We start from the raw sequence: 51,347 nt of genomic DNA, 5'->3' as shown, positions 1-51,347 counted from the left end.
GCCCACAGACTCTTCCGGCGTTGGCACCGCAGGCGGTGCCATCTGGATGATATGCGTGAGTGAATCGCTATGTTGCTGATAATACTGTTCCAGGTGATTGACCGCATCGCGAGTCCGGGTGATGTCATAACCCGAAGCGTTCATGTTGACCACGAAGCCAGCGGGTGCCACACCAATCAGCACGAGCATAATCAGGCCAATGCCCTTCTGACCATCGTTAGCGCCGTGGGAGTAGCTCACGCCAATCGCCGAAACGATCAAGGCAATACGCGTCCAGAACGGTGGCTTCTTCTTGCCATCGATCTTTTCACGGTCAGCGGGCGTCATGTGGATGCGCGAACGTTTAGGGGTTCCGCTCCAGTAACGACGCAGGATGAAAATCAGCGAGCCCGCAATCACCAGGCCGACAATCGGCGACAGGATCAGTGACAGGAAGATATTAATGACTTTCGGCAGGTTGAGGGCATCAACCACCGAGGTGCCGGTCATCAGCGCATTGGTGAGACCAATACCGATAATGGCGCCAATCAGGGTGTGAGAACTGGACGCAGGCAAACCCAGATACCAGGTACCTAAGTTCCAGATAATCGCCGCCAGCAGCATGGAGAACACCATGGCCAGGCCGTGCGCGGAACCCACATTCAGCAGTAAATCAGTTGGCAGCATATGCACGATGGCATAAGCCACGCTCAAGCCGCCCAGCAAAACGCCTAAGAAGTTGAAAACACCCGCCATCACAACCGCCAATTGCGCCCGCATCGCGCGGGTATAGATGACGGTAGCGACTGCGTTAGCAGTGTCGTGGAAACCGTTGATTGCCTCATAGAACAATACGAACAGCAGAGCGATAACCAAAAACAGGCCGGTACTGAGGTCAAGACCAGCGAACAGATGTAGCATAAACGTTACGCCATTTTTTGGAGGACATGAACGCGGCGCATTATCGGCGACAACCCGCATGATGTGAAAGGAAAATATAGTCCTTTTTTGTCTTAAAATTGCCACAAACCCCATCAGACAAGGTAAAAAGACTGAAAAATAAGCGAGTTACAATATGACACATTTACGGCATTTTTTTGACGCTGGCGCGAAATGCCGCAGATCTCTACAATCACCGCCTTTCAATTATGTGGATTAAGCACTGTGGACAAGTTTGACGTTATCGTAATAGGTGCAGGCGCTGCCGGCATGTTCTGTGCGGCGCAGGCAGGGCAGTTGGGTCGTCGTGTGCTGTTGCTGGATAACGGCAAAAAGGCGGGACGTAAAATTCTGATGTCCGGTGGTGGCCGCTGTAACTTCACCAATATGTACACCGAACCGGCCGCCTATCTCTCGCACAACCCACATTTCAGTAAGTCGGCATTGGCGCGTTACACCCAGTGGGACTTCATCGATCTGGTGAATCGCCACAAGATTGCGTATCACGAGAAAACCCTCGGCCAGTTGTTCTGCGATGATTCGGCGCAGCAGATCGTGGATTTGCTGCTAAAAGAGTGCGAAGACGGGCAGGTGACGTTGCGCTTGCGCAGTGAAGTGCTGAGCGTGACGCGCGATGAAAACGGCTACAGGCTGCAACTGAATGGCTCCGAGGTGCAGGCTGAGAAATTGGTGATCGCCAGCGGTGGCTTATCGATGCCGGGTCTGGGCGCGACACCATTCGGGTACAAAGTGGCCGAGCAGTTTGGTTTGAAAGTGTTCCCGACGCGCGCAGCCCTGGTGCCGTTTACGCTGCATAAGCCACTGCTTGAGCAGCTGCATACCTTATCGGGTGTGTCATTGCCCACCACCATCACCGCGCAGGATGGCACGCTGTTTAAAGAAGCGATGCTGTTTACCCATCGCGGTTTGTCGGGTCCGGCGGTATTGCAAATCTCCAGCTACTGGCAGCCGGGTGAGTTTGTCACCATTAACCTGTCGCCGGAAACCTCGCTGGAAGAATTCATCAACGTGCAGCGCGAGGCGCATCCGAATCTCAGCCTGAAAAACAGCCTGGCGAAAATCCTGCCGAAGCGTCTGGTGGAAGTGTTGCAGGAGCTGAAGCAGATCCCGGATGTGACGCTGAAGCAGCTCAACAGCAAGCAGCAGGCCGAGTTGGTCGTCACGTTGCATCAGTGGCGCGTGCAGCCGAATGGCACCGAAGGTTATCGCACTGCCGAAGTGACGATGGGCGGCGTCGATACCACGCAACTCTCCTCCAAAACCATGGAAGCGCGCGATGTGCCCGGTTTGTACTTTATTGGTGAAGTGGTGGATGTCACCGGCTGGCTCGGCGGATACAACTTCCAGTGGGCGTGGAGTTCAGCCTGGGCGTGTGCGCAGGCGCTGTGAGTTATCACGTCGCCATCAAAGGCGACGCCAGTGTACGAGGTTCAGCTTTATGCTGAGGTTGCAGCGCTAATGCCTGGCTCTGCGTAACGGCGTCACTGCAGGTGTCAGGTTTTTCGGCTGGTCGTGCAGCAATACTTGCCCCAGCAGGCTATCGCTGTTGACCACGCCATACTTCAGATGCGTTGCGATATATTTGCGGTCAAAGCTGGTGAGCTTATACACCGGTGGCAACACCTCCGGTAAAGCGTCCACCATCAGCATGCGGCTCAGCTTCACCGGACGCCAGCCGCTCAGCGTTTGATACAATAACGCACCGGCTTCCGCTTTGCGTAAGTAGAAGTTGTAGTGATTCTCTTCCCGCAGCGCCTGCTGCTGAGCGATATACACCACCAGATAATCCGGCGTCTTGATGCCCTGCAGAATCGTGTCGTAGTTCGGTAGCGCCAATAATTGCTGGAAGAAGGCTTCAGAGCCTAACTCCACAATCGGACGGAAGCAGTGCAGCCAGCGGCCGATAAAGGCATTGTTTTTCGGCGCGGCGAGAAACCAGGATTCCATAACCGGATAAGCGCGATCGCGGGTGGATTCCTCGCGGTAAAAAGCCACCAGGTCATAACGCTCATCCGCATTCACCGCTAACAGCTCATCGAGGCTGCGATTGAGGATAATGGTGGCATCCATCCAGATTCCGCCATAACGATGCAGCAGCTCCAGGCGAATCACATCGCTTTTGTGCGAAGCCCGCATCCCCGCGTGGACAAACTTCAGGTCTGGTAAATAGTCATGCAGATTGAGATTGTTGATTACCGTCAACGCATAGCCAGGGTTTTCACGGGCAATCTTATCGACAAAAATCTGGACTTCAGCCGGGAGCTTTTCACTTTCCCAGTACATCCAAACCTGACGCGGAATGGGCGCAGGCGGATTAGCACGACCCTGCAGGTTAATATCCTGTTCGGCTGCGGCGTGATAGGCGGGAAGGCGTTTGCGTGTGGTCAGCTTTTTTTCCGCCAGCAACGCCAGCGAAATCAAATGCATTTTAAGTTTATGGTTGGACATGATCATTCCTGTAACCCTGTCGGCCGCTATCCCAGCTTCTGCCGCTTTAGGGCGAAAAACTGGCCCTGTGACAGCGGGCACGATGAAGCGCAATGGCGCGAAAAGTGGCTCAAAATTAACAAACAGCGCCGAACTGCTCAATAAATAAACTCTGAAAACGTTACTTTAAGAGAATACGCAGGCGGCGTTCACTTGCCGTACCGTTGCCGTGGGTGTTTAAGGGCTGTTAACCGATGAATCTGTTAAGATCGCCGCGTTTTTTCAAACAGGCCTATGATTCCATGTTCAAACTTAAATTCCTTCTGCCCGTGCTTATCGTCATCAGCGCGGCTGTCTGGTGGCTGATGCCGCACTATAGCGATGAAGACAAAGGCTATTACATCGCCATGTTCTGCACCTTGACCCATGATGGGCGCGACAACTCACCCCAGGCGATGCAACAGATTATTGAAGGCAGCAACTCGGACTATGCGCTGCAGAAAATTCATTTCCAGTCAGGTCTGGCAGAACATCTGCAAAGCGTGTGGCAGGATTTGTCAGCAGAGCAGCAACAGCAGGCGCGGCAGGAGAGTCTGTCCTGCCGCAAGGTGATGTCTGAAAAGTTATTACCGGGTAAAGCAGTGCAGTGATTAATGCACGGGCAGCGCTAATACCGCGTCGGTGGTTTTGATCTCGGCAAACACATCAGCAACGCCTGTCAATGCGCTCTGCTGCAGCACCTTGTGATCGACTACCTTGTTATCCCAGGTCGCCAGATCGCGCGTGGCGGTGGCATCTTCCGGGATAATGACCGAGTAGCCAAGCGGTACGGCATCACGTGCGGTGGACGACACGCACATATGGGTCATTAGACCGGTGACAATTAACTGCTTGATGCCCAGACTGTCGAGTTGTTGTTTCAAATCGGTTCCCACGAAAGAACTCGGTGTGGCTTTGGTAATGACACGATCATTTTTGCCCGGCTGCAAATCCTTGTGGAATTCAGCGAAGCGGCTGCCTTTGGCGAACAGCGGGCCATCTGCCGCGCCTTCATGGCGGACGAAGAACACCGGCATGCCATGCTTGTGTGCAAATTCAACCAGGCGCTTGCTGTTTTGCAGTGCTTTCATACCGTCTGGAATGGGCATTTTGCCGCCAGCGAAGTATTCGTTCTGAATATCAATCACGATGACCGCGGTTTGATTGGCCGTCAGCTGGGTGGTGGCTGTGGCACCGCTCATGGTACGAATGGTCGGTGCATTTTCAGCTTTGTGTTCTTCGGCAATAGCGCTGCCTGAAATTGCCATCGCTAATGCTAAGGTGCCTGAAGCAAAAAGGTTTTTCATCACTAATCATCTCTTTGATTGGGAAGTCAGGGTGACTTCCGATGCACAGCAGTATGGCGATTGTGCCGAAAGTGAAGGAGTACTGCGCATGACAAATAACGTTCACTTTGCGCCAAAAATGGCGCACCTGGATGCGCCCATTAAGGTCGGTATTGTGGTGTTTGACGACATCATCCCGTTTCATCTTTCCGTTCCCTGTGCGGTGTTTGAGAAGGCGGAACGCGAAGATGGCCGAGCTTGCTACCAATTAATGATCTGTGCCACCCACGCCGGTCCGCTTCGCACCAACAGCGGTTTTTCGATTGTCGCGGAGCATGAACTGGCTATGCTGGCCGAAGCGGATATGGTGGTGGTGCCCAGCTGGAGCGATCCTGCCGTTGCGCCACCGCCCGCTTTGTTGCAGGCGTTACAGCAGGCTGCCCAGCGTGGGGCTCAGATTGTTGGCTTGTGTCTTGGCGCCTTTGTGCTCGGAGCCGCTGGCTTGCTGCATCAGCAGCGCGCCACGACACACTGGCGTTGGATGAGTGATTTTGAACGGCTTTACCCCGATGTGACGATTGACCGTGACGTGTTGTATATCGACGAAGGGCAGATTGTGACCTCGGCGGGCACTGCAGCGAGTATCGATTGCTGCCTGCATCTGGTGCGTGAACAGTGTGGAGTGGATGTGGCCAACAGTGTGGCGCGCATGCTGGTGGTACCGCCGCATCGGCAGGGCGGCCAGGCACAATATATTAAGCAGCCGGTCTATCACTCGGCGGGCAACGATCGATTTATGTCGGCGCTCAGTTGGGCCACCGAAAATTTGCAGCAGGCCCTCACGCTGGATCAGTTGGCGGAGAGAGCGTTGATGAGTCGTCGCAGTTTTACGCGCCGTTTTAACCAAACCACCGGCAGCTGTTTCAGTGATTGGTTAGTGAATCAGCGCCTGGCATTGGCGCAGCGATTTTTGGAAAAAACCGACCAGCCGATTGAGCTGATCGCAGAAAAAGCCGGATTCTCTTCGCCATTAATGTTAAGGCGACATTTTAAAAAGAATTTGAATACGTCTCCGTTACAATACCGGAAAACATTTCGTGGTCGGGTGTGAATTAATGGTTTGTAAATCAACCTATTGATAAGAATGCATTGAAAATAGGGCGAATGAAATTATTCCCGGGTCATTTTGACAGGCTATCTGATGAGAAGAATATTTCAGTGTGGCCAATGAGGGCTATTCTTAACAACGGATGGCGAACCATCCGTTGTTATGCAAATCCTGCAAAGAAAAATAGTTACGCGAATTATTAACGCATCACACAATCAATACGTGAGGGAAATTGACCTGAGCGCAGCGCTGGCGTTCTCACTTCTTTCATTTTCTCACTGCTGTTAAATCCATGCTTACGGCAAATCACGCATGGATCAGTGCTCTCTTTCAATTGCTGCTCGGCTTCGCTCCCCAGCTGACGCTTACGGCAGTAGAGTGGGGTGCAACCCATCACTTGCTTAAAGGAGCGAGTGAACGATTGCTGGCTTTCAAAATGGTATTTTACGGCCAGACTGATGATCGGTGCGTTGCTGTACTTCAGCTCGCTGACACAGCATGCCAGTTTCTTTTTACGGATATACCGTGCCAGCGTTTCATTATGATAGCGGGCAAATAATTTCTGCAAATACCATTTAGAATAACCCGATTTCACGGCGATATCATCAATGCTTAAGCGCTGATCCAGATTGTCCATAATCCATTTGGTCACCGAATCAATAACCCCTTCGTTGTATTTTTGCGGCATCTTTTTGATCCTCCATTAACTGGACACAGTGTAAAATAATTAATCTTTCCATTCATCCGATTAACGTAAAGTTTTATAAGGAATTGGCTGTTTTATTATTTGTCATCAAGGCTGGTCTTGCTTTTAGTGAAATTAAGGCCGCTTTTGTTGAATCGATGTTGAATATTTAGCGTAATCACGCCTGTTATTTTTAACTCAAATTTTCCATCACTTTGCCGAGCTTAACAGTATGAGAAAACGTGGCGCTGGCACACCTCATCAATACGCACTGGCGATTAACGTGCCAGACTGATGGTTTTTTCATAGCTCAGGAGCAGTGCGCATGGCTTTTCGTTTCCCGCTAAAACAGTCACTTGCCGTGATTTTGACGGCGATGGCAGCGCTACCCACCCCCTCCGCGTTAGCGGCCAATGTGTATGGCGAGCAGTTGGAAGGTTTTCAGTATCCCTACCCACTTGAACACTTTAATTTCTCCTCACAGCAGCAACCGCTGAGCATGGGGTACATGGATGTCAAACCCGCGCAGCAGGCTAATGGTCAAACGGTGGTATTACTGCATGGTAAGAATTTTTGTGGTGCAACCTGGGAAGACACCATCAAAGCGCTTAGCCAGCAGGGATATCGGGTGATTGCGCCGGACCAGATTGGCTTTTGCAGCTCGACGAAACCCGCCAATTACCAATACAGCTTCCAGCAACTGGCGCTGAATACCCATCAACTGTTAGCGCATCTTGGCGTTGCTAAGGCGGTGATTATCGGGCATTCAACCGGTGGCATGCTGGCGACGCGCTATGCGCTGATGTATCCACAGCAGACACAGAAGCTGGTGCTGGTGAACCCGATAGGCCTGGAGGATTGGAAAGCCAAAGGCGCACCGTGGCGCTCGGTGGATCAGTGGTATCAGCGCGAACTGAAGCTCAGTGCGGCGGGCATTAAAAAGTATGAGCAGACGACTTACTACAGCGGTCAGTGGAAGCCGGAGTACGACAAGTGGGTGGATATGCTGGCAGGTCTCAACAGCGGGCCAGGCCACAAGAAGGTGGCGTGGAACTCTGCGCTCATTTACGACATGATTTTCACCCAGCCGGTCTATTACGAATTCAAAGACCTGAAAGTGCCGACAACGCTGATGATCGGAACCGCCGATACCACCGCGATTGGTAGCGATATTGCTCCCGCTGCGGTCAAAGCGCAGTTAGGTCATTACAATGTGTTGGGCAAACAGGTGACAAAGATGATTCCGGAGGCACATTTAATTGAGTTCCCAGGTATGGGACATGCGCCGCAGATGGAAGAGCCGCAGAAGTTTAATCAGACGCTGATTAGCGATCTGGCGCGTCCACTGTAAGATGCGGTGGCAAATGGGCGTGCTTATGCACGCCCTGGCATTACTGTGCCTGCTTTTTTTTTGCCGTTTTTGGCTTCGTACATACGCGCATCGCTGCCTTCCAGCAGCTGTTCCAGCGACAGCGGATGGTCGGGATCAAACTCCACAATGCCTGATGAGAAGTGCAGTGCGTAGCGGCGGTCGAGATCCTGAGTTTGCTTTTGCAGGAAACGATCAAAGCGCGCCAAAACGCCCTCGGCATCGGCCTGTTGTAAGCCGTTAAACAGCACCACAAACTCATCACCGCCCAGGCGGGCAAAGATATCAGCGTGGCGGAAACTCACTTTCATCGCATCCGCAAAATCCATCAATGCACGATCCCCCTCGCGGTGGCCGAGCGTATCATTGATAGCTTTAAAACGGTCGAGGTCGAGGAAGGTCAGACTGGCCGGGAGTTGCCTGACTTCGCACTCATTCAGCGCGAGCTGTCCCAGCGTCATAAATCCGCGACGGTTGGTGATTTGCGTCAGTTCATCCGAGGTCGCTGTCTGGAACGCCACCAACTCTGCTTCGGCCATCGCGGCCAAATCGCGCAGCGTATTCATGTCATCCGCATTAAATTCGCGCGCATGGTGGTCGACGATACAGAGCGTGCCCACTTTGGCACCCGCTGGCGTACGCAGCGGACAACCCGCGTAAAAGCGCACGGGATTCTCTGAGGTTTTCACTAACGGATTATCGTGGAAACGCTCATCTTCAAGGGCGTTTTCGACCACCATCACATCGTCTTGCAGGACCGCGTGGCCACAGAACGACGTATTACGGGGTGCGGTCGCCGCGCTTTGGCCAGCGATAGATTTGAACCACTGGTGGTCCTCCTCCAGCAGGCTAACCAGCGCAACCGGCACGCCGAACAAACGACGAGCAAGGCGGGTTAAACGATCAAAACGCTCTTCTGCAGGCGTGTGCAGAATGTTGAGCGCACGTAACTGGGCCAGACGACGTGACTCGTCCGCAGGCAGTGCAGGTGCTTTCATCGCGTTACTCTTTCTTTTAAATTATTCGGGTACAACTTCACTGGTGTTTTGCTGCCATAACGGCATAAAGCGCTTAGCAACGGTTGCGATATCCATTGCTAAGCGTAACGATTATCAGAGCACTTTTTGCTCGGCAAGATCAAGGGCAAAATAGCTGAAAATCAGGTCAGCACCGGCACGTTTAATCGCACCAAGGCTTTCCAAAACCACATTACGTTCATCGATGGCACCCGCCTGCGCGGCGAATTTGATCATCGCGTATTCACCACTCACCTGGTACGCAGCCAAGGGCAGAGTAGTGCGTTCGCGGATATCACGCAGAATATCGAGGTAAGCACCCGCCGGTTTTACCATCAGTGAATCGGCCCCTTCGGCTTCATCAATCAGGGACTCGCGAATCGCTTCACGGCGGTTCATCGGATTCATCTGATAAGTTTTACGATCGCCTTTTAATGCCGTTCCTGCTGCTTCCCGGAACGGACCGTAGAATGAAGAGGCGAACTTGGTGGAGTAAGACATGATGGCCGTATCGGTGAAGCCTGCGGCATCCAGTGCCTGACGAATGGCTTTCACCTGGCCATCCATTGCCGCTGAAGGGGCGATAAAATCCGCACCGGCTTGCGCGGCGACCACGGCTTGTTTGCCGAGGTTAATTAATGTCTGGTCGTTATCCACGCCGTGATCGCACAGCACGCCACAGTGGCCGTGGCTGGTGTATTCACAGAAGCAGGTATCGGACATCACGATCATTTCTGGCACGGTGTCTTTGCAGATACGCGACATACGCGCCACCAGGCCATTCTCATTCCATGCATCGCTGCCGGTTGCATCCGTGTGATGCGAGATACCGAAGGTCATCACAGAGCGAATACCGGCTTTGGCGATACGCTCAATCTCATAGGCGAGACGTTTCTCAGGAATACGCATCACACCCGGCATGGCGTTAATCGGCACGTAATCGTCCACGCCTTCTTCAACGAAGATTGGCAGGGCCAGATCGCTCAGACGAAGGTGGGATTCCTGGAACATTTCACGCATTGATGCGCTTTTGCGCAGTCTTCTTGGACGTTGGAGAAGATTGAATTCAGACATGTTCGTACAACTTTTGCTGGTGAAAAAAGTGACAACAGTTTACCCCTTTTCGCCAGCGGGGATGAAGGATTGTGTGCGGAAACGAAAACTCCCGCCGGGCGGCGGGAGTGGGGAAGATTACTCGTTGATGTCCGGGTGCTGCTGCACCAGGTTTTTACGTTTCGCCTCGAGCTTAGCGATCTCTTCATCAATATCTTCGATTTTCTGCTCAATGTTGTCGTGATGCTCCTGCAGGATTTCACGCGCTTCTTCAATATCCGACGCCGCCGGTGTGGCACCGCGCAGCGGCTTGTTGGCGGTCTCTTTCATATAGATACCCGTGATCAAACCAATCACCGCGACCACCATCAGATAATAAGCCGGCATATACAGATTGTTGGTTGTTTCAACCAACCACGCGGCGAAGGTCGGGGTTAAACCGGCAATCAGTACCGAGATATTGAAGGCACTGGCCAGCGCACTGTAACGAATGTGCGTTGGGAACATCGCCGGCAGCGACGAAGCCATCACGCCGGTAAAGGCGTTAAGGATCACCGCCAGCAGCAGCAGACCCGCAAAAATCAGCCCCAGCACGCCGCTGTTAATCAACATAAAGGCCGGAATCGAGAAGGCGAACAGCGCGATACTGCCGATGATGATAAACGGGCGACGGCCAAAGCGGTCACTCAGCATGCCCATCACCGGCTGCACAAACAGCATACCCATCATGATGGCGATAATGATCAGCACGCCGTGATCTTCCGAGTAGTGCAGGTTATGCGACAGGTAGCTCGGCATGTAGGTCAGCAACATGTAGTAGGTCACGTTGGTGGCAATCACCAGACCGATACAGGCCAGCAGACTTTTCCAGTGCTTGGTGGCGATCTCTTTGAAGGATACTTTCGGGCCGTCACGCAGACCTTCACGATCGCCTTGTTCCAGCTTATCAACGTGCTGCTGGAACGCCGGTGTCTCTTCCAGTGCGTGACGCAGATACAGACCGATGATCCCTAACGGTAGCGCGAGGAAGAACGGCAGACGCCAGCCCCACTCAAGGAATTTCGCTTCACCGATGACGGTGGAAATCAGCACCACGACGCCCGCACCCAGCACGAAGCCGGCTATGGAGCCGAAGTCGAGCCAGCTGCCCATAAAGCCACGCTTACGGTCCGGCGAATATTCTGCGACAAAGATCGAGGCACCGGTATATTCACCGCCCACTGAGAAGCCCTGCGCCATTTTCGCCAGCAGCAGCAGAATCGGTGCCCAGATGCCGATGGTGGCATAAGAGGGGATCAGGCCGATACAGAAGGTACTGATCGACATGATGACAATGGTAATAGAGAGGATTTTCTGACGACCGTATTTGTCGCCGAGCATACCGAAGAATAGTCCACCCAGTGGGCGAATCAGGAAGGGAACAGAGAAGGTACCCAGTGCAGCAATCATCTGCACGCTTGGCGATGCATCCGGGAAGAACACCTTACCCAGCGCATACGCCACAAAGCCATAAACACCGAAATCAAACCACTCCATCGCGTTGCCCAGAGACGCAGCGGTAATGGCTTTACGTAAACGGGCGTCATCGATAATCGTGACGTCATCCAGTCCGATAGGTTTTACACGCTTCCTACGTAGTTTCATGATGTAACCCTGTATTGGAATTCGAAAATTCCTCAACGCTGCAGACTACATTTTGTGGCCAGTCCACGGCGTTGAGAAGATTTAAGCATAGCCGTGAAAGAGGACTTTATCCGGCGTAGCAACGGTAATAATTAGGGGCGAAATGATTACGTCCCGCGACAGAGTATACCGATTTTGTGTGATATTTGTCATGTTTCAGCCAGCAACTGGCTATTTTTTGGCTAAAACTCTGGCGGAATGATGGGGAAAACGCAGCTTATAAAATCCTGGTTATCGTGCGTCAGGCCGCGTAATGCGTGCGTTTCAGCCAGGAATGCATCAAAAGGGTGGCAAAGGGTGTCATTTATTTTTTTTCTGAAAAAACGCGGAGAAAATTTTGATGATTATCAGCGATATCAACTGCGCACTGCTAATTGATTAATCCATTGTTCTAACAAGTGGCGGCTTGATTGCTATACCTGATTGTTGCGCAAATAAATAAGAAATTCTTATCATTAAGCGAAGCGGTAAGCTTTGCTTGCCAGCCTGTCATCATTCGGTAATACTCTGCCGCCTGGCTCAGGTGGAGTGTTCATGTCGAGAAAAAACGCCCGATTGTTTGAGAATCCCTGGCTGTCGCAAATTGACAGTGTAGAAAGGAATCTTATCAATTATGCGCCTGATGCACGGCGAACGTTCACCGATCCTGTGGCACCGATTGGTTGGATCGACTGCGGTGAACGTGCCGATGCCCAATTGGCATTACTGGCCCAACAACCTGATGAACTGCTGAAACGCCTGAAAACCTGGCGGCAGGCGGGATTGCTCACCAGCCAGGCGGCCGAGAGTTTGCGGCAGCTGCAACGCCTGACGCAAACCAGTATCGCGCGTAATCAACCCATTACCCAGCTTGATGAGTATCAGCAGTTGGTGGGACAGCTGACGCCGACCTTAGAACGTATTAACCAGCGCCTGAATGGCCAGCGCCCGCCAGTCACGCTGGCGGATGACACACTGGAAGTGGCGCTGCGTATCGCCGAAAAACGCCGTCGCTCAGAGTAGCGATCGCAGTGGTGCGCCGCTTATCCATCCCTGAATATCTTCCACTGCCTGCGTGAAGTAGGTGCGGTAATTGCTGTCGGCGACATAGCCAAGGTGAGGCGTGGCCAGCACATTGGGCAGATGGCGCAACGGGTGGTCAGCAGATAGCGGTTCCTGTTCGAACACATCGATTCCGGCCCCAGCCAATTGACCGGATTGCAGCGCGGCAATCATCGCTTGCTGGTCGACAAGTGCGGCGCGTGAGGTGTTGATTAACAGCGCGCCTGGCTTCATCTGCGCCAGTGCAGCGTGGTCAATCACGTGGCGCGAGCGCTCGCTGAGCACCAGGTGCACCGAGACAAAATCGCTCTTTTGCATCAAGGCGTGCAGCGAAGGCATCCGTTCTGCGCCACATTCGGTCGCGCGTGAGTCGGTGAGATTTTGACTCCATGCGCAAACGCGCATCCCAAAGGCCTGCGCCACTTTGGCCATCTCGCCACCGATTTTACCCAGCCCCACTAAGCCCAACGTTTTGCCCTGCAAACCGAGCCCCAGTGTTTGCTGCCACGGCCCGTTATTGCGCATTGCCTGATTTTCTAACCTGATGTGGCGTGCCAGCCCAATCAGCAAACCCCAGGTGAGCTCCATCGGTGCAGCGCTGCTGCTGGCGGTGCCGCACACGGCGATATAGCGCTCGGCACAGGCGTGCAGATCAATCGAGGCATTACGCATGCCGGAGGTGACCACCAGTTTCAGGTTAGGCAAGCGACCAATCAGTTCAGCCGTGAGCGGTGTGCGCTCGCGCATAACAACGAGGATATCGGCGTGTTCGATATGGCGCACCCGCTCATCTTCATTGTCAAAATGCCGGGTCAGTGCGGTGGTGTGTACGGTTGGTTGCAGCGATGCCCAATCGGCCAGCGACAGGGCAACGTTTTGGTAATCATCAAGAATGACGCAATTCAGGCTCATGGGATTCCTCAACGAGAAGTGGCTGACGCCCTTGCTCATTGAGCCAGGCGCGAAGCCGGTCATTATCCATCGGACGGGCATAATAGTAGCCCTGAATGTAGACAACGCCACGTTGCTTCAGGTAGTCGAACTGCAACGAGGTCTCCACACCTTCACCGAGCACATCCAGCTTGAGTTTGTGGCACAGATTTATGATGGCATCCAGCACCGGCGTTTCTACCTCCAGACCTTCAATGGCGTTAATAAAGCCGCGATCGATTTTCAGGTAATCCAGCGGGAAGGTCAGCAGATAAGAGAGTGAGCAGTGGCCGGTACCAAAGTCATCAATCGCCACTTTCATGCCGTGTGACTGCAGGTAGCGGAGTTTACGCGCCACCAGTTCGCCGTCATCAATCAGGCTGCGCTCAGTGAGCTCCAGCGTCACCACCATCTGCTTGTCTTTAATGCGGCGGGCAAAGCGCTGAATGTCCTGCACGAAATCGGCATGTTGCAAGTGTTCTGCTGCCACGTTCAGGCCAATATGGAAACCGGGCTCAACCTGCCAGCCCTGAATATCTTCCGCCATCAGATCCAGCAAATGCTGGGTCAGCTGCACAATGATCCCTTCAGATTCGGCGTGGCTGATAAAGATATCCGGACGGATCATCTCACCATTCGGCAATTGCCAGCGCAACAGGGCTTCCGCGCCTTTGCAGCGCTCGATTTCCGTGCTGTAAACCGGCTGGTAATGGACCGAGAATTGACGGCTACGCATCGCGCGGCGGATTTCATCGGCCCACGAAATGCGGCGGCGCAGCCAGTTGGCGGTCAATACCATCAGCAGGATAGAAAAAATCGCCGCCATCGGCAGGAAGATAAACAGCGCCTGACGCCAGGCTTTCAGCAACTCGGAGGCAGGCACGGTGACATTCACGCTAATGGGGTAGCGGCTGGATTCGGCCTGATAAGGCTCACTTTTCAGATACAGTTCGGGTTCGATACCGGCCGGGCCGCTGGTAATGGGTGCACCGCCGCTAAAGCGCATGCTCATCTGATAGCCACGCGACTCGCCAATCGCGTGCATGAAGTCCATCAGATACTGACCATCAATTACCGCCCAAAAGCCGGTGCTATCAGGCAGTTGACGCACAAACACCACGGCGGGCCGATTGGGCACGCCGTAAGTGCCACGAATGGAGAGGCTCCACCAGGCTTTACCCGTGATCGGCGGTGGTTGCATCATCATCTGGGTCAGGGTGCCATTGGCTAAACCAAAGGCAGAAGAGCAACTGATATTCTCGCCACTTAGCAGACCGACGGAACGGAAATAGGCGTTGAGGGTGCCAGCGCGCTGCAGTTGATCCTCGATCTTCGCACAAGGCTGATAATGGTACTGACGCAGCTGGGTGATCATATCCCAGGCGTTATCACTCATTTTTTCGGCTTGAGTGAGTAAGGAGTTAGCGGTGGAGATCTGCTGCTGGCTCACCGTGTGCCGCGCTTCAATGGCCGTACAAAGGATGCCCAGTACCAGTGGTAATAACCCGGCACAGACAATTAACAGCCAGCCAAAATCGCGATTTTTTCTTTGCGGTGGCACCTGACTTTCCTCGGTCATTTTAAGCAGCAGATGAGGGTTAAGCTGCAGCGTCAGCAGCATAACACTTCCAGGGGCCGTGCATATTAGCGATTTGATTTTGCTCTGGGCTGACTCAGGTCAAATATCGGCGTCGCTTTGCGTTAATTGACAATGTTTTGCCGTTATTGGCATTTCCCAGCGGGAAAAGCGCTGTGCCACGATGATGGGAAAGCATATTGACCTGAAATGCGGGTTAAAAAGGGTAACTGCTGTTCGGAGAGGGCTGTTGCCCAGCGGATGTGTCGCGTGGGGGGATTAGCCGGTGCGCACGCGGGCGCACCTTCGCCATAAAGGGAGTCGGTATCGTTTTAACGTGGACGCGATCCCGGTCGGCCGTTGCCTAACATAATCGCCAGTCGGCTGCCACCCGGCGTGGTCTCCATCAATATCTTAGTGACGCTGGTCAGTGGTACTGACAGCAGCATGCCCACCGGCCCCAACAGCCAGCCCCAGAATATCAGCGACAGAAACACCACCAGCGTCGAGAGCCCCAATCCGCGCCCCATCAGCTTTGGCTCCAGCATATTGCCAAACACCATATGAATCGCACTGAACAGCGCGACCACGAACAGCGCATCGTAGACGCCATTTAACACCAGAGCCTGAATAAACGGCGGGATGCCGGCGATGATGGGGCCGATATTGGGCACGAAGTTGAGGATAAACGCCACCACGCCCCAGAACAGCGCGAATTTCACGCCGATCAATTCCAGCACCAGCCATACCGCGAGCCCGGTGATGACGCTAACCAGGGTTTTGAGCGCCAGATAGTGGGTCACGCCTTTGAATGCGCGGTGTAACCCCGCAATGCGGATTTGCGGATTGGTCATCGCGTTGCGCATTTTGTAGGGCAGATGGCGCACTTCGAGCAGCATAAACACCACGGTGAGGATCAGCAGCAGCACGTTGGTCATGGCACCGGAAAACTGTTTCAGCAGCGTGGTGGCCATATCCATCATCACATTCGGGTCGAGCCGAGCGGCTAAGGCTTCCGTGGAGACATTGATATGAAAGCGAGCGGCAAAGTGCTGCACCACGCCGAGTTTTTGTTCCAGCATGCTACGGATTTGCGGATAGGTGTCGCTGAAGTCACTGGCCGAACTGGCCATCACGCCAACCAACAACAGGATGACGATAAATATCACGCTGATCACCGCAGTGATGGCCAGACCACGTGGCACGCCTCGACGCATCAGCAGGGTGACCAGTGGATTCAGCACAATCGCCAGAAAGCTGGCGAGCAGGAAGGGCACCAGAATTTCTGACGCAGCACGGATGCCCGCCAGAATAATCACCAGCATCGCCATTTTGACCAGCATGTTCTGGCCAATTTTTTCCTGGGGCAGGTTGTTCATTTACTCTCCTGAGTCATCAATGGCTCAGGAGAGTGTAGTTGAATGAAAGTAAGTGATTGTTTATTTAGGAATAAGCGAAACGTCAGTGTGTTATTTCCCCTGACGTTGCATTAGCGCTGTGGCGCCCAGCATCAGGGTGAGGCTGGCAAGCAGTGTCACGGTGGCCATCGCCATCCCTTGACCCACGGAACCTTGCTCGAACTGACGCCAGATAAAAATCGCCACGGTTTGCGTCCCGGCGGGTGCCAGCAGCAGCGAGGTCACCAGTTCGCGCGATGCCACGGCAAACACCATCATCATCGCGGCCAGCAGACTCGGTGCGACCAGCGGCAGGACGATCAGGCGCAGCGCCTGTAAGCGTGACGCGCCGTGCACGCGCGCCGCCGGTTCCAGCGTGGGGGCCAGTTGGCGCAGCGCACTGCTGACATAGCGTACCGGCCAAGGCAGCAGCAGGCAGCTGTAGGAAAGCAGCAGAATAAACATTGTGTTGTAAGGGGAAACCGGCCAGAAGCCGCGGTTCCACAGCAGAATCAAGCCGACGCCGACCACCACGCCGGGCATGGCAGCAGGCAGCAGCGCCAGGCCATCCATCATCGCCAGCAGGCGCGTTTTTCCTTCTGACACGCGCCAGGCAATCAGGAAACCGAGCAGCCCAGTAAGCAGTGCTGCGCCCAGCGCCAGCCCAATGCTGGTGGAGAAGGCCGATAACGCATCCCCTTGCTGACTAAATAGCGCGCCGAAGTGGCGCAGCGTCAGGTTATCCAGATGCAGGCCGCCGGAAAGGGTATTCAGTAATCCACTCAGCGTCATTGCGCCCAGCGGCAGTACCACGGCGAGTAAAACGGTGAGGATAAACGGCAGCAACATCAGCGGCAGCCAGCGCCCGCCTTCGGCAAGCTCCTGCACCACCGGTTTGCCGTTAACGGCCGTGACATCGCTGCTGCCGGTCAGTTTACGTTGCAGGAACCAGGCGGTGAGCGCCACCAGGCTCAGCATTAACGAGAGGGATGCCGCGCCCGGTAAATCGATTGGCCAGTCCGCCAGTTTGGTTTCGATACCGACCGTCATCAACGTCAGATGCGCCTGAGTGCCGAGCGCCGCAGGCACGCCGTACTCTTCAATCGCCAGCGTGAATGCCAGCAGCACGCCACCGGCTAACGCTGGCAGCGTCAGCGGCAATGTGATCTGGGCAAAAGCTCGCCAGGCTGATGCGCCGTGCACGCGAGCCACCCAGGCGAGGCGTTGACCGCTCGCCATCAGCGAACGCGACACCGCAAAATAGACCACCGGGAAGATATTCAGCGTCATCACCAGCGTCATACCGGTACTGCTGAACAGCAGGCTATCGAGGTTGATGCCGATGAGTTGCTCAAAATAGCCGTTGCGTTGCAGCGCCAGCGTCCAAGACAGCGCCACGATATAGGGCGGCGTGAGGAAGGGGATCAGGAATAACAGATCCCACATTGCCGCACCCGGCAGGCGGAAGAGGCCGCGCAGCGCGCCGAGCGGTAAGCCCAGCAGCAAACTGCACAGCGCCACGCCGCCGCCGATTTTCAGCGTGCCCAGCCACATCGGAACCAGCTGGGGATCTTCAAACAGCGCCGGTAACGCGCTGAACGCCCCACTCCAGTTCCCCTCGCCAAGCTGTGGAAACAGTGCCTGTAGCACGATAAACAGCAGCGGCAGTGCCACCAGCAGCGCCAGCGCCAGTAGAATCAATCCATTCAGGGCACGCGACATCATTTACTGCCCGAACAGGGCGCCAAAGCGCTTCAGCACCGCCGAGCGCTCGCTGCTGCCATCGCTATTGGCGGGCAGCAATTTGATCTCGGTGAACAGCGGACGCTGCGCTTTGATATCGGTACGTGCAGGCATCAACCAGGCCTTCGCGACCTGCTCCTGGCCTTCATCCGACAGCACATAATCGACGAACTTCTTCGCATCATCGGCATGTTGGCTGCTTTTCAGAATCATCATCGGACGCGGTGCCACCACGGTGCCATTTTCGGGGAAGATCACTTTGACGCTTTCACCCTGCGCAATGTTGTTATAGGTGACGTAATCCACTGCACCAAACACCGCCGCTTTCGCACCCTGCAATACTGGCGTCACCGCCTGGGCATTCGGGCCGCTCATCACCATGCCGTTGGCTTTTAACTGGTCAAACAGCTGCCAGGCTTTTTCACCCTCGCTGTTTTGCAGGCCAATCAGCAGATCGAGTGAAGCACCAGAGAGTGCCGGATCGGGGGTGGTGACTTTGTCTTTAAACGCGGGTGCAGTCAGATCCTGCCAGGTTTTTGGCTCTGGCGTGCCGCTCTTGGTGTTCCACACGATGCCGAGCGCGGAAATGCCCTGTGCCACGTAGTTGGCCGTTTTGAACTGATCCGGCACTTTAGCGGCATTGGCGCTTTCGTACGGCAACAGCCAGCCACGATGTTGCAGATCTTCAGCGGTATCCCATGAGGCGGAGATCAGCACATCGGCTTGTGGATTAGCTTGTTCGGCTTCCAGACGCGCCATCACTTTGCCGGTGGTGGCCTGGAAGATATTCACTTTAATACCGGTTTGCTTTTCGAATCCGGTGGCCAGACTTTTTGATAGCGAACCCGGACCGGCGGTGTACACCGTCAGTGCCTGGGCATCGTTGATCATCATAGCGGAGGTCAAAATCATCGCGCTGATGGCTCCTGTTTTAACTGACTTGAGAGATGGCATTGCGGTCCCCTGAGAGGTGAGTAACGGAAACAATCTGGCCCTGTGCCAGGTGAATAATGCGGTCGGCGAGCGTGTTGGCTTCCTCGCGGTCATGCGTGACATAAACAGCGGTAATGCCCGCGCTGCGCAGTAAATCCGCCATGGTGTGCACCAGGGTTTCACGCAGGTCGCGGTCAAGATTGGAGAGCGGTTCGTCGAACAACAAAATCGCCGGTTTAGCGACCAAAGCACGGGCGAGGGCGACACGCTGCTGCTGTCCGCCAGAGAGCAACGCGGGTTTGCGATCGCCAAAATCAGCCAGGCCGACCTGCGCCAGCGCCGCATCGGCCTGTTCACGTGCAGCCGCTTTTTTCACACCGCGCATGCGCAACGGGAAAGCGACGTTTTGCGCTACGGTCATATGCGGCCACAGAGCGTAATCCTGGAAAACCATGCCGAGGTTGCGCATTTCCGGCGCATCGCAATGATGTGCAGAGGCAGCGCAGCGATCGCCAATCCACAACTCGCCTGCCGTGGGTTGCAGCAGGCCCGCCAGCAGTTTCAGCAGCGTGCTTTTGCCACAGCCGCTCGGGCCGAGCAGCGCAAGGATTTCGCCTGCGGGAATCGTCAGGGAGAGATCGTGCAGAATCGTCAGATTGTTCACTGACCATCTGAGATTTTTCAGTTCGATAGGCACGGCATGCGTCACTGGCCACCTCCGGCAAAGGAGTGGCACTGTGGCACGCGCGCCTGACAGCAAATCAGGAGCAGCATCAGATTGTGTATCCTCTTTGGGATTTGATGGGCGCGAGTGTAAGTGGGCGATATGACGAAATGATGACCACAAATTAGGGCGATCACCGGATGCAGTACGCAGGAAAAGGCGTATAGTTAGCCTTCTATACAAATATTTAGTCACCCACGAGCGCAATCACTCATGCCTGACCAGCCTGCCGCGGCCCCTGAACACGGCCGACTTCGCCTGAATCTTCTGATTCTCTCCATTGTGAAGTTCAACTTCGCCAGCTATCTCACGATTGGCCTGCCGTTGGCGGTGCTGCCGGGCTTTGTCCATGACGGATTGGGCTACAGCGCCTTTTGGGCGGGATTGGTGATCAGCCTGCAGTACATCGCCACGCTGTTGAGCCGTCCGCATGCGGGGCGCTATGCTGATATGTGGGGGCCGAAGAAGGTCGTGGTGCTGGGGCTAGTGGGTTGTCTGATTAGCGGCATCTGTATCCTGCTTTCGGCACTAACGGAAGGGCAGGGCGTCCTCAGCCTGATTTTGCTGTGTCTGGGGCGCGTGATATTGGGCGTAGGGCAAAGCTTCTCTGGCACCGGCACCTCGCTGTGGGGCGTGGCACGCGTTGGGTCACTGCACATTGGCCGAGTGATTTCCTGGAACGGTATTGTCACCTACGGCGCGATGGCGATCGGCGCGCCGCTCGGTGTGGTGATTTTCCGCAGCGGCGGTTTACTGCTGCTTTCGGGCATTATTATCGCCATCTGCGTGCTGGCGATTGCGCTGGCGCTGCCGCGTGCGCCAGTGAAAGGCAGCAAAGCCAAACCGCTACCGTTCCGCGATGTGCTGGGAAAAATCTACGGCTTCGGCCTGATTCTGGCGATGGGATCGGCAGGTTTTGGCGTGATCGCTACCTTTATCACCCTGTTCTATCAGGATAAGGGCTGGGATGGTGCCGCCTTTGCCTTAACGATGTTCAGCGCCGCCTTTGTCGGTACGCGTCTGCTGTTCCCCAATGCGATTAATAAGCTCGGTGGCCTGCGCGTCGCCAGCATCTGTTTTGCCGTCGAAGCGGTCGGACTGTTTCTGGTGGCGGGATCGTTCGATCCGTGGATGGCGAAAATGGGGGCGTTTCTGACCGGTGCAGGTTTCTCGCTGGTGTTCCCGGCGATTGGTGTGGTGGCGGTGAAAGTGGTGCCCCAGCAGAACCAGGGCAGCGCGCTGGCGACCTACACGGCGTTTATGGATTTGTCGCTAGGTATCACCGGACCGATTGCGGGCTTTATCATGAGCTACGCCGGGGTGTCGCTGGTCTATCTGCTCACCGCGCTGCTGGTGTGCCTGGCGCTGTTCTGCACGCTACGCATGATGAAGCGGCAGCCCTCGGAGGCCAGCATTGAAATCAAAGAAAATGCGTAGTGGGGTTCGATGACGAGGATGGAAAAAAGGGCCTCCGACCGAGGCCTAACACTAACAAAGTGTGTCTTGTTATGGACACAGATAAGGGTAGGGGAAACGGCGGCACACGCCCTCGGCCGCCGTTATAAATCAGGCTTGCAGCAACTCAATACTCTGGCGAATTTCGCGCTCAATCTCTTTCGCGCCCCACTTCTCCAGCTCCGAGGAGAATGGCTCAAAGGCGTAAATGCCTTTATAGCCCAGCATCTCCAGACGCTTCACTTGCGCCACGCTGTTCAGCACATCGCGGTCGCTCAGCATAATGCGCTCTTCATCCGTCAGTGCCGCCGTTGGGCGGGTATCTTCCACGCCTGAGAGATGCACTAAGCCAATCTGGTTCACCTCAATCTCCTGCGGGAACTCCTGCTCGGCGTTCTCGTAAAGGTGATGATGGAAGGTATCCAGCAGCAATTTAAACGGCACGCCCGCCTGCTTAATCAGCTTTTGCGTCTGCACCGCAGAGCGCAGTGAACTCACCGGGAAGCCCAGCGGCTCAACCAGCCCCTGAATACCGTATTCAGCGAAGCGTGGTGCCAGGATCTGCAGCGCCTCCAGCGTTTTCTCTGGTGCGATGGCAATACCCTCGTTCAATGGGCACATCACCAGCGCTTTGGCTCCAATGGCTTTCGCTTCTTGCAACATCGCTTCGGCTTTGCTCAACAGCGCGTCATCAGGGCGGTTAAACGGATAGAGCGCGTTAATGGTCTCGATCTCGATGTGATACTTATCCGCCAGCGATCGCAGCTGCGATGCGCTCAGACCATCGGTGACCTTGCCGCCCGGCATATCGTTACGCAGTTCCACTTTGCTCAAACCCAGTCGCTGAACTAACTGGAAAAAGGCTTCAAGTGAGAGCGCGGGCGCAATTTTACGGTTGATACAGAAACGGGTTGGATCGATGGCCATGTGTGGCTCCTGTAATAGGATACGGTTCAGATGCTGCAAAGAAAACATTTATTTCATTGTTAGTGAATTATGAAATATCAGATATTGGATCTTCCTCGCAAAAATTTCATATTTCGTTTCGCGTAACATCATGCTGGCGTGATCTCAGTGGAAATTGTGTGGTCACAGAGGGTTATGATTACGTCTCGGCAAGAGAGGCAGGGCGCCGATCGAGCGAGGTTTGCGGCCTTGCTGCAGGGAAGGCGGTAAAAATGCGATCCATGCCGCTAAAAGGAAATTTTCCAAAAAGAAGTATTTGAAAAATTTATTTCATTGTAATAGCTTCATAGCACGCTTTTCGTATTGCCTGGTCAGGTGGCGTTGCAGTGATAACCGACTGCCTGCAGGGAACTTCACATCAAAGAGGCAACGACATGACTATCGTAGGAAACTTTATCGGCGGCAAGATTACCCACAGCGCCAGCAATGAAACCATCCCGGTATACGATCCAGCCACCGGCAAAGTCGCGCGTGAACTGACGCAGAGCACCGCTGCTGAAGTGGAAAAAGCGATCGAAATCGCCCATGCCGCGTTCCCTGAATGGTCGAAAACAGCGCCGCTGCGTCGTGCCCGTGTGATGTTCAACTTCAAAGCACTGATGGAAAAACACCGTGACGAACTGGCTGCGCTGATCGTGTCTGAGCATGGCAAAGTGTGGTCGGATGCGTTGGGTGAGCTGACGCGCGGTATTGAAGTGATCGAGTTTGCCTGCGGAATCCCGCATCTGATCAAAGGTGAAAACTCACCAAGCGTCGGTACCGGCGTGGATAGCTACTCGCTGATGCAGCCGGTTGGCGTGGTCGCGGGTATTACGCCCTTCAACTTCCCGGCGATGGTGCCACTGTGGATGTTCCCAATCGCCCTGGCGTGCGGTAACACCTTTATCCTGAAGCCACCGGCGCTGGATCCATCAGCCTCTGTGCGTATGGCTGAACTGCTGAAAGAAGCGGGACTGCCGGATGGCGTATTCAACGTGGTGCACTCCTCTAACGAAGATGCTGAGCAGCTGTACAAAGATCCGCGTATTGCCGCAGTGAGCTTCGTCGGTTCTTCCGGCGTGGCCGAGCACATCTATAAAACCGCCAGCGCCCACGGCAAACGTGTGCAGGCGTTTGGTGCGGCGAAAAACCACGCCATCGTAATGCCTGATGCCGATCTGGATGCCACCGTGAATGCCATCATGGGCGGCGCGTTTGGTTCTGCCGGTGAGCGTTGCATGGCGCTGCCTGTGGTTGTTGCAGTGGGCAATGATACTGCTGACAAACTGATTGCGCGTCTGACGCCGCTGATCAAAGCGCTGCGCATCGGCCCCGGTATCCAAAAAGGTGCTGAAGAGAACGAAATGGGCCCGGTGGTTTCTGCCGCGCATCAGAAGAAAGTGCTGGGCTACATCGACAAAGGTGAAGCCGAGGGCGCAAAACTGGTGGTAGATGGTCGTGGTGTAAAAGTCGCAGGCCATGAAGAGGGTTATTACGTGGGCGGCACCCTGTTTGATAACGTGACCCCGGACATGGTGATCTGGCGTGAAGAGATCTTCGGACCGGTATTGAGCATCATGCGTTCTACTGATTTTGACAGTGCACTGAAGCTGGTGAACAGCCATGAATTCGGTAACGGCAGCGCCATCTTCACCAGCAACGGCCACACCGCGCGTGAGTTCGTGCAGAACGTGGAAGCGGGCATGGTGGGTGTTAACGTGCCGGTGCCAGTGCCAATGGCGTTCCACAGCTTCGGTGGCTGGAAGCGTTCGGTGTTTGGTGCGCTGAACGTGCACGGTCCAGACGGCGTACGTTTCTACACCCGTATGAAAACTGCCACCGTGCGCTGGCCGAGCGGTCAGCAAACTGTTTCAGAGTTCAGCATGCCAACGCTGGGCTAATCTCGCTTAACTTGGGAGATCGATGATGTCTTTGATTTCAAAAGCGCAGCAGCCAGACAGTAATGGTCGTATCCAGCACGTCACGCCAGAAAGTGCGGGCTGGGAGTACGTCGGCTTTGATGCCTACCTGCTGAAGAAGGGCCAGAGCCTGAAGCTCAGCAGCGGCGATAAAGAACTGTGTCTGGTGTTGGTGGCGGGTTTTGCCTCGGTAAAAACCCGCAATGCGGAGTTCCCGAACCTGGGTAAGCGCCTGTCACCGTTCGAGCGTATTCCACCGTACTCGGTGTATGTGCCGCACGATGATGAAGTAGAAGTCTACGCCGATAGCGATCTGGAGCTGGCGGTGTGTAATGCACCGAGCAAAGGCAATCTGCCTGCACGCCTGATTGCACCGGAAGATGTGGGGGTGGAGCAGCGTGGTAAAGGACGCAATCAGCGTCTGGTGCACAACATTCTGCCGGACAATAAAGAAGCCGACAGCCTGCTGGTGGTGGAAGTGTATACCGACGAGGGTGCGACCAGTTCGTACCCCAGCCATAAGCACGACCAGAAAACCAGTCCGGATGAAACCTATCTGGAAGAGACTTACTATCACCGTTTCGATCCAGAGCCAGGCTTCGCGATGCAGCGCGTGTATACCGACGACCGTTCACTTGACGAGTGCATGGCGCCGTATAACCGCGATGTGGTGACCGTCCCGCGTGGCTACCATCCGGTGGCCACCATTGCGGGTTACGACAACTACTATCTGAACGTGATGGCCGGTCCGGTGCGTTTGTGGAAGTTTACCTGGGAGAAAGATCACGCCTGGGTGAACAGCGATAAGTACCCGCGCAGCAAATAAAGTCGCAGGTCGCCATAATGGCGACGCTACCGACTAGCGATACGCTTGTCGTTGGGTGCACAGTGATGTGCACCTGGCAGCACACCGCAAGATATGAATGACAAATGTAAAAAGGGCAGCCAAATGGCTGCCCTTTTTGATGTACAACATCTGGCGAAGTTATTCGCCGGTGCCGGTATTATTGAGCGCTAATGAAACCGCCAGCGTCTGCGCCAGGCAGAGGGAGGCCACCTGCGAACGGAAGCCATCCACCTGCGCTTCGCGCACCACAAAGCACACATCGCTGAAGGCGGCCAGCGGGCTCACCTGGCTGTCGGTAATAGCAATCAGATGTGCGCCGCGCTTGGCACCCAACTCAACCAGCTCAACCGCTTCACGCGCATATGGCGAGTAGCTAATGGCAATCACCACATCTTTGGGATTCACCATGCTCAACTGCTCGGTAAACATGCCGCCGAGGCCGTCGATCAGGAATGCACGACGCTCCAGATGGCGCAGCGCATACACCAGATAGGACGCAACGCTGAAGGAGCGACGCAGGCCAATGATGTAGATATTCTCCGCTTCATCCAGCATCTTGACCGCTTTATTCAACTGGTCCGGATTGACCTGCATCGCTAACTGCTGCAATGCCTGGCTGTTCACCATAGTAAAGACGTTGAGGATTTCTACCGGGCTTTCAGGCGAGCTGGCGCTGTCATCAGTGGCAGTCTGGCGGAACAGACGAGCACGCTCGGTGTAGTTCACGGTTTCTTCCATCAGGTGCTGACGGAAAACCTGTTTCATTTCGTTGAAACCGCTGAAACCAAAGGCGTTGGCAAAGCGGATCAGCGTGGAGGGCGGCACATCGGCCTGTTGCGCGATGGAAGCCACGGTATCGAATGCAATGCTGTTGCTGTTATCAAGGATATAACGAGCCACCTGCTTCAGGCGTTTACTCAGCGTCTCATAGCGACGACGGATATCGTCCTGTAACAAGGTTAATTGGGTTGGATTGTTGGTCATGACTTCGGCCCGTCAAAAAATGAAAATATGGCTGGATAATGAGCGCTATAGTACCAGATGGATGGAAAATTTCATTTGTTTGACGCTATCGTGACGCTTATTTCATCGGTTTATGAAATGCCTCACAAAAAGAAGTGATTAGCGGCAGTGATGATGCCCATAAAAAAAGCGGCCCTTGCGAGCCGCTTTTGCACTGCTTTAACGCCAATCAGCCACGCGCCGCGCGCCAGTAACCAATCAGTCGCAGATAGTTACCTTTCACCGTTTCAATCAGCGCTTTATCATCCAGTTCACCGTTGAGCCATTGGCGTGACGGTTGGCCGAAGATGGTGCGTCCGACGGCAAAGCCTTTAACCCACGGCGCTTGCGCTGCAGCAGCGAAACCGGCTTTCAGCGTCTCTTCCGGTGCATCGAGGCCGAGCAGCAGAATGCCGCGGCAGTGGGGATCGTTCTGTTCGATCAACCCGCTGATGGCCTGCCAGCTCTCCGCCGACAGCGGTGGCAGTTTCCACCAGTCCGGCTGAATGCCCAGGCTATAGAAGTGGCTCAGCATGTCGTAATAGTACGATTCATTACGGTCCGGATTGCTCTCCGGCAGAATCAGTTCCAGCAGCAGTTCATGCCCACTCTTGTTGCAGCCGTTCCAGACGTCGAGTACCAGTTCATCCTGCTCTTTACGCAGGTCGGCGCTGTCATGCGGATGGTAGAACACCAGGCATTTCACCACGTGTTCTGCCGGCCAGTCGATCAGCTGCGAACCGATGTTACCGTGCTCCAGACGCAGGGGACGCGAGCTTGGCAGTTCGATAGGTCGGCCAATCCACCAGTTTTTGCCGGTAATCGCGTTCAGCGCTTTCTGGCCGTAGGTGGTATCCGCCAGAATCCCACTCTTCTCATTTAAGCCTGCTTCGTTGGCCGCTTCCTGCGCCGCCTGCAACAGCAGCAGTTTCAACTGTGGGATCTTATCTTCACTGACGCCTGCTTCACGGGCCATATCGGCCAGCTGTTTGCGATGGTCAAAGGCGAACACATTGAGTTCTGGCCACTGCTGTTTACGCGTGGTGACGCGGTGCAGATGGTTGAGACGCGCATCCAGATCCGGGCGTTTTACGTCTTTGTCGCGACCGAGGAAATCGTCCAGCTCTTCTTTGGTTGGCATCGCTGGCGCGCAACCATGGCGTGAGACCACCAGCGCACCACAGGCGTTGGCGTAGCGGCAAGCCTGTTCCCAGCTTTCATCATTCAGCCAGCCGCGCAGCAGGCCAGACATAAAGGCATCGCCTGCACCCAGCACGTTCAGGACTTCAACGCGAACGCCGGTTTGCAATTTTGTCTGCTCCCAGCTGTCCGGGATATCACCTTCAAACACCACGCACCCCAGCGGTCCACGTTTACAGACCAGCGTGGCTTTACTTGCCTGGCGCACATTTTTCAGTGCTGTCAGCGTATCCGTACTGCCGCCGGCAATGTGGAACTCTTCTTCCGTTCCTACCACCAAATCGAAATAGTGCAGCACTTCCTGCAATTGTTTCGTGACTTCACCGGATTCAACGAAACGCGTTTCGCCATCGCCCAGTGACGTCAGCCCCCACAGCACCGGACGATAATCGATATCCAGTGCGGTGCGCAGACCATTTCGCTTGGCGATATCCAACGCTTTCAGGACTGCCGCGCGGGTTTGCGGATGTGAAAGATGCGTACCGGTGACCGCGACAGCGCGAGAAGAGGTGATGAATTCCTCTTTAATGTCATCCGGCACCAGGCCCATATCGGCACAATTGTCGCGGTAGAAGATCAGTGGGAAGGTATCTTCATCTTTAATACCGAGGATCACCAGGCCGGTCAGGCGGTTTTTATCGGTGATCAGCCCATCGGTGTTGCAACCTACGCGCTGCAATTCTTCTCGCAGAAAGCGGCCGTTATGTTCATCCCCTACGCGCGCCAGCATGGCCGATTTCAAGCCCTGAATGGCTGTTCCATAGGCCACGTTACCGGAAGAACCGCCCAGATATTTATTAAAGCTGGTCATATCTTCCAGACGTGATCCGATTTGCTGACCGTAGAGGTCGACGGCGATGCGTCCGATACAAATCACATCAAGCCGCTTCTGTTGTGTACTCATACCTGTGGTTTCCTTCTGTGATAAGCAGACACTGGGGCGAAAACGCCCAACATCAAGCGCTATGCTTCCGGGTTCTCAAGGTGCCTGATTGGCTATGGTGGTAGTATGAGGAATAAAAATTCCAAATACAATATGAAATGAAACGTCCATCGCGATTTTGTGACCGAGGTAAAACTCTGCACGATGCGCTATCACGGCATGCTGTTTAGCATCGGTTTCACTGATGCTATGGCTTGTGAGCCAGGTCGCAGGAAAATGGCTGTGAATAAAGGAAGCTACTGAAGTGAAATGAAATTTCGCTATCTTGTTAAAATGCTATTTTGTCATTTCACTTTTACCCCTGCAACGGCCTTCGCTGGCAACGTTTCATCGCTGAATTTGATCTCCATCGCAAAATGAAATGTTTCTTCTGTAATTACGTTTAATGAAAAAAATATTTGTTTATAATCGCCACACGTTTCACTTATCCGCGGGTGCCGTCACGGCAGCGAAAACCCGAACCGCGTTGTACCTCACGTCAGGTACCAGCATGTAAAGGAAGAAGCATATGGGCACAATCAGACTTACCACGGCACAGGCGCTGGTGAAATTTCTTGATAACCAGTATCTGAACGTTGACGGCGTTGAAACCAAATTTGTGAAAGGCATTTTTGCCATTTTTGGCCACGGTAACGTGCTGGGACTGGGGCAAGCGCTGGAGCAGGACAGCGGCGATCTGGTGGTGCATCAGGGTCGTAATGAACAGGGGATGGCGCATGCGGCGATTGGTTTCGCCAAGCAGTCGCTGCGTCGTCAGATTATTGCCTGTACCTCTTCAGTGGGACCGGGCGCGGCGAACATGATCACCGCAGCTGCCACGGCGACCGCGAACCGCATTCCTTTACTGCTGCTGCCGGGCGATGTGTTCGCCACGCGTCAGCCTGACCCGGTGCTGCAGCAGATTGAGCAGAGCCACGATCTCAGCATCAGTACCAACGATGCCTTCCGCGCGGTGAGCAAATACTGGGACCGCGTCAGCCGTCCTGAACAGCTGATGACCGCCTGCATCAACGCCCTGCGTGTACTGACCGATCCGGCAGAAACCGGTGCCGTGACTATCGCGCTGCCGCAAGACGTGCAGGGTGAGGCCTGGGACTTCCCGGAATATTTCTTCCAGAAACGTGTGCACCGTCTGGATCGCCGTCTGCCGACAGCTGCTCAGTTGGAAGATGCTCTGTCGCTGATTGCGCGTAAACACAAGCCGCTGATTATCGTGGGTGGCGGTCTGAAATATTCCGATGCCGGTGCCGCGCTGCTGAAATTCGCGGAACGCTTTAACATTCCGTTTGCGGAAACACAGGCCGGTAAAGGCACCATTGTTTCTGATCATCCGCTGAATGTGGGTGGCGTCGGCGAAACGGGCTGTCTTGCTGCTAACCTGTTGGCGAAAGAAGCCGACCTGGTGATTGGGATCGGCACGCGCTACACCGATTTCACCACCGCTTCGAAATGGATTTTCCAGAATCCTGAAGTGAGCTACCTCAACATCAACGTCAGCAATTTCGACAGCTACAAGCTCGATGCAGTGCAGCTGTTAGCGGATGCGCGTGAAGGGTTGACCGCACTGGAAAGCGGACTGAAAGGCTTTGAGAACCACTGGGGCGGTCAGGTTGAGCAGGCACAAAGCAAGCTACTGAAAGAGACGCAGCGTGTGTATGCCGCCACTTATAACACCGACGATTTTATTCCCGAAATCGCCGATCACATTGACCGTGAAGCGCTGTTTACTGAGTTTGAGCGCCTGACGCAGTCAGTGCTGACGCAGAGCAGCGTGCTGGGCACCTTAAACGAGCAGCTCCCAAAGGATGCAGTGATTGTCGCGGCAGCGGGCAGTCTGCCGGGCGACCTGCAACGCATGTGGCGCACCAAAGATTACAACTCGTACCACGTTGAATACGGCTATTCCTGTATGGGCTACGAAGTCAATGCCGCGTTGGGCGTGAAGCTGGCCCAGCCGCAGCGTGAAGTCTATGTGATGGTGGGTGATGGCTCGTTCATGATGTTGCACTCCGAGCTGGTCACCTCGATTCAGGAAGGCGCGAAAATCAACGTGGTGCTGCTGGATAACATGACCAACGGCTGTATTAACAACCTACAGATGGAACACGGCATGGACAGCTTCACCACCGAGTTCCGTTTCCGCAACCCGGAAGGCGGCAAGCTGGATGGTGGCTTTATTCCGGTCGATTTCGCGGCGATTGCGGGCGGTTACGGTTGCAAAACCTATCGCATTACCACGCTGGAACAGTTGGAAGCTGCACTGATTGACGCGCAGAAACAGACCGTTTCAGTGCTGTTCGACATCAAAGTGCTGCCAAAAACCATGATTCACAAATATTTCAGCTGGTGGCACGTTGGTGTGGCTCAGACTTCAACGTCTGAACGCACGCAGGAAGTGGCCGACAAACTTAACGTGCATATCGAACAAGCACGTAAGTACTAACACCCTTTTTAGGCCGGCGTTCGCCGGCCTTGTTTAACCCTATGTCCCCCAAATAATTCGAGAGTCAGGAAGGCGGCCAACGAGAGCAGCCAACGCACCTGCATCTTGAAATATGAAGGGCATACTTATCCGACTCTACAGGTGTAATTATGACGCTCAAACTCGGTGTAATTGGTACCGGTGCAATTGGTCAGGATCACATTCGTCGCTGCAACAATGTGTTGCAGGGCGCGAAAGTGGTGGCGGTTTCAGATATCAACGTGGAAGGGGCCCGCGCGGCGCTGCAGCGTCTGAATATCGAAGCTGAGGTGTATCAGGATGGTCATCAGGTGATTAACTCGCCGGAGGTGGATGCCATTCTGGTGACATCATGGGATCCGACCCACGAAGAATTCACCCTTGCCGCCATTGCTGCTGGCAAGCCCGTGTTCTGCGAGAAGCCGCTGGCGATGAGCGCCGAAGGCTGCCGTCGCATCGTTGATGCCGAAATCAAACACGGTAAACGCCTGGTGCAGGTGGGCTTTATGCGTCCGTACGATTCAGGCTATCGCGCGTTGAAGAAAGTGATCACTGACGGTGAAATTGGCGAGCCGCTGATGCTGCACTGTGCGCATCGCAACCAGAGCGTGGGGGAAAATTACACCACCGATATGGCAATCACCAACACCCTGATTCACGAGCTGGACGTGCTGCGCTGGTTGACCGAAGACGATTATAAATCGGTGCAGGTGGTGTTCCCGCGTTCCTCCTCGAAGAGCCATGCCAAATTGAAAGATCCGCAAATCGTGCTGTTCGAAACCCAGAAGGGCATTCGTATTGATGTCGAGATCTTCGTGAACTGCGCATACGGCTACGACATTCAGTGTGAAGTGGTGGGCGAAGAGGGCATTGCCAAACTGCCTGAGCCTTCATCTATTCAGATGCGTAAAAACGCGCGTCTCGGCAATGCGCTGCTCACTGACTGGAAAGACCGTTTTATCGAGGCTTACGACGTTGAGCTGCAAGCTTTCATCAATGACGCCACAGCGGGCAAGTTGACCGGGCCTTCCGCCTGGGATGGTTTTGCTGCCTCCGTTGCGGCGGATGCCTGCCATAAAGCCCAGAACAGCGGCGCTATCGAGCCGGTGACCATGCCAGCGCGTCCAGACTTTTACGCCAAATAACTGAGCCTGTGCGCTAACACTTCTCTCTCAGAATCAGGGAATTGAAATGAACAAAGACAATGTAAAACTGGCGATTGCGCCAATCGGCTGGACCAACGATGACATGCCAGAACTGGGCAGCGAAAACACCTTCCAGCAGACCGTCAGTGAAATGGCGCTGGCAGGCTTTACCGGCAGTGAAGTCGGCAGTAAATATCCGAAAGATCCGGCAGTGCTGAAGCCGATGCTGGAAATTCGTGGTATTCAGATCTGCAATGCCTGGTTCAGCACCTTCTTCGCCAACGGCGACAAGGCGAAAACCATCGACGAGTTCACCCAGCACATGAACTTCCTGCACGCCATGGGCGCGCGCGTGATTGGTTGCTCTGAGCAGAGTAAAAGCATTCAGGGCACCACGCTGGCAGTGCTGGAGCAGAAGCCGATCTTCACCGATGAAGAGTGGCGTCTGACAGCGGAAGGCTACAACGAGTTGGCTGAGATCGCGGCGAAGAAGGGCATGCGCGTAACGCTGCACCATCACATGGGGACCGGCATTCAGACCCCAGCGGAAATCGATCGCTTTATGGAATCGACCAATCAGAATGTCGGCCTGCTGTATGACACTGGCCACATCTACTACTCCGAAGGCTCACAGCAGGCGATGCTGGATGTGCTGACCAAATATCTGCCACGTATTTTCCACGTGCACCTGAAAGATGTGCGTGACAGCGTGGTGGCTGAAGTGCGTGAAAAATCACTGTCGTTCCTCGATGGCGTGAAGAAAGGCACCTTCACCGTGCCGGGCGACGGCGTGATTGATTTCAAACCGGTGTTCAAAATCCTCGACGATTACGGCTACAAAGGCTGGATGGTGGTGGAAGCGGAGCAGGATCCGGCGCTGGCCAATCCGTTCGAATATGCGGTGAAAGCGCGTAAATATATTCGCGAGAATACCGGCTTATAAGTTCAATGATGCGCGATTTATCGCGCTCTTTTGACCATCAGACACAATAAAAAAGGCCGTTATCCCTTGCAGGATAACGGCCTTTCTATTTGGCCTGGATTATGAAGCCAGCGACAGCGCCGGTTTCTGACCGTTGACCGCCAGCCACTCACGAATGCGTGCCTGCTCGGCTTCTGTCAGCCACATACCTTGTTTGGTACGACGCCAGATTGCATCATCCAGTTCGCGCACCCATTCATTTTTCACCAGGTAGCGCAATTCAGCTTCATAAAACTCGTGACCGAAGTTCTCGCCCAGATCCGCCAGACTGCTTGCGCCTGCCAGCAGTTCTTCGGTGCGGCTACCGTAGGTACGGGCAAAGTGGCGCGCCATGCCTTCGCTGATAAACGGATAACGACGACGTAAGCCTGCGGCGTAATCTTCACGGGTGCCAGAGAAATCACCGCCTGGCAGTACTGCTGATTTAGTCCAGGCTGGGCCGGCGTTGGGATAGTACTTCGCCAGTTTCTCCAGTGCGTGCTCTGCCAGCTTACGATAGGTGGTGAGCTTACCGCCGAACACCGACAGCAGCGGCGCCTGGCCATTGTCGTCATGCACATCCAGCGTGTAATCACGGGTGATGGCCTGCGGTGAATCCGATTCGTCATCACACAGCGGACGCACACCAGAATAAGTCCAGACGATGTCATCTTTGCTCAGCTGCTGTTTGAAGTGTCCGTTAAACACTTTCAGCAGATAGCTGATTTCGTTGTCATCGATCTTCACGTCTTTCGGGTCGCCTTTGTACTCCACATCCGTCGTACCGATGATAGAGAACTCGTCCATCCACGGAATCACAAACACGATACGGTTATCTTCGTTCTGCAGGATATAAGCCTGCTTTTCACGGTGTACGCGCGGCACCACAATGTGGCTGCCTTTGATCAGGCGAATGCCATAAGGTGATTTCAGTTTCAGACCATCGTCGAACAGTTGCTTCACCCATGGACCAGCGGCGTTGACCAGGCCTTTAGCGCGCCAGGTGAAAATTTTGCCGGTATCGATATCTTCCGCTTCCACCATCCAGAGACCGCCTTCGCGCCATGCACGGTTAACGCGGGTGCGGGTACGCACTTCGCCGCCCTGTTTCACCACTTCCTGCGCGTTGAGCACGACCATGCGCGCATCATCCACCCAGCAGTCAGAATATTCGAATCCGCGCGTGATCTCAGGCTTAAGGGCCGATTCCGCGCCAAAACGCAGGCCTTTACTGCCCGGTAAGGTGGTGCGTTTACCCAGACGGTCGTACATAAACAGGCCAAGGCGAATCATCCACGCCGGACGCAGATGCGGGCGATGTGGCAAGCGGAAGCGCATTGGGAAGGCAATGTGCGGTGCCATTTTCAGCAGCACTTCACGTTCAGCCAGCGCTTCGCCCACCAGACGGAATTCGTAATGTTCCAGGTAGCGCAGGCCACCGTGGATTAATTTAGAGCTGTTGGAGGAGGTTGCACAGGCCAAATCCCGCGCCTCCAGCATCAGCACTGACAGTCCGCGTCCTGCAGCGTCCACTGCAATGCCGGCTCCGTTAATGCCGCCGCCGATCACGATCAGGTCTTTGGTTTCCACGTCATCTCCTCCGATGTTCGGAATAGTTCTAAAATGTTCGTTTTCGAGCGTAATAATAATCGGAAACCAACATTGATGCCAGCGCTTAACTCAATAAAAACATTTTTGCGTGATATAGCTAACATTCCTGCAGGAAAAAAAATCCATAGCCATAACTTTTGTCAGGTTATCGCGACGGATTCTCAGGTTAAACTAGGCGCTAATTGTGACGACCTTATGAGAGACACCATGGAAAACTTCGAATGTATTTCGGTTCAGCAGGCTAACGAGCACCTGGCACAAGGCGCGCAACTGGTGGACATTCGCGACCCACAAAGCTATGCCATGGGCCACGCGACAGGCTCGTTACATCTGTCGAACGACAATCTGGCGGACTTTATCGCGCAGGCGAATCATGAGCTGCCGGTGCTGGTGATGTGCTATCACGGCAACAGCAGCAAAGGTGCAGCACAGTTCCTGTTAGGGCAGGGATTCAATGCCGCGTATAGCATCGATGGCGGTTTTGACGCCTGGCGCGCCGTGTTCCCCTCGCAGGTAGATACTGGTAGCGTCTGAGACGATCACACAAAGGAAGGAGAACCTGCACGATGCGCATCACTCAGTTCAACAACCCACGTATGGCGCAGGCGTTTGTGGATTACATGGCAACGCGCGGCGTCGCGCTGCGAATTGAGCGCGAAAGCCACTATGTCATTATGCTGGACGATGAAGGCAGGCTGGAGATGGTTGAAAACGAACTTGCCCAGTTCGTACGCGACCCTAATCATCCGCGCTATCAGGCCGCCAGCTGGCATACAGGCAGTACCGAAAGTGGCTTGCGCTATGAACGCAGCAACATCTGGGCGAATATTCGTGAACGCGCAGGCCCGCTCACCATGACGATCATGATCGCCTGCGTGGCGGTGTTCATCATGATGCAGATTGTCGGTGATGATGTGGCGCTGGATTGGCTGGCGTGGCCTGCTGACTCCTCACAGTATTTCCAGGTGTGGCGCTGGTTTAGCCATGCGTTGTTGCACTTCTCACTGCTGCACATCCTGTTCAATCTGATGTGGTGGTGGTATCTCGGTGGCGCAGTGGAAAAGCGTATTGGCAGCGGTAAGCTGTTTGTGATTATGCTCATTTCCGCGCTGTTGAGCGGCTGGATGCAGGCCAAATTCAGCGGTGTGCTGTTCGGCGGACTATCGGGCGTGGTGTATGCGCTGATGGGTTATTGCTGGCTGCGTGGCGAGCGCGATCCCGAAAGTGGCATTTATCTGGAGCGTGGTCTGATGGGCTTCGCTATTGTATGGCTGATTATTGGCTGGTACGGCGCTTTTGGGCTGTCGATTGCTAACGCTGCACATGTCACCGGCTTGCTGGTCGGCCTGGCCATGGCGTTTGTCGATACGCGCAATGTGGCTCGTCGGTAGCAGGTATAAAAAGAAAACGGCTCTGAGCCGAGGAGAGAGATGTGAAGCAGACGCAACGTCATGACGCCATTATCGATTTGGTGCGACGCCAGGGATATGTCAGTACGGAAGAGCTGGTGGATCACTTTGAGGTGAGCCCGCAAACCATTCGGCGTGACCTGAACGATCTGGCCGATCAGAATAAAATCCAGCGCCATCACGGCGGCGCGGCGCTGCCTTCCAGCTCTGAAAACACCGCATGGCAGGACCGCAAAATGATGTGGTCAGCGGAAAAAGCGCGCATCGCCGAGCGTGTGGCGAGCCAGATTCCGGATGGTGCCACGCTGTTTATCGATATCGGCACCACGCCTGAAGCGGTGGCGCATGCGTTGCTGAATCACAACAATCTGCGCGTGGTGACCAACAACCTCAATGTGGCGATTTTGCTGATGGCGAAGCCGGATTTCCGCGTCATCATCGCTGGCGGCGAAGTGCGTACACGGGATGGCGGCATCATGGGTGAAGCGACGCTGGATTTCATCTCCCAGTTTCGCCTCGATTACGGCATTCTCGGCATCAGCGGCATCGATATGGATGGCTCACTGCTGGAGTTCGATTACCACGAAGTCCGCACCAAACGCGCGATAATCGAAAACTCACGCTGCGTGATGTTGGTGGTGGACCATTCGAAATTTGGCCGTAATGCGATGGTGAACCTGGGGAATATGAGCCTGATAGACTATATGTATACCGATCAGACGCCGCCCGCCAGCGTGCTGAAGGTGATTGAGCAACACGAAGTCCATCTCGAACTCTGCTAATCCATCCTGTCGGGGCGGTTGCTATGCCGCCCGCAGAATGGCATCAGGTTGCGCGCCACGCGTAAATCCACTTTTTTTCCCTCCATCCGCATTTCCCTGTCGCTTTTTTCTTCGCCCCCGGCTTTACTTATCTTTTCTGGTTATGCGCTCGCCCGTCTTTACCGTTAACGGACTCGAAGGGATTGATATGTCGCAGCAAAAATTTAATAAAACACGTTTCGACGCCGCACTTACCCGCCAATGGCAGCACCTTGGACTCACCTCCGCCCAGCAAATGACACCGCATCAGTGGTGGCAGGCATTAAGCCGTGTGCTGACCGAGATGCTCGCCACGCAGCCGCCCGCCACACCGCGCGCAGGCCAACGCCATGTGAACTATCTGTCGATGGAGTTTCTTATCGGCCGCCTGACCGGCAACAACTTGCTGAATCTGGGTTGGTACGACGAGGTGAAGGAAGCGCTGGCAGCGCATCAGGTAGAACTCAGTGAGTTGCTGGAGGAAGAGGTGGATCCGGCGCTTGGCAACGGTGGATTGGGGCGCCTGGCCGCGTGTTACATGGACTCGATGGCCACTGTCGGGCAGGCCGCGATGGGACATGGCCTTAATTATCAGTACGGTTTGTTCCGCCAGACCTTTGACGATGGCCAGCAAAAAGAGGCGCCGGACGACTGGCAGCGCAACAGTTATCCGTGGTTTCGCCATAACGCCGCGCAGGATGTGCAGGTTGGCATCGGCGGCAAAGTGAAGAAAAACAGCGATGGCTCGCTACAGTGGCGACCTAAATTTCATCTTAAAGGTGAAGCCTGGGATTTGCCGGTGGTCGGCTACCGCAATGGCGTGACACTGCCGTTACGTTTGTGGCAAGCCACCAGCGTGCACCCGTTCGATCTCACCCTGTTCAATGATGGCAAGTTCCTGCAGGCCGAACAGCCCGGCATTGATGCTGACAAACTCACCAAGGTGCTGTATCCCAACGATAATCACGCCGAAGGTAAACGCCTGCGCCTGATGCAGCAATATTTCCAGTGTGCCTGTGCGGTGGGCGATATTCTGCGCCGCCACCATCTTGCCGGGCGCTCGATTCACACCTTGCCCGATTTTGAAGTCATCCAGCTCAACGACACGCATCCCACCATCGCCATCCCGGAGATGCTGCGTATCCTGCTGGATGAGCATCAGTTGAGTTGGGATGAAGCCTGGCATATCACCAGCCGCGTTTTCGCCTATACCAATCACACGCTGATGCCGGAAGCGCTGGAGCGTTGGGATGAGTCGCTGGTGCGCGATCTGCTGCCGCGCCATATGCTAATCATCCGCGAAATTAACCAGCGTCTGAAAAAAATCGTCAAGAAGCGGTGGCCCGGCGATAGCGCGACATGGCAAAAGCTGGCGGTGGTGGCCGACGGGCAGGTGCGTATGGCCAACCTGTGTGTGGTGAGCTGTTTCGCCGTGAATGGCGTGGCTGCGCTGCACTCTGAGCTGGTGGTGAAGGATCTGTTCCCGGAATACCACCTTCTGTGGCCAAACAAATTCCATAATGTGACCAACGGCATCACGCCGCGCCGCTGGTTGAAGCAGTGCAATCCGCTGCTGTCGAACCTGATTGACGAAACGTTGCAGGTGGAGTGGGCCAACGATCTGGATGCGCTGGAGTGGCTGGCGCCCTATGCGCGTAAAAAAGCTTTCCGTCAGCAGTTCCGCACCATCAAGCAGCAGAACAAGCTGCGCCTGACCGTATACATCAAACGCGTGACCGGCATTGATGTAAATCCCGATGCACTGTTCGATGTGCAGATTAAGCGGCTACACGAATACAAACGCCAGCACCTCAGCCTGCTGCATATGCTGCACTGCTATCGTCAGCTGCGGGACAATCCTGATAACCCCGACTTTGTGCCGCGCGTATTCCTGTTCGGTGCCAAGGCCGCGCCGGGCTACTACCTTGCAAAGAACATCATCTACGCCATTAACAAAGTGGCCGAGGTGATCAATAACGACCCGAAAGTCGGCGATCGGTTAAAAGTCGTGTTTATCCCTGACTATCGCATTACCGCCGCCGAGTTGATGATTCCGGCAGCCGATCTCTCGGAGCAAATCTCGACTGCCGGTTATGAAGCGTCCGGCACCGGCAATATGAAGCTGGCGCTGAACGGTGCGCTGACCATCGGCACGCTGGATGGCGCGAACGTCGAAATCGCCGAAGCGGTGGGCGAGAAGAACATCTTTATCTTCGGCAATACCGTGGATGAGGTTAAGGCGCTCAAAGCCAACGGTTACAGCCCGAAAAAACTGCGCAAGCAAAATAAGTATCTGGATGGATTGTTGAAAGATCTGGAGAAGGGCAAGTTCAGCGAAGGTGATAAGCAGGCATTCGATATGCTGCTCACCAGCCTGACCAAAGGTGGCGATCCCTGGCTGGTGCTGGCCGATTTCAACGCTTATCTCGACGCGCAGCAACAGGTTGAAGCCTTGTGGAAGAACCCGGAAGCCTGGACTAAAGCGGCGATTCTCAACACCGCGCGCACCGGGCGATTCAGTTCCGATCGTTCGATTCGCGATTACCAGCAGCGTATCTGGCAGGCCGCACGCTGATTTCCAGCTCGCTATTGATGGCCGCTCGACATGGTTTCGATAAGGTTTTCGTCGGATACGTATTGATGCGCACTGCACCCAAGGAGACGTGATGACGTTCAGCAAACTGGATCAGGCCGCGCAGGAAGCGGGTATTGCGGTAGATTTTACCAATGCGAACGGTGAGCGGGTGCGCATTAGCGACGACACCAAACGTGCACTGCTGGCGGTGATGAATACGCCGGAAGGTAAAACGCCACCACTGCCACCGGTGCTGGTTTTCACTCCGCGCCGTCCGCGTCAGTGTTGCCCGCAGGGCAAAGGCGAGTTTAGCTGGCAGTTTGAAACCGAACACGGCAAAACTTACAGCGGCACGCTACAGGCGGGGGAAGCCTTCGCGTTGCCGCCGCGTCTGCCGCAGGGTTATCACCGTTTGACCCTACGGCAAGGGCGTCAGCAGTGGCACTCGCGCATCATCATCGCGCCGCGTCGCTGCTATTTATCCGAACCGCTAGCACAAGGCGAAAAACGCTGGGGAGCGCTGGTACAGCTTTATACGCTGCGATCCGAGAGTAATTGGGGGATCGGTGATTTTGGCGATCTTGCGCAAATGCTGGAGCAGATCGCCGCTCACGGAGGCGATTTTGTTGGCCTCAACCCGCTACATGCGCTTTATCCTGCGCAGCCTGACCACGCCAGCCCTTATAGCCCCACCTCGCGTCGCTGGCTGAATATGCTGTATATCGACGTTAATCAGGTGGCGGCATTCGCTCAAAGCGCTGAAGCACAGCGCTGGTGGAAACTCGCCAAAACGCGCAAGGCTGTGCAAGCCGCGCGCGCCACTGACTATGTCGATTATCGAGCGGTGGCTGAGTTGAAAATCACCGCGCTACGCCTGTCCTGGCAGCATTATCAGCCTGAGCAGGAATTCCTGCAATTTGTCGCCGAGGGCGGCGATCATCTGCGCTATCAGGCGGCGTTTGACGGCATTCTGGCAGAACGCAGCGCTCAGCAGGAGAAGGAGTGGGGTTGGGCGTCATGGCCGGAAACCTGGCGCAATGCCCATCAGCCCGAGGTGCAGCAGTGGTGTGCTGCACATGAGGACGAGATTCAATTCTGGTGTTGGTTGCAGTGGCTGGCGCAGCAGCAATTTGCCGCCTGCTGGCAGCGTAGCCAGCAGCTCGGCATGACGGTGGGATTGTACCGGGATTTGGCGGTCGGTGTGGCGCAGCACAGCGCAGAAACCTGGCAGGACCCGCAGTTGTATAAGCTGGGGGCTTCGGTGGGGGCACCGCCGGATCGCCTGGGGCCATTGGGGCAAAACTGGGCGTTGCCGCCGCTTGATCCGCATGAGATGCGCGCGCGCGGCTATCAGCCTTTTATCGATTTATTGCGCGCCAATATGCGTGATTGTGGCGCGTTGCGTATCGATCACGTGATGGCGTTATTGCGGCTGTGGTGGATTCCGTATGGCGAGACAGCAGACAAAGGCGCCTATGTGTCATATCCGGTGGACGATTTGATGGCGATTCTGGCGCTGGAAAGTCAGCGCCATCGCTGCATGGTGATCGGCGAGGATTTGGGCATTGTGCCGCCGATCATCGTTCGCATGATGCGCAGCCACGGCATTTTCTCGTGGAAAGTGCTGTTCTTCGAACAGGAGCGCGATGGCCGCTACCGCCAGCCTTCGGCTTATCCTCGACAGTCGATTGCCAGTGCCAGTACTCATGATTTACCCACATTGAGCGGATTCTGGCAGTCGGAAGATTTGGCATTGGGTGAAAAGCTCGGCATGTATCGCGATAGCGTGCTGCACTCCCTGCAACAACAGCGCACAGCACAAAAGCAGGCTTTGCTGGACGCCTTACAGCAGGCGGGGGCCATGCCTGCTCGCAGTCGTCAACCTGCGTTGAAACAACCGCTGACGCCGGCGATCAATGTGGCGATGCACCGTTACCTGGCCCTTACGGAAAGCGCATTACTGGGATTGCAGCCGGAAGATTGGCTCGGCATGACGATGCCGGTCAACGTGCCTGGCACAGTGGATGAGTATCCCAACTGGCGGCGCAAGTTATATGTCACGCTGGAAGAGATGTTTGCCGACAAAGCCGTGAAGCAAGTTCTGAAAGCGGTGAATGACGGACGCAAAGCGAGGTAGAAATCTGCGGCAGCGCGGGTGCGCTGCCGCAAGAAAATCAATAGTAAGAGTGCTCGCCGCGCTGGTGTTCAGTGAGGTCACGCACACCTTTCAGCTCAGGGAAGGCCGCCAGCAACTCTTTCTCGATGCCATCTTTCAGCGTGACGTCGATCATTGAACAGCCGTTACAGCCGCCGCCAAACTGCAGAATCGCGTAACCGTCATCGGTGATTTCCATCAGGGATACACGACCACCGTGACCCGCCAGCTGTGGGTTGATCTGCGCTTGCAGCAGATACTCCACGCGCTCAACCATTGGCGCATCATCAGACACTTTACGCATCTTGGCGTTTGGCGCTTTCAGCGTCAGCTGGGAACCGAGGTTATCGGTGACAAAATCGATCTCAGCATCTTCCAGATAAGGCGCGCTCAGCTCATCAACATAGGCTGACAGCTTTTCGAACTTCATTTCAGTATCAGTGGCTTCTACTGCATCGGGTGGGCAGTAAGAAACACCGCATTCCGCGGTTGGCGTACCCGGATTAATGACGAATACGCGAATTTGTGTGCCATCTTCTTGTTTTGACAGCAATTTTGAGAAGTGCTCTTGCGCAGCATCAGTAATAACGATCATGGCGATTGCTCAATAGTTGACTAAATTACTTGGTTATAATACGCCCAACGCCGACGCTCTACAAGGTACGACACAGGCAGCCAATATGCACGCTGGCCGCGCCTTGCGCCAGCAAAATGCGGCTGATTTCTGCCACCGTGCTTCCGGTGGTAACTACATCGTCGATGAGCAGGATATGGCGTCCGCGCACCGGCATTTCAAGGGAAAAGGCCCCGCGCAGATTCTTTTTCCGTGCCGAAGCGCGCAACGCATGCTGGACCAACCCCCGCCGTCTGCGGCGCACCCCCGCACGATATTCACAACCTAGCCAGTGTGCCAGCGGTTTTGCCAGCAGCTCAGCCTGATTATAGCCACGCTGCCAGGCACGACGCCGATGTAACGGCACACTCAACACCAAATCGATGCGCGGCGTAAGGTTATCGCGGCGACTGTTTAACAATTTTAACAAAAGGAGTCGTGCCAGCATCACTCTGAGTGCGGTTGCCCGAGAAAATTTCAGCTGGATGACCCAATCACTCAGCGGCGGCAGGTAATCACTCACGCAAGTCAGGCTGTGCCACGGCGGTGGACGACGCAGACAGCGGCCGCACCATCGGGTGCCGCTGGCCGGCAGCGCACAGCAGGGGCAGATCGCGGGCAGCGCCGGGATTTGTTGCACACAGCGGCTGCATAGCCCGTGTCTGGCAATCTGTAATGGCAGGCGGCATAGCCAACACAGGGCAGGGATTGATAGCATAGCGGCCTCTTTTCACTTTTCGGGAGTGTAACCGATGAGTTCGCTTTACTGGCACACCACAGGCACAGGCGATCGCGATCTTGTGCTGCTGCACGGCTGGGGATTGAATGCCGAAGTGTGGCAGAACATTGTTCCACGACTCAGCCCGCATTTTCGTCTGCACCTGGTGGATCTGCCTGGCTTTGGCCGCAGCCAGGGATTTGGTGCACTGACCTTAGCCGACATGGCTCAACAACTGCTTCCACAACTTCCTGAGCGTGCAGTGTTGCTCGGTTGGTCGCTGGGGGGACTGGTTGCCAGCCAGATTGCACTGACGCAGCCTGAACGTGTCACCGCGCTGATTAGCGTGGCGTCGTCGCCCTGTTTTACCGCGCACGAGGATTGGCCGGGCATCAAGCCTGAGACGCTGGAGAGCTTCCAGCAACAGCTGAGCAATGATTTCCAGCGCACCGTAGAACGTTTCCTGGCCTTGCAAACCATGGGTACGGAAAATGCGCGCCAGGATGCACGTCAGCTCAAAGATGTGGTGCTATCGCAGCCAATGCCTTCGGTCGCGGTGCTGGAGGGTGGGTTGGAGATTTTGCGACAGGACGATCTGCGTACGGCGCTGGATAATCTTGCGCTGCCGTTTATGCGTATCTATGGATCACTCGACGGCCTGGTGCCGCGTCGCATTGCGGCGGAGCTCGATGCGCGCTGGCCGGCGTCGCCATCGGTTGTGATGGAGAAGGCCGCCCACGCTCCCTTTATCTCTCATCCTGATGCGTTTTGTCAGCAAGTGCAGCAGTTTATCCACGCAGCCACATAAATTGCCACGCAGCCAGTGTCATCGGCTGGCTGCCGTCGATCTTCTCGCCGCTGATCACATCCTGAAAATGTCGCGTCTGTGGCAGATGCGTGGTGACTTCCCGGCTGCTGAGATTAAACACGCACAAGAGCCCGTCATCACTGCCTGGCGCATGTCGTCGCAACATCAGCACGGTATTTTCACTCTCCAGCAGCGTCATCGCATTATCCGGGTGGAACGCACTCTGGCGGGTGCGCAGCTGGATCAATGCGCTGAGTCGTTCATACACCTGCTGACGCAACGGGTCATCGCCACTGATCCACTGTTCCATTTCACGCAAACTGTATTTCTGGCGATTGATGGCGCGGTTGTGTCCTGCCGCGCGCACGCCTTCATTGTCGTTGCGCGATCCCAGAATGCTTTGGATATAGATCGCCGGCACGCCCGGAAAGGCGAGCAGAATGGCGTGTGCCAGCAGGAATCGGCGCAGACGCGTGTCATCGTCATCATTCTGCTGGTTGAGAGCATCGAAATAGGTGACGTTAATTTCGTAAGGGCTGGTGGTGCCATCGGGATTGTTTTTATAAGACACCAGCGCCCCTTCCAGCGCCAAATCTCGCACCAGTGCTACGATCTCCACTTCAGACAAAATACCGCGCGCAGGATTGAGGCCAATGCCATCGTGCGAGGCAAGGAAGTTGAAGAACGTGGTAGTGCCGTTACCGGTGCCCAGCGTGCTGGCCCATTGACGCAGCGCGCGTGCGGACCCTGAATGAATGGCATGGAGCACCAGCGGCGGGAGTGAAAACTGATACACCATCTGCGCTTCGTCGTGCCCGTTACCAAAATAGCTGATGTTGTCCTTGTGCGGCACATTGGTTTCCGTGACGATCACCGTGCCCGGTGCGACTTCGTTAGCGATGGCGCGAAACAGCTTCACCAGCTGGTGGGTCTTGGGCAGGTGAATACAATTTGTACCCGGCGTCTTCCACATATATCCCACTGCATCAAGGCGAACGTAATCGGCGCCTTTGTTCAGGTAATCCAGCAATACGTCGACCATGCGAATCAGCACTTCAGGAGTGGCAAAGTTAAGGTCGATTTGATCGGCGCTGAAGGTGGTCCAGATAAAGCGTGTCTCACCATCAGCCATCTCAAAGGGCGTGAGCAACGGCGAGGTGCGGGGACGCGTCACGGCGCTGAGATCGGTGGCCGGCGGCATGCTAATAAAGAAGTCGTCCCAGCCGGGATCCTGCGCCAGAAAGTGGCGAAACCATTGGCTGTGCGCCGACATATGGTTGCAGACAAAATCGAACATCAGCCGGGTTTCACTGTGCAGCGCTGCGATATGCTGCCACTCGCCACAGAGAGGATTCACCTGGTGATAATCAATCACGGAGAAGCCATCGTCGGAGGAGTAGGGAAAGAACGGCAGCAGATGCACCAGGCTGAAAGTGGATTGCAGATGCTGCTGATAGAAGCGCGAGAAGCTGGCGAGCGTGGGCTGATCGGATTCACGGAACTGATCCGCATAGCTAATCAGCACCACATCCTTTTCATCCCAGTGGGCTTTACGTGGCAGTTTAGCGGTATCTCGCGCTGCACGAATGTGGGAAAGCAGACGCTCACGTGCGGCGACGGGGAAGCGGCCTGCGTAAATCTCATCAAGTAGGGCGTTGATTATGTCCATCAGATCGTCGGGCCACGCGGAAGGTCATTTTTTCACACGGATTTTTTCAGCGTAGACGGATGAGGGGATTTATCAAATGTGTACGCGCGGAGCGAAGCTGTCTCCGCGCGTTATTCAGGGCTGGGCGTTAGCGTTTTTTGCCAAATGCTGCTGCCAGCGCATCACCCATCGCGCTATTGCCTGCAGGTGCATTGGCAGGTTTACCGCGTCCTTTGCTGTTAGCGGCGGGACGTGCATTCTCTTTGCCGCTATTGCGATTATTGCCGCCGCGCGCATTGCTCTCGCCGGGCTGTTCGTCAAGACGCATGGTGAGGGCGATGCGCTTACGCTGCATATCCACTTCCATCACCTTCACTTTGACGATATCGCCCGCTTTCACCACCTGATGGGGATCTTCGACGAACTTTTCTGACAGTGAAGAGATGTGCACCAGACCATCCTGATGCACGCCGATATCCACGAAAGCACCAAAGTTGGTGACGTTGGTGACCGCGCCTTCCAGAATCATGCCCGGCAGCAGGTCGTTCAGCGTTTCCACGCCTTCGGCAAACTGTGCGGTTTTGAACTCCGGACGCGGATCGCGCCCCGGTTTTTCCAGCTCTTTCATGATGTCGGTGACGGTTGGCAGACCAAAACGCTCGTCGGTGAAGTCGCGCGCGTTGAGATCACGCAACCCACCCGGATTGCCCATCAGCTCGCTTAGCGCCTGTTCAGTCGCGGCCAGAATACGTTCGACCAGCGGGTAAGCTTCCGGGTGCACGGTGGAGGCATCCAGCGGGTTATCGCCGTGATTGATGCGCAGGAAGCCGGCGCACTGCTCGTAAGCTTTTGGCCCAAGACGGCTGACTTTCAGCAACTGCTGGCGATTCTGGAAGCGGCCGTTCTCATCACGCCAGGTGACAATGTTCTGCGCCATCATGCGGGTTAAGCCTGCCACGCGCGTCAGCAAGGCGACTGAAGCGGTATTCAGATCCACGCCGACGGCGTTTACGCAGTCTTCCACCACCGCATCCAGCTTCTTCGCCAGTTGGCTTTGGCTCACATCATGCTGATACTGGCCGACACCGATGGATTTCGGATCGATTTTCACCAGCTCGGCCAGCGGATCCTGTAAGCGACGCGCAATGGAGACGGCGCCGCGAATGGAAACATCCAGATCCGGGAATTCCAGCGCGGCCAGTTCCGATGCGGAGTAGACCGATGCACCAGCCTCACTGACAATCACTTTCTGCGCGTTGATCTGCGAGAACTGCTTCTGCACGTCGAGGAAGAAACGCTCGGTTTCACGTGAAGCGGTACCGTTACCAATCGCCACCAACTCCACCTGGTGTTGGATGCACAGTGCTGCCACAACCGATGCGGCTTTCGCCACCTGCCCGGTGTGCGGATAGATGGTGTCATGTGCCACCAGTTTGCCGGTGGCATCCACCACGGCGACTTTCACGCCGGTACGCAGGCCCGGATCGAGGCCCATGGTGGCGCGCATGCCTGCCGGAGCCGCCATCAACAAATCGTGCAGGTTGCGGGCGAATACGTTAATCGCTTCATCTTCTGCGCGTTCGCGAATGGTGCCCATCAGTTCGGTTTCGAGATGCAGCAGCACTTTGATGCGCCAGGTCCAGCTCACCACCGCTTTACGCCAGCTGTCTGCCGGAGCATTGTTCAGACGCAGTTGCAGGTGATCGGCGATCAGCGTTTCACCGTGGCTTTCGCGCGGCGCTTCTTCGAATTGTGGATCGGCGTTCAGAGAGAGTTGCAGCACGCCTTCATTGCGACCACGGAACATCGCTAGCGCACGGTGAGAAGGAACGGTACTGAGAGGTTCGTGGTGATCGAAGTAGTCGCGGAATTTCGCGCCTTCTTCCTCTTTACCTTCCACCACACGAGCGACCAGATGCGCGTTTTTCCACAGATAATCACGCACTTTTGCCAGCAGCGTGGCGTCTTCGGCAAAACGTTCCATCAGGATATAACGTGCGCCATCCAGCGCTGCGCGCACATCGGCGACGCCTTTATCCGCATTCACATAGCTTGCAGCCAATGACTCGGGTTCCTGAGAAGGATCGCTCCATAGCGTTTCAGCCAGTGGCTCCAGGCCCGCTTCGATGGCGATCTGCCCACGCGTGCGACGTTTCTGCTTATAAGGCAGATACAGATCTTCCAGTTCAGTTTTGTTCAGCGTGCCATTGATGGCCGTGGCGAGTTCTGGGGTGAGTTTGCCCTGCTCGTCGATGGATTTCAGAATTGACTGGCGGCGATCTTCCAGCTCACGCAGATAGCCAAGGCGGCTCTCCAGCTGACGCAACTGGGTATCATCCAGCCCACCGGTCACTTCCTTACGATAACGTGCGATAAACGGCACGGTGTTCCCTTCATCCAGCAAGCTTACAGCGGCGTCAACCTGGTCGGCGCGAGCCTTCAGCTCACTTGCGATAATCTGGCTCAGTGAATCTTTCATCATCATTAACAATGCTTACACAGGGTTGGAAAACAGGGGACAGTTATACGGATTGGGGCGGCAAATTGCCAGCCGGGGACAGGTGAATCCGTCTTTTTCTGAATGCAGCGCGCACATCGCTGTGCACACCTTGCTGAGAGCAAAGCAGTCGCTTATTGTTGGCCTCTTTGCAGTAACGATACCTTGTTATCACGAGTAGACGTCATGAAAACCCAACTGATTACCCGCGAAGGCTATAACAAATTACGTGCCGAACACGACCATTTGTGGAACGAGAAGCGTCCGGAAATCACAAAAATTGTCTCCTGGGCGGCTAGCCTTGGTGATCGTTCAGAAAACGCCGATTACACCTACAACAAGCGCCTGTTACGGCAGATAGACCGCCGTGTGCGCTATCTGCGCAAATGCCTCGCCGATCTGAAAATTGTCGATTATGCGCCGCAACAGGAAGGAAAGGTGTTCTTTGGTGCCTGGGTTGAGGTGGAAAATGAACAGGGTGATGCAAAGCGATTCCGCATTGTGGGGCCGGATGAAATCTATGGCGATGCGGTTAAGGATTACATCTCCATTGATTCACCGATGGCCCGTGCGCTGATCAAGAAAGAGGTGGATGACGAAGTCGTGGTGAATACGCCGGAAGGACAGAAAGTCTGGTTTGTTAACTGCATCGAGTATGTGAAGAACCCAGAGTAAAAAAGAGGCGGAGAATAATGGCTTGGGTAAAAAAGCCTTGGGTGCAACTTATTCTCCGGTGGCGAAATGGGCTGGCGTAAAAGGGAAAGCGCCGCAGCATTGCCGCGCCTGAAAGATTTGGATTATTTGCCTGGCGTGGTCGCGGTGGTGGTCGATGTGCTGCTGGTGCCTTTGTCACCGCCGCCCATGGTTGCCAGTGCCACCCCTAACAGTGCACCCACGGCACCCACACCAATCGCGTCTGAATTGCCTTTGGCGGTAGTGGAGGCCTCGGCTCCCGCCGCTTCACCCGCGCTGGTGGCCGCATGAGCCTGAGAAAGGCTGACCAGCACCAGTACACTCAGCAAGACCGCAGTTTTTTTCATTTTTTTCTCTCCAAAGATGCGCAATATCAGCAGGAACCCTTGCAGTTTCTGAGATCGTTGTGCGGGAAGAAAGTGCTGATTAGTGTCTGATTAATCAGACTTTATTTAACACTGGCCTTATCTGGCGCGAGATGCGTATTGTTCCGAGAGCAGATGGGCACTGAAAACGAAAAGAGCCAGATATTATGCTGAGAATGGTCGCCCATCGAACGATTCTGGCCTGCCGACTTAAGCCAAATGGCCCCAAATGCTGTGATAACGAGCGGTCTTTGGCCCGGTGATCCATTTTCGAAAAGAAAACCGCGTAAATTTTCGGATTAGCGCTAAGCGGCTGGAAAGCCCCGATAAAAAGCGGGAGACAACGCGCATTTCAGGGCTTAAATTAAATATAAGCTGCTGTTTAATATGCTTTGTAACAATTTCGGCTAGAATATAAACCATTAATAACTGTCACATGCAGGCATCTTTTTTACACAATATTGACTCAGGCAATGGCGCCTTTGGGAGTTGAACAATGCAAGAGAACTACAAAATTCTGGTCGTCGATGATGATATGCGTTTGCGCGCACTGCTCGAACGCTATCTCACCGAGCAGGGCTTTCAGGTGCGCAGTGTCGCCAACGCCGAGCAGATGGATCGTCTGCTAACTCGTGAATCATTCCATTTAATGGTGCTGGATCTGATGTTGCCAGGCGAAGATGGCTTGTCCATTTGCCGCCGTTTGCGCAGCCAGAGCAACCCGATGCCGATCATTATGGTGACGGCAAAAGGCGAAGAAGTGGATCGTATCGTTGGGCTGGAAATCGGCGCTGATGATTACATTCCGAAGCCGTTTAACCCACGTGAACTGCTGGCCCGTATTCGTGCCGTGCTGCGCCGTCAGGCCAATGAATTGCCAGGTGCGCCTTCACAGGAAGAAGCGGTTATCGCCTTCGGTAAGTTCAAACTGAACCTCGGCACGCGTGAAATGTTCCGTGAAGATGAGCCAATGCCGCTGACCAGCGGTGAGTTTGCAGTGCTGAAAGCACTGGTGAGCCATCCGCGCGAACCGTTATCACGCGATAAGCTGATGAACCTGGCGCGTGGTCGTGAATACAGTGCAATGGAACGTTCTATCGACGTGCAGATTTCCCGTCTGCGCCGCATGGTAGAAGAAGATCCGGCGCATCCTCGCTACATCCAGACCGTTTGGGGTCTTGGCTACGTCTTCGTTCCGGACGGCAGTAAAGCATGAGGCGATTGCGCTTCTCTCCTCGCAGTTCGTTTGCCCGCACCCTGTTATTGATCGTTACCTTGCTGTTCGTCAGCCTGGTAACGACCTATCTGGTGGTGTTGAATTTCGCCATTCTTCCAAGTTTGCAGCAGTTCAATAAAGTCCTCGCTTACGAAGTGCGTATGTTGATGACCGATCGACTGCAGCTGGAAGATGGCACGCAACTGGAAGTGCCACCTGCCTTCCGGCGTGAAATTTATCGTGAACTGGGTATTTCGTTGTACACCAACGCAGCGGCAGAAGAGAGTGGCCTGCGCTGGGCACAGCATTACGAATTCCTTAGCGAGCAGATGGCGCAACAGCTGGGTGGCCCGACCGATGTCCGTGTCGAGGTTAACAAGAATTCCCCCGTGGTCTGGCTGAAAACCTGGTTGTCGCCAGACATCTGGGTGCGTGTGCCGTTGACTGAAATCCATCAGGGCGATTTCTCGCCACTGTTCCGCTACACCCTGGCGATTATGTTGCTGGCGATCGGCGGTGCCTGGCTGTTTATCCGCATTCAGAACCGACCCCTGGTCGACCTGGAGCATGCAGCGCTTCAGGTCGGTAAAGGCATCATTCCTCCTCCGCTGCGTGAGTATGGCGCATCGGAAGTGCGTTCCGTAACGCGAGCCTTTAACCAGATGGCGGCGGGCGTCAAACAGCTTGCCGATGACCGTACGCTGCTGATGGCGGGTGTCAGTCATGATTTGCGCACCCCTTTAACACGCATTCGTCTCGCCACCGAGATGATGAGTGAACAGGATGGCTATCTGGCCGAGTCGATCAATAAAGATATCGAAGAGTGCAACGCCATCATCGAGCAGTTCATCGACTATCTGCGTACAGGGCAGGAGATGCAGACCGAACGCGCCGATCTCAACAGCGTGTTAGGCGAAGTGGTGGCGGCGGAAAGCGGCTATGAGCGTGAGATCGAGAATGCGGTGATGCCGGAAGAGTTGATGCTGGATATCAACCCGCTGTCAATTAAGCGTGCCGTGGCGAATCTGGTGGTGAATGCCGCGCGTTATGGTAACGGCTGGATCAAAGTCAGCAGCGGTCAGGAACTGAATCGCGCCTGGTTCCAGGTGGAAGATGATGGTCCGGGTATTAAGCCCGATCAGCTTCAGCATCTGTTCCAGCCTTTTGTACGTGGCGATAGCGCACGCAGCACCAGCGGCACCGGCTTAGGGTTGGCGATTGTGCAGCGTATTATCGACGCGCATGAAGGCTCGCTGGAGATCGGTGAGAGCGAGCATGGCGGATTGCGCATTCGCGCGTGGTTGCCGATACCGGAGAATAACGGTACGGCATTAGTCAGCACGCATCATAGTTAACGCTTCGCTCAGATAAATGTGGAGCGATGACTGTTTCGCCTGCAGGCATCCGCGACT

General features: G+C 55.0%; 43 protein-coding genes. 21 read left to right on the top strand and 22 right to left on the bottom strand.

The features are described 5' to 3' along the window. On the bottom strand, window positions 1-900 hold a 900-nt coding region (locus H7A81_RS04285), incomplete at its 3' end, for an inorganic phosphate transporter (RefSeq protein WP_255478880.1). A 243-nt stretch (window positions 901-1,143) separates the two neighbouring features. Here H7A81_RS04285 and H7A81_RS04280 point away from each other — a divergent pair. Next, window positions 1,144-2,328, top strand: a complete 1,185-nt coding sequence (locus tag H7A81_RS04280) for an NAD(P)/FAD-dependent oxidoreductase (protein WP_182056832.1) — start codon at window positions 1,144-1,146, stop codon at window positions 2,326-2,328. A gap of 66 nt (window positions 2,329-2,394) precedes the next feature. Here the strand turns inward: H7A81_RS04280 and H7A81_RS04275 are convergent, their stop codons facing one another. Next, on the bottom strand, window positions 2,395-3,387 hold the full coding sequence (locus H7A81_RS04275; protein WP_034819759.1) for a glycosyltransferase family 32 protein: 993 nt from the start codon (window positions 3,385-3,387) through the stop codon (window positions 2,395-2,397). On the opposite strand from H7A81_RS04275, the gene H7A81_RS04270 reads away from it, so the two are divergent. Both H7A81_RS04270 and H7A81_RS04265 read left to right on the top strand, forming a co-directional pair. Then, window positions 3,386-3,535 (top strand): hypothetical protein, encoded by a 150-nt coding sequence (locus tag H7A81_RS04270; RefSeq protein WP_155287940.1) that lies wholly within the window; start codon window positions 3,386-3,388, stop codon window positions 3,533-3,535. The genes H7A81_RS04275 and H7A81_RS04270 overlap by 2 nt on opposite strands. A 133-nt stretch (window positions 3,536-3,668) precedes the next feature. Continuing rightward, on the top strand, window positions 3,669-4,016 hold the full coding sequence (locus H7A81_RS04265; protein ID WP_058960701.1) for a hypothetical protein: 348 nt from the start codon (window positions 3,669-3,671) through the stop codon (window positions 4,014-4,016). Here the strand turns inward: H7A81_RS04265 and H7A81_RS04260 are convergent, their stop codons facing one another. Further along, window positions 4,017-4,712: a cysteine hydrolase family protein gene (locus tag H7A81_RS04260; protein WP_034819757.1), complete on the bottom strand. Its 696-nt coding sequence runs from the start codon at window positions 4,710-4,712 to the stop codon at window positions 4,017-4,019. An 88-nt stretch (window positions 4,713-4,800) separates the two neighbouring features. Here H7A81_RS04260 and H7A81_RS04255 point away from each other — a divergent pair, with 88 nt between their 5' ends. Further along, the gene (locus H7A81_RS04255; protein ID WP_182056830.1) at window positions 4,801-5,802 is read left to right on the top strand and encodes a GlxA family transcriptional regulator; all 1,002 of its coding nucleotides are present in this window, start codon (window positions 4,801-4,803) and stop codon (window positions 5,800-5,802) included. Between the two features lie 196 nt (window positions 5,803-5,998). Here the strand turns inward: H7A81_RS04255 and H7A81_RS04250 are convergent, their stop codons facing one another. Continuing rightward, window positions 5,999-6,487: a helix-turn-helix domain-containing protein gene (locus tag H7A81_RS04250; protein WP_058960638.1), complete on the bottom strand. Its 489-nt coding sequence runs from the start codon at window positions 6,485-6,487 to the stop codon at window positions 5,999-6,001. A gap of 322 nt (window positions 6,488-6,809) precedes the next feature. Here H7A81_RS04250 and H7A81_RS04245 point away from each other — a divergent pair, with 322 nt between their 5' ends. Continuing rightward, complete coding sequence (locus tag H7A81_RS04245; RefSeq protein ID WP_166935220.1) at window positions 6,810-7,835, top strand: alpha/beta fold hydrolase; 1,026 nt, start codon at window positions 6,810-6,812, stop codon at window positions 7,833-7,835. A gap of 23 nt (window positions 7,836-7,858) precedes the next feature. Here the strand turns inward: H7A81_RS04245 and H7A81_RS04240 are convergent, their stop codons facing one another. The 3 genes from H7A81_RS04240 to proP all read right to left on the bottom strand — a co-directional run bounded on the left by H7A81_RS04240 (window position 7,859) and on the right by proP (window position 11,566). Beyond that, window positions 7,859-8,851, bottom strand: coding sequence for a diguanylate cyclase (locus tag H7A81_RS04240; protein WP_182056828.1), 993 nt, complete (start codon window positions 8,849-8,851; stop codon window positions 7,859-7,861). Window positions 8,852-8,965: 114 nt separating this feature from the next. Further along, entirely contained in the window at window positions 8,966-9,943 is a 978-nt protein-coding gene (hemB, locus tag H7A81_RS04235; RefSeq protein WP_034819746.1) for a porphobilinogen synthase, read from the bottom strand. Between the two features lie 117 nt (window positions 9,944-10,060). Further along, a complete protein-coding gene (proP, locus tag H7A81_RS04230; RefSeq protein ID WP_034819744.1) occupies window positions 10,061-11,566 on the bottom strand; it encodes a glycine betaine/L-proline transporter ProP in 1,506 nt (501 codons plus the stop codon). A gap of 573 nt (window positions 11,567-12,139) precedes the next feature. On the opposite strand from proP, the gene H7A81_RS04225 reads away from it, so the two are divergent. Next, window positions 12,140-12,607: a hypothetical protein gene (locus H7A81_RS04225; protein WP_034819738.1), complete on the top strand. Its 468-nt coding sequence runs from the start codon at window positions 12,140-12,142 to the stop codon at window positions 12,605-12,607. On the opposite strand, the gene H7A81_RS04220 is transcribed toward H7A81_RS04225, so the two are convergent. The 6 genes from H7A81_RS04220 to H7A81_RS04195 form a co-directional block, all read right to left on the bottom strand. Further along, window positions 12,599-13,558, bottom strand: a complete 960-nt coding sequence (locus H7A81_RS04220) for a D-2-hydroxyacid dehydrogenase family protein (RefSeq protein ID WP_182056826.1) — start codon at window positions 13,556-13,558, stop codon at window positions 12,599-12,601. The two genes, H7A81_RS04225 and H7A81_RS04220, sit on opposite strands and share 9 nt — an antisense overlap. Next, complete coding sequence (locus H7A81_RS04215; RefSeq protein ID WP_182056833.1) at window positions 13,533-15,137, bottom strand: EAL domain-containing protein; 1,605 nt, start codon at window positions 15,135-15,137, stop codon at window positions 13,533-13,535. The genes H7A81_RS04220 and H7A81_RS04215 overlap by 26 nt, the downstream gene beginning before the upstream one ends. 347 nt (window positions 15,138-15,484) lie before the next feature. Next, window positions 15,485-16,531, bottom strand: coding sequence for an AI-2E family transporter (locus H7A81_RS04210; protein WP_182056824.1), 1,047 nt, complete (start codon window positions 16,529-16,531; stop codon window positions 15,485-15,487). Window positions 16,532-16,621: 90 nt separating this feature from the next. Continuing rightward, window positions 16,622-18,274 (bottom strand): iron ABC transporter permease, encoded by a 1,653-nt coding sequence (locus tag H7A81_RS04205; protein ID WP_182056822.1) that lies wholly within the window; start codon window positions 18,272-18,274, stop codon window positions 16,622-16,624. Further along, window positions 18,275-19,246 carry an ABC transporter substrate-binding protein gene (locus H7A81_RS04200; RefSeq protein WP_182056821.1) on the bottom strand — a complete coding sequence of 324 codons (972 nt, stop codon included), beginning with the start codon at window positions 19,244-19,246 and terminating at the stop codon, window positions 18,275-18,277. It abuts the gene before it with no gap. Further along, window positions 19,224-19,934 (bottom strand): ABC transporter ATP-binding protein, encoded by a 711-nt coding sequence (locus tag H7A81_RS04195; protein WP_182056819.1) that lies wholly within the window; start codon window positions 19,932-19,934, stop codon window positions 19,224-19,226. The genes H7A81_RS04200 and H7A81_RS04195 overlap by 23 nt, the downstream gene beginning before the upstream one ends. Window positions 19,935-20,162: 228 nt before the next feature. On the opposite strand from H7A81_RS04195, the gene H7A81_RS04190 reads away from it, so the two are divergent. Then, the gene (locus H7A81_RS04190; protein WP_182056817.1) at window positions 20,163-21,386 is read left to right on the top strand and encodes an MFS transporter; all 1,224 of its coding nucleotides are present in this window, start codon (window positions 20,163-20,165) and stop codon (window positions 21,384-21,386) included. Window positions 21,387-21,515: 129 nt separating this feature from the next. On the opposite strand, the gene H7A81_RS04185 is transcribed toward H7A81_RS04190, so the two are convergent. Beyond that, window positions 21,516-22,331 (bottom strand): TIM barrel protein, encoded by an 816-nt coding sequence (locus tag H7A81_RS04185; RefSeq protein ID WP_058960626.1) that lies wholly within the window; start codon window positions 22,329-22,331, stop codon window positions 21,516-21,518. A gap of 413 nt (window positions 22,332-22,744) precedes the next feature. On the opposite strand from H7A81_RS04185, the gene H7A81_RS04180 reads away from it, so the two are divergent. Together H7A81_RS04180 and iolB are read left to right on the top strand one after the other, a co-directional pair. Next, window positions 22,745-24,250 carry a CoA-acylating methylmalonate-semialdehyde dehydrogenase gene (locus H7A81_RS04180; RefSeq protein WP_038644250.1) on the top strand — a complete coding sequence of 502 codons (1,506 nt, stop codon included), beginning with the start codon at window positions 22,745-22,747 and terminating at the stop codon, window positions 24,248-24,250. A 25-nt stretch (window positions 24,251-24,275) separates the two neighbouring features. Beyond that, on the top strand, window positions 24,276-25,094 hold the full coding sequence (iolB, locus tag H7A81_RS04175) for a 5-deoxy-glucuronate isomerase (RefSeq protein ID WP_038644251.1): 819 nt from the start codon (window positions 24,276-24,278) through the stop codon (window positions 25,092-25,094). Window positions 25,095-25,253: 159 nt separating this feature from the next. Here the strand turns inward: iolB and H7A81_RS04170 are convergent, their stop codons facing one another. Next, window positions 25,254-26,099, bottom strand: a complete 846-nt coding sequence (locus H7A81_RS04170; protein WP_034819711.1) for a MurR/RpiR family transcriptional regulator — start codon at window positions 26,097-26,099, stop codon at window positions 25,254-25,256. A 208-nt stretch (window positions 26,100-26,307) separates the two neighbouring features. Beyond that, entirely contained in the window at window positions 26,308-28,221 is a 1,914-nt protein-coding gene (iolC, locus tag H7A81_RS04165) for a 5-dehydro-2-deoxygluconokinase (protein ID WP_182056815.1), read from the bottom strand. Window positions 28,222-28,768: 547 nt separating this feature from the next. On the opposite strand from iolC, the gene iolD reads away from it, so the two are divergent. The 3 genes from iolD (at window position 28,769) to iolE (ending at window position 32,809) form a co-directional block, all read left to right on the top strand. Beyond that, window positions 28,769-30,703 carry a 3D-(3,5/4)-trihydroxycyclohexane-1,2-dione acylhydrolase (decyclizing) gene (gene iolD / locus H7A81_RS04160; protein WP_034819705.1) on the top strand — a complete coding sequence of 645 codons (1,935 nt, stop codon included), beginning with the start codon at window positions 28,769-28,771 and terminating at the stop codon, window positions 30,701-30,703. 149 nt (window positions 30,704-30,852) lie between these two features. Then, window positions 30,853-31,866 (top strand): Gfo/Idh/MocA family protein, encoded by a 1,014-nt coding sequence (locus H7A81_RS04155; RefSeq protein ID WP_182056813.1) that lies wholly within the window; start codon window positions 30,853-30,855, stop codon window positions 31,864-31,866. A gap of 46 nt (window positions 31,867-31,912) precedes the next feature. After that, window positions 31,913-32,809, top strand: coding sequence for a myo-inosose-2 dehydratase (gene iolE / locus H7A81_RS04150; protein ID WP_034819699.1), 897 nt, complete (start codon window positions 31,913-31,915; stop codon window positions 32,807-32,809). Window positions 32,810-32,908: 99 nt separating this feature from the next. Here iolE and glpD read toward each other — a convergent pair whose 3' ends face one another. Next, the gene (gene glpD, locus H7A81_RS04145; RefSeq protein WP_034819696.1) at window positions 32,909-34,417 is read right to left on the bottom strand and encodes a glycerol-3-phosphate dehydrogenase; all 1,509 of its coding nucleotides are present in this window, start codon (window positions 34,415-34,417) and stop codon (window positions 32,909-32,911) included. Window positions 34,418-34,645: 228 nt separating this feature from the next. Here glpD and glpE point away from each other — a divergent pair, with 228 nt between their 5' ends. From glpE to malQ, 5 genes are all read left to right on the top strand, one after another. Next, window positions 34,646-34,972, top strand: coding sequence for a thiosulfate sulfurtransferase GlpE (gene glpE, locus H7A81_RS04140; protein ID WP_034819693.1), 327 nt, complete (start codon window positions 34,646-34,648; stop codon window positions 34,970-34,972). Window positions 34,973-35,004: 32 nt separating this feature from the next. Further along, the gene (gene glpG / locus H7A81_RS04135; protein ID WP_182056811.1) at window positions 35,005-35,829 is read left to right on the top strand and encodes a rhomboid family intramembrane serine protease GlpG; all 825 of its coding nucleotides are present in this window, start codon (window positions 35,005-35,007) and stop codon (window positions 35,827-35,829) included. Between the two features lie 41 nt (window positions 35,830-35,870). Further along, window positions 35,871-36,629, top strand: coding sequence for a DeoR/GlpR family transcriptional regulator (locus H7A81_RS04130; protein ID WP_034819687.1), 759 nt, complete (start codon window positions 35,871-35,873; stop codon window positions 36,627-36,629). 187 nt (window positions 36,630-36,816) lie between these two features. Further along, window positions 36,817-39,222 (top strand): maltodextrin phosphorylase, encoded by a 2,406-nt coding sequence (malP, locus tag H7A81_RS04125; RefSeq protein ID WP_182056809.1) that lies wholly within the window; start codon window positions 36,817-36,819, stop codon window positions 39,220-39,222. A 91-nt stretch (window positions 39,223-39,313) separates the two neighbouring features. Beyond that, window positions 39,314-41,359, top strand: a complete 2,046-nt coding sequence (gene malQ / locus H7A81_RS04120; RefSeq protein ID WP_182056807.1) for a 4-alpha-glucanotransferase — start codon at window positions 39,314-39,316, stop codon at window positions 41,357-41,359. 37 nt (window positions 41,360-41,396) lie between these two features. Here malQ and nfuA read toward each other — a convergent pair whose 3' ends face one another. Further along, a complete protein-coding gene (gene nfuA, locus H7A81_RS04115; protein WP_034819678.1) occupies window positions 41,397-41,972 on the bottom strand; it encodes a Fe-S biogenesis protein NfuA in 576 nt (191 codons plus the stop codon). Between the two features lie 58 nt (window positions 41,973-42,030). Continuing rightward, complete coding sequence (gene gntX / locus H7A81_RS04110; RefSeq protein WP_166936592.1) at window positions 42,031-42,708, bottom strand: DNA utilization protein GntX; 678 nt, start codon at window positions 42,706-42,708, stop codon at window positions 42,031-42,033. A gap of 34 nt (window positions 42,709-42,742) precedes the next feature. Here gntX and bioH point away from each other — a divergent pair, with 34 nt between their 5' ends. Continuing rightward, window positions 42,743-43,516 carry a pimeloyl-ACP methyl ester esterase BioH gene (gene bioH / locus H7A81_RS04105; protein ID WP_166936590.1) on the top strand — a complete coding sequence of 258 codons (774 nt, stop codon included), beginning with the start codon at window positions 42,743-42,745 and terminating at the stop codon, window positions 43,514-43,516. Here the strand turns inward: bioH and H7A81_RS04100 are convergent. Together H7A81_RS04100 and H7A81_RS04095 are read right to left on the bottom strand one after the other, a co-directional pair. Then, a complete protein-coding gene (locus H7A81_RS04100) occupies window positions 43,497-45,185 on the bottom strand; it encodes an alpha-amylase family glycosyl hydrolase (RefSeq protein WP_182056806.1) in 1,689 nt (562 codons plus the stop codon). The genes bioH and H7A81_RS04100 overlap by 20 nt on opposite strands. 127 nt (window positions 45,186-45,312) lie before the next feature. Further along, the gene (locus tag H7A81_RS04095; RefSeq protein ID WP_166936601.1) at window positions 45,313-47,643 is read right to left on the bottom strand and encodes a Tex family protein; all 2,331 of its coding nucleotides are present in this window, start codon (window positions 47,641-47,643) and stop codon (window positions 45,313-45,315) included. Between the two features lie 204 nt (window positions 47,644-47,847). On the opposite strand from H7A81_RS04095, the gene greB reads away from it, so the two are divergent. Beyond that, on the top strand, window positions 47,848-48,336 hold the full coding sequence (greB, locus tag H7A81_RS04090) for a transcription elongation factor GreB (protein WP_097119380.1): 489 nt from the start codon (window positions 47,848-47,850) through the stop codon (window positions 48,334-48,336). 122 nt (window positions 48,337-48,458) lie between these two features. Here the strand turns inward: greB and yjbE are convergent, their stop codons facing one another. Then, a complete protein-coding gene (yjbE, locus tag H7A81_RS04085) occupies window positions 48,459-48,701 on the bottom strand; it encodes an exopolysaccharide production protein YjbE (RefSeq protein ID WP_182056804.1) in 243 nt (80 codons plus the stop codon). Between the two features lie 514 nt (window positions 48,702-49,215). Between yjbE and ompR the strand changes: the two genes are divergently transcribed. Together ompR and envZ are read left to right on the top strand one after the other, a co-directional pair. Next, window positions 49,216-49,935, top strand: a complete 720-nt coding sequence (gene ompR / locus H7A81_RS04080; RefSeq protein ID WP_001157751.1) for a two-component system response regulator OmpR — start codon at window positions 49,216-49,218, stop codon at window positions 49,933-49,935. Further along, window positions 49,932-51,290, top strand: a complete 1,359-nt coding sequence (gene envZ, locus H7A81_RS04075) for a two-component system sensor histidine kinase EnvZ (RefSeq protein WP_058960579.1) — start codon at window positions 49,932-49,934, stop codon at window positions 51,288-51,290. The genes ompR and envZ overlap by 4 nt, the downstream gene beginning before the upstream one ends. Window positions 51,291-51,347 lie beyond the last annotated feature (57 nt).

This window comes from Pantoea sp. ME81 (assembly GCF_903970985.1).
GTDB classification, from domain to species: domain Bacteria; phylum Pseudomonadota; class Gammaproteobacteria; order Enterobacterales; family Enterobacteriaceae; genus Pantoea; species Pantoea communis.
Note: the sequence above shows the minus strand (reverse complement) of the source record. Positions and strands in the feature narration are given on the sequence as shown.

Excerpts from the sequence above, each read along its gene's own strand:
- H7A81_RS04270 (WP_155287940.1), top strand. The coding sequence starts at position 3,386 with ATGATCATTCCTGTAACCCTGTCGGCCGCTATCCCAGCTTCTGCCGCT.
- H7A81_RS04275 (WP_034819759.1), bottom strand. The coding sequence starts at position 3,387 with ATGTCCAACCATAAACTTAAAATGCATTTGATTTCGCTGGCGTTGCTG.
- H7A81_RS04265 (WP_058960701.1), top strand. The coding sequence starts at position 3,669 with ATGTTCAAACTTAAATTCCTTCTGCCCGTGCTTATCGTCATCAGCGCG.
- H7A81_RS04260 (WP_034819757.1), bottom strand. The coding sequence starts at position 4,712 with ATGAAAAACCTTTTTGCTTCAGGCACCTTAGCATTAGCGATGGCAATT.
- H7A81_RS04255 (WP_182056830.1), top strand. The coding sequence starts at position 4,801 with ATGACAAATAACGTTCACTTTGCGCCAAAAATGGCGCACCTGGATGCG.
- H7A81_RS04250 (WP_058960638.1), bottom strand. The coding sequence starts at position 6,487 with ATGCCGCAAAAATACAACGAAGGGGTTATTGATTCGGTGACCAAATGG.
- H7A81_RS04245 (WP_166935220.1), top strand. The coding sequence starts at position 6,810 with ATGGCTTTTCGTTTCCCGCTAAAACAGTCACTTGCCGTGATTTTGACG.
- H7A81_RS04240 (WP_182056828.1), bottom strand. The coding sequence starts at position 8,851 with ATGAAAGCACCTGCACTGCCTGCGGACGAGTCACGTCGTCTGGCCCAG.
- hemB (WP_034819746.1), bottom strand. The coding sequence starts at position 9,943 with ATGTCTGAATTCAATCTTCTCCAACGTCCAAGAAGACTGCGCAAAAGC.
- proP (WP_034819744.1), bottom strand. The coding sequence starts at position 11,566 with ATGAAACTACGTAGGAAGCGTGTAAAACCTATCGGACTGGATGACGTC.
- H7A81_RS04225 (WP_034819738.1), top strand. The coding sequence starts at position 12,140 with ATGTCGAGAAAAAACGCCCGATTGTTTGAGAATCCCTGGCTGTCGCAA.
- H7A81_RS04220 (WP_182056826.1), bottom strand. The coding sequence starts at position 13,558 with ATGAGCCTGAATTGCGTCATTCTTGATGATTACCAAAACGTTGCCCTG.
- H7A81_RS04210 (WP_182056824.1), bottom strand. The coding sequence starts at position 16,531 with ATGAACAACCTGCCCCAGGAAAAAATTGGCCAGAACATGCTGGTCAAA.
- H7A81_RS04205 (WP_182056822.1), bottom strand. The coding sequence starts at position 18,274 with ATGATGTCGCGTGCCCTGAATGGATTGATTCTACTGGCGCTGGCGCTG.
- H7A81_RS04200 (WP_182056821.1), bottom strand. The coding sequence starts at position 19,246 with ATGCCATCTCTCAAGTCAGTTAAAACAGGAGCCATCAGCGCGATGATT.
- H7A81_RS04190 (WP_182056817.1), top strand. The coding sequence starts at position 20,163 with ATGCCTGACCAGCCTGCCGCGGCCCCTGAACACGGCCGACTTCGCCTG.
- H7A81_RS04185 (WP_058960626.1), bottom strand. The coding sequence starts at position 22,331 with ATGGCCATCGATCCAACCCGTTTCTGTATCAACCGTAAAATTGCGCCC.
- H7A81_RS04180 (WP_038644250.1), top strand. The coding sequence starts at position 22,745 with ATGACTATCGTAGGAAACTTTATCGGCGGCAAGATTACCCACAGCGCC.
- iolB (WP_038644251.1), top strand. The coding sequence starts at position 24,276 with ATGTCTTTGATTTCAAAAGCGCAGCAGCCAGACAGTAATGGTCGTATC.
- H7A81_RS04170 (WP_034819711.1), bottom strand. The coding sequence starts at position 26,099 with ATGACCAACAATCCAACCCAATTAACCTTGTTACAGGACGATATCCGT.
- iolC (WP_182056815.1), bottom strand. The coding sequence starts at position 28,221 with ATGAGTACACAACAGAAGCGGCTTGATGTGATTTGTATCGGACGCATC.
- iolD (WP_034819705.1), top strand. The coding sequence starts at position 28,769 with ATGGGCACAATCAGACTTACCACGGCACAGGCGCTGGTGAAATTTCTT.
- H7A81_RS04155 (WP_182056813.1), top strand. The coding sequence starts at position 30,853 with ATGACGCTCAAACTCGGTGTAATTGGTACCGGTGCAATTGGTCAGGAT.
- iolE (WP_034819699.1), top strand. The coding sequence starts at position 31,913 with ATGAACAAAGACAATGTAAAACTGGCGATTGCGCCAATCGGCTGGACC.
- glpE (WP_034819693.1), top strand. The coding sequence starts at position 34,646 with ATGGAAAACTTCGAATGTATTTCGGTTCAGCAGGCTAACGAGCACCTG.
- glpG (WP_182056811.1), top strand. The coding sequence starts at position 35,005 with ATGCGCATCACTCAGTTCAACAACCCACGTATGGCGCAGGCGTTTGTG.
- malP (WP_182056809.1), top strand. The coding sequence starts at position 36,817 with ATGTCGCAGCAAAAATTTAATAAAACACGTTTCGACGCCGCACTTACC.
- malQ (WP_182056807.1), top strand. The coding sequence starts at position 39,314 with ATGACGTTCAGCAAACTGGATCAGGCCGCGCAGGAAGCGGGTATTGCG.
- nfuA (WP_034819678.1), bottom strand. The coding sequence starts at position 41,972 with ATGATCGTTATTACTGATGCTGCGCAAGAGCACTTCTCAAAATTGCTG.
- gntX (WP_166936592.1), bottom strand. The coding sequence starts at position 42,708 with ATGCTATCAATCCCTGCCCTGTGTTGGCTATGCCGCCTGCCATTACAG.
- bioH (WP_166936590.1), top strand. The coding sequence starts at position 42,743 with ATGAGTTCGCTTTACTGGCACACCACAGGCACAGGCGATCGCGATCTT.
- H7A81_RS04100 (WP_182056806.1), bottom strand. The coding sequence starts at position 45,185 with ATGGACATAATCAACGCCCTACTTGATGAGATTTACGCAGGCCGCTTC.
- H7A81_RS04095 (WP_166936601.1), bottom strand. The coding sequence starts at position 47,643 with ATGAAAGATTCACTGAGCCAGATTATCGCAAGTGAGCTGAAGGCTCGC.
- greB (WP_097119380.1), top strand. The coding sequence starts at position 47,848 with ATGAAAACCCAACTGATTACCCGCGAAGGCTATAACAAATTACGTGCC.
- yjbE (WP_182056804.1), bottom strand. The coding sequence starts at position 48,701 with ATGAAAAAAACTGCGGTCTTGCTGAGTGTACTGGTGCTGGTCAGCCTT.
- ompR (WP_001157751.1), top strand. The coding sequence starts at position 49,216 with ATGCAAGAGAACTACAAAATTCTGGTCGTCGATGATGATATGCGTTTG.
- envZ (WP_058960579.1), top strand. The coding sequence starts at position 49,932 with ATGAGGCGATTGCGCTTCTCTCCTCGCAGTTCGTTTGCCCGCACCCTG.